This window comes from Streptomyces sp. TP-A0356, assembly GCF_001417775.1.
GTDB lineage: Bacteria > Actinomycetota > Actinomycetes > Streptomycetales > Streptomycetaceae > Streptomyces.
Map to the genome: position 1 here is coordinate 382,422 of NZ_BBZJ01000020.1, position 56,173 is coordinate 438,594.

The window sequence follows — 56,173 nt, forward strand, 5'->3', positions numbered from 1 at the left end:
GGGTGGGCGGGCGACCGGGCGGCTCGGTGGCGGGGTGAACTGGGCGAACCGGGTGAGCGGGCGGTCGGGTGAGTCGGATCACCGGGGGCCGGAGGGCGCCCGGAGGCTGGGTGGCTGGGCGGCCGGGCGAGCCGGTGGGCCGGATGGCCGGGCGAGCCGGATGACTGGGTGGCTGGGCGAGCCGGTGGGTCGGATGACTGGGTGGCTGGGCGAGCCGGTGGGCCGGATGACCGGGCGAGCCGGATGACTGGGTGGCTGGGCGAGCCGGAGGGCCGGAGGGCCGGTGGCCGGGCGAGCCGGATGGCCGGATGGGCGTCATCGATTTCAGGGCTTTTCCCAGTAGCCGGACCGAGGACACCAACCCGTGCCGGGCATGGCAGGCTTGGCTCATGGCCGTGCAGATCAACCCCAGCATCCTGTCCGCCGACTTCGCCCGTCTCGCCGAGGAGGCGAAGGCCGTGGAAGGGGCCGACTGGCTCCACGTCGACGTCATGGACAACCATTTCGTTCCGAACCTGACGCTCGGCGTGCCGATCGTGGAGTCCCTGGTACGGGCGACGGACACCCCGCTGGACCTGCACCTGATGATCGAGGACGCCGATCGGTGGGCGCCCCAGTACGTCGAAGCGGGTGCCGGATCCGTCACCTTCCACGTCGAGGCCGCCGCCGCGCCCGTGCGGCTCGCCCGTGAGATCCGGGCCAAGGGCGCCCGGGCCTCCATGGCCCTCAAGCCCGCGACGCCCATCGAGCCGTACGAGGACCTGCTGCCCGAGCTGGACATGCTGCTGATCATGACCGTCGAGCCCGGCTTCGGCGGTCAGGCGTTCCTGGACATCATGCTTCCCAAGATCCGCCGCACCCGTGAGCTGATCAGCAAGCACGGCCTCGAACTCTGGCTGCAGGTCGACGGCGGTGTCTCGGCCTCCACCATCGAACAGTGCGCGGAGGCGGGCGCGGACGTCTTCGTGGCCGGTTCGGCGGTGTACGGGGCGGCCGACCCGGCCGCCGCGGTACGTGCATTGCGCACCCAGGCGGAGCGGGCGACCGCCCGAGGGTCATGGGCGTGCGACGACTGAGCCAACGGAACCTGAACGCCGACCGTCCGGGCTGATCAAGTACGCCGGATCTGCAAGGATGAACGGCGAATGCACCGTGTGAACAGCAGTGAGGAGATGGCCGTGTCGGGTATGTCGGCGGGCCGGTCAGCCATGCGGATGGGACCCGCTGAGCTGGTGCAGGCGGCGGCCATGGCCCGTCGCTTCTATCTCGAGGGCAAGTCCAAGATCCAGATCGCTGAGGAGTTCGGCGTCAGCCGCTTCAAGGTGGCCCGGGTCCTGGAGACCGCCCTCGAACGGGATCTCGTACGGATCGAGATCCGTGTGCCGGCCGAGCTGGACGCCGAGCGCTCCGATGCGCTGCGCGCCCGCTACGGCCTCAGACACGCTGTCGTGGTCGAGTCCCCGGCCGATGCCGAGGAGTCGCCCGACCCCGAGAACCTCGGAGAGGTGGCCGCCGACCTGCTCGGCGAGCTGGTCACCGAGGGGGATGTGCTGGGCCTGGCCTGGGGCCGCTCCACCATCCACATGGCGGCGGCCCTGGACCGACTGCCGCCCTGCACGGTGGTGCAGCTGACGGGCGTGTACGACGCCGGGACCGCCGAGCGCGGCTCGGTGGAGGCCGTCCGCCGGGCCGCGCAGGTCGCGGGCGGCGACGCGCACCCCATCTACGCGCCGATGCTGCTGCCCGACGCGGCGACCGCGGCGGCGCTGCGCAACCAGACGGGGATCGCCCGCGCCTTCGAGTACTTCGACAAGGTCACGGTCGCCTGTGTCTCCATCGGCTCCTGGGAGCCGGGCATCTCGACGGTGCACGACATGCTCAGCGACGAGGAGCGCGCCCACTACGCGTCCCTCGGTGTCGCCGCCGAGATGTCAGCGCACCTCTTCGACGCCGAGGGCCGCCGGGTCGGACGGGACCTGGGGGAACGATGCATCACCGTCAAGGCGGACCAGCTGCGTCGTATCCCCGAGGTCGTCGCGATCGCGGGCGGGCAGCGGAAGGCGGCCGCGATCGACGCGGTGCTGCGGTCGGGGCTCGTCACCAGCCTGGTGACGGACACCTCGGCGGCGGACTATCTGATGTCGGCGGGGCCGACGCCGAGGCCCGCGCTCAACCGCGCGGACCCGGACGGGCACTGACAGGCGCTCGCGAGGGGACGGCTGTGGCAGCATCGGCGCCATGCTGCTGCGGTCCGTCCCTCGCGCGCTCGCGGGGCTCTTCGTCTGTCTGACCGTCCTGCTCACCGCGTGTTCCCCGACGCACCCCAGCGCCTCGGCGCCGACCGCGTCGTCGGCCCGGCGGACGGCGACCGTCCAGGAGTCCCGGCTGCCCGTCGAGGCCCGGCACACCCTCGCCCTCATCGACAAGGGCGGCCCCTTCCCGTACGCCCAGGACGGCGTCGTCTTCGGCAACTTCGAGCGCCTGCTGCCACAGCACGCGCGTGGCTACTACCACGAGTACACGGTGCGGACACCGGGCTCGCGCGACCGGGGGGCCCGCCGCATTGTCACCGGGCAGGGCGGTGAGATCTACTACACGGACGATCACTATCACTCGTTCAAGGCGGTGCTGAGATGACCGACGACCTCGCGGGCCGGCTCGTGGTCGCGCTGGACCTCGACGGGGCCGCCGACAAGGCCGCGTTCATGGAGCGGGTCGTGCGCGCCCTGGACCTGCCGGACTGGTTCGGGCGCAACTGGGACGCGCTCGCCGACTCGCTCACCGACCGCACCGTCTGGCCCCGGGAGGCCGCCGAGAAGGGGCTGCTGCTCGTCGTACGGGGCTGGCAGCAGTACGCGAAGGCGCGGCCCGACGAGTGGGAGACCGCCCGGGAGGTCTTCTCGGAGGCGGTGGACCGCACTCCGGAGCTCTCCGTGGCGCTCGCGCTTGGAGGATCCCACGAAGACCCCGCTGACCTGCCTGGATGATCTGTCCGGGGACCGTGTCACCCCCGTCATGGGAGAATGAAGTACGTGCTCTTCCCCCTGGCTGTCCTGTTAGGGGGCCGCCTCTGATCGACTGGGATGTGCAGCACGTGCGTTTCCTCAATGACATCCAGCCCGCGTACGACCTGACGTACGACGACGTGTTCATGGTGCCGAGCCGCTCCGCAGTCGGTTCCCGCCAGGGCGTGGACCTCGCTTCCCCCGACGGCACGGGCACCACCATTCCGCTGGTCGTCGCCAACATGACGGCCATCGCCGGCCGCCGCATGGCGGAGACGGTCGCCCGTCGCGGCGGCCTCGTCGTCATACCGCAGGACATCCCGATCGACGTGGTCACCGAGGTGATCTCCTGGGTGAAGAGCCGCCACCTGGTGCTCGACACCCCGATCGTGCTGGCTCCGCACCAGACCGTCGCCGACGCCCTGGCGCTGCTGTCCAAGCGTGCGCACAACGCCGGTGTGGTGGTCGACGCGGAGCACCGGCCGATCGGTGTGGTCACCGACGCCGACCTCTCCGGAGTGGACCGCTTCACCCAGCTCGAGGTGGTCATGTCGAAGGACCTGCTGCTCCTCGACGCCGGCATCGACCCGCGCGAGGCCTTCAACATCCTCGACGGCGCCAACCGCCGCTACGCGCCCGCCGTCGACCAGGACGGCAAGCTCGCCGGCATCCTCACCCGCAAGGGTGCTCTGCGCGCCACGCTCTACACGCCGGCCACCGACGCGCAGGGCAGGCTGCGCATCGCCGCCGCCGTGGGCATCAACGGCGACGCCGGGGGCAAGGCCAAGCAGCTGCTCGACGCGGGTGTCGACACGCTCGTCATCGACACCGCCCACGGGCATCAGGAGTCGATGCTCAGCACGATCGCGACCGTACGGGCGCTCGACCCGCGGGTACCGCTCGTGGCGGGCAACATCGTCGCCGCCGAGGGTGTGCGGGACCTGATCGAGGCCGGCGCGGACATCGTCAAGGTCGGGGTGGGCCCCGGCGCCATGTGCACCACGCGGATGATGACGGGCGTCGGCCGCCCGCAGTTCTCGGCGGTCCTGGAGTGCGCCGCCGAGGCGAGGAAGTACGGCAAGCACGTGTGGGCCGACGGCGGTGTGCGCCACCCGCGCGACGTGGCGATGGCCCTGGCGGCGGGCGCGTCCAACGTGATGATCGGCTCCTGGTTCGCGGGCACGTACGAGTCCCCGGGTGATCTGCAGCAGGACGCCAACGGCCGCCTGTACAAGGAGTCGTTCGGCATGGCGTCGGCCCGTGCGGTCCGCAACCGTACGTCGGAGGAGTCGGCGTACGACCGTGCCCGCAAGGCCCTGTTCGAGGAGGGCATCTCGACCTCCCGCATGTTCCTCGACCCGGGCCGCCCGGGCGTCGAGGACCTGATCGACTCGATCATCGCGGGGGTCCGCTCCTCCTGCACCTACGCGGGCGCAAGCTCCCTCGAGGAGTTCGCCGAGCGGGCCGTCGTGGGCATCCAGAGCGCGGCCGGCTACGCGGAGGGCGAGCCCCTGCACGCCAGCTGGAACTGACGCACGCCGCCCTCGGTACGGCCCCTGCTGTCCCTTCGCCGGGAGACCGGGGGCCGTCGGTGTGTCACCGCGCCGACGGGCCGCTGTGCCGGCTTTGACGTCGATCCACCGTGACGACACGCTGGAGGAGTGACCACACCGGAGAACGTCGAACCCCGGTACACGCTGCTGACCGCCGCCGCCCGGCTGGACGAGCTGCGCGCCCGGGAGTCGCTCGCCGGGGCCGGGAGCGGCGCCGGTCAGCCGGATCGTGGGGAGCTGCTGGAGCTGCTGGCGCTGAGCGAGGTCGTGGCCCGCAAGGCGGCGTACGGGCGGCAGCTCACCGTGCGCGCGGCGCGGGCTGCCGGGGCCTCCTGGGCGCAGATCGGTGCCGCGCTCGGTACCAGCAGGCAGGCCGCCTGCGAGGCCCACGCGCGGTGGCTGGACGCCCATGCGGCGGCCTATGGGCGACCTGGACGGCGGGGCACGGGCACGGTGGACGCGGCCGGGACACGGACGGCCTGCGGGGAGCCCGGGGAGAGCTGACAACGGACGGCGGCGCAGCGGACGGCGGCCACACGGCCAGGTCCCGCTGCCTCGGTGAAGGGGCGTGCGCAAACATCGAAAGGGCTTGCGCAACGAACATCGCGTGACCGCCCGATGAACGCAACGATCTTCCGGAGACGCGCAAGGTTGCTGCATTACGCCCGTGAAGGGCGGACTCGTAAGGTCGTGCGCTATACGTGGCGTGGCGAGGACCCCGCTCGGTGGTCCCCCGTCCCGTGGGTGCTGCCGGTCCCGCCTGCCCCCTTGACCGGCAGCGATAAGGAGCCGACGCGTGCTCGACCAAGGCGCACCCCCGCAGTCCCACACCCATCCAGACTCCGCGACACCCGGCCTAGGCGCACGTCTGATGCGCCGCAAGCCCGTGGAGCGCCTGGTCGCCGAGGGCGGCCAGGGCGAGGGAGGGACGCTGCGGCGTTCCCTCGGGCTGTGGCAGCTCACCATGATCAGCATCGGTGCCACCCTCGGCACCGGCATCTTCGTGGTCCTCGGCGAAGCCGTCCCCAAGGCCGGTCCCGCCGTCACCCTCTCCTTCGTGATCGCCGGCCTCACCGCACTGTTCTCCGCCCTCTCCTACGCCGAGCTGGCGGGTACGATCCCGGTCTCCGGGTCCTCGTACTCGTATGCGTACGCAACGATGGGCGAGCTGATCGCCTGGATCTGCGGCTGGTGTCTGGTCCTGGAGTACGGCGTGTCGGTCGCCGCCGTCGCGGTCGGCTGGGGCCAGTACCTCAACGAGCTGCTGGACGGGACCATCGGCGTCACCATCCCGGCCGCGCTGTCCGCGCCGCCCGGGGACGGTGGCATCTTCAACCTGCCCGCGCTGATCGTCGTCATGCTCGCCATGGCGTTCCTGCTCGGCGGCGCCAAGGAGTCCGCGCGAGCCAACACGATCATGGTCCTTGTGAAGATCGCCGCGCTGGTGCTGTTCTGCCTGATCGGCATCCAGGGCTTCCGCTCCGGCAACTACGCGAACTTCATGCCGCTCGGCATGGCCGGCGTCAGCGCCGCGGGGGCCACGCTCTTCTTCTCGTACATCGGCTTCGACGCCGCCTCCACGGCCGGTGAGGAGGCGAAGAACGCACAGCGCGACCTGCCACGCGCCATCATGCTGTCGCTGGTCATCGTCACGGCGCTGTACGTCGTCGTCGCGGCCGTCGCCGTGGGCGCGAAGCCCTGGAAGCGGTTCAACGACTCGGAGGCCGCGCTCGCCCAGATCATGAAGGACGTCACGGGACAGACCTTCTGGGGCACGCTGCTCGCTGCCTGTGCGGTCATCGCCATCGCGAGCGTCGTGCTGACCGTGCTCTACGGCCAGACGCGCATCCTCTTCGCGATGTCCCGGGACGGCCTCGTGCCCAAGGTGTTCTCGCGCGTCCACCCGCGGACCGGCACGCCCCGCGCCAACACCGTCATCGTCTCCGTCTTCTGCGGTGTCCTCGCCGCCGCGATCCCGCTCGGGCAACTCGCCGACGCCACCAGCATCGGCACGCTCTTCGCCTTCGCGCTGGTCAACGTCGCGGTGGTGGTGCTGCGCCGGATGCGTCCGCACATGACCCGCACCTTCCGGGTGCCGCTGTCGCCGGTGCTGCCCGCGATCGGCTTCTTCTTCTGCGTCTGGATGATGGGCAGCCTCTCGGCCGTCACCTGGGTGGTCTTCGGTGTCTGGATGGCCGTCGGGCTCGTGTTCTACTTCGTGTATGGCCACCGGCGCTCCCGGTTGGCCGCCGTGGAGCCCGCGGCATCCGCAGTCACCGCAGAGAAGTGAACCGCCCGCCTTGCTGAACGATCTCGACGAACGCATCGTCCACGCCCTCGCCGAGGACGCCCGCCGCTCCTACGCGGACATCGGGCAACTGGTCGGCCTGTCCGCGCCCGCCGTGAAGCGGCGCGTGGACCGACTGCGCGCGACCGGCGCCATCACCGGGTTCACCGTACGGGTGGATCCGGCGGCGCTCGGCTGGGAGACCGAGGGGTTCGTCGAGATCCACTGCCGGCGTAACACCTCGCCGGAGACCATCCAGCGGGGCCTGGAGCGTTACCAGGAAGTCGTGGCCGCCTCCACCGTCACCGGTGAGGCGGACGCGATCGCCCAGGTCTTCGCCTCCGACATGCGCCACTTCGAGCGCGTGCTGGAGCGGATCGCCGGGGAGCCGTTCGTGGAGCGCACCAAGTCGGTGCTCGTGCTGTCGCCGCTGCTGCGACGGTTCTCGTCCGGCTCGCCGACCTAGGGCGCTTCTGACGGATCCCCGCGGGACAAGGAGCGGCGTCCGGTGCGGCGAGAGTGGGTGCCGGGCGTCGCGACGCCGCGGAGCTCCGTCAGAAGGGCCCTGGGCCGGCCGGCGGCGCGTGGCTGTGGCAGCCCAACGGCGTCGGCCCGCGCAACGCGTTCCGCGCGGCCGCCGTCCGGGGAGTAGGTCCGTGTCCGGTCACTCGGCGGGTTTGCGTGCCAGTGCGTTGTTGCCGATCGAGTTGTGCACGCTGAAGCTCACGGCGTCCGAGCGGTAGCGGTCGTCCGACCACTCCACCGGGCGCCCTTCGCGCGTCGTGGTCACCCGGCGGACCCGCAGGAGCGGGCTGGTGCGGCGTACGCCGAGCAGTTCGGCGTCCTGGGCGCCTGCCGCCACCGCGTCGATGACGTGCTCGCCGTAGGCGAAGACCAGGCCCGTGTCCTCGAAGAGCCGCTGGGTGACGGACGGGCAGTCGGGCTCGATGGCCTCCACCGCCGGAGAGATCCAGTCCGCGTACACGGTTCGCTCCAGGAGCACCGGCTCACCGTCCAGCCCGCGCACCCGCAGCACGTGCAACACCCGTGTCCTCTCCCGCAGTTGGAGGCGCAGGGCATCCTCCTTCGTCGCCGGGCGGTACTCCTGCTCGACCACCTGGCCGGTCGCCTCGCGCCCCATCGTCCGCGCCCACTGCGCGAAGCTGCGCAGCTCGGCGAAGCTCTGGCTGCGGCGGCTGGCCAGAACCACCCGGCGCGCGCCCTGCCGCGAGCCGATGAGCCCCTCGGTGGTCAGGGCCGCCACGGCCTGGCGGACCGTGCCGCGCGAGACGCCGTAGTGGGCCGCGAGAACCGTCTCCGCCGGGAGGAGACTGCCCACCGTGTACTCCTCGCGGTCTATCGCCCGCCGCAGTTCGTCGGCGATCTCCTCGTGTCGCGCCGCCATGCTTCCCCTCTGAGTCGGCTGCTGTGCACAGCGTGACCAGCCTAATCGAGACCTGGGTGTGATCTGCACAGGAGGAGATTGTGCAGGCAAACAGGGCTCAGGGTTTCGTCGTCGTTAACCGACAGGACACCAGTAGCGGGCGTACTGGGGCCAACTTGTTCGGACAAGTTCTTCGTCTGAGCTCACCCTCGTGCGTACTCTCAGGAGAGACCGTGACCGTGTTCCTGCCGAGGACAGCCGTCCTCACCGGTGGCCTCGCCGTCGCCGCCGCACTCGCCCTCAGCGCCTGTGGCGCGGCCCCCGACAACGCGTCGACCACCGCGGGCGGCAAGAGCGCGGCCACCGCGACCTCCGCCGCGGACTTCGGCGGCCTCGACGCCCTCGTGAAGGCGGCCAAGAAGGAGGGCACGCTGCACGCGATCGCCGTGCCCCGCGACTGGGCCAACTACGGCGCCGTGATCGACGGCTTCCAGAAGAAGTACGGCATCAAGGTCGATGTCGAGAACCCGGACGGCTCCAGCCAGGACGAGATCAACGCCGTCACCTCCCGCAAGGGCCAGGACCGCGCCCCCGACGTGCTCGACCTCGGCAGCTCCTTCGCGCTCAGCGCCGCCCAGCAGGGGCTCCTCGCCCCGTACAAGGTGACCGGCTTCGCCGGCATCCCCGCGGGCCAGAAGGACCCGCAGGCGCGCTGGTACAACGACTACGGCGGCTACGTCTCCATCGGCTGCGACGCCAAGCGCGTGAAGACGTGCCCCACCACCTTCGCCGACCTGCTCAAGCCGCAGTACAAGGGCCAGGTCGCGCTGAACGGCAACCCGACCAAGTCGGGTTCGGCCTTCGGCGGCGTCTATGCGGCGGCCCTCGCGAACGGCGGCTCGTTCGACAACATCCAGCCGGGCCTCGACTTCTTCGCCAAGCTGAAGAAGAGCGGCAACTACACGCCGGTCGAGTCGACGCCCGCCACGGTCGAGAAGGGCGAGACCCCGATCAGCATCGACTGGGACTACCTCAACGCCGGGTACGCCGACGAGTTCAAGTCCAAGGGCCTGGACTGGAAGGTCGCCGTCCCGAGCGACGGCAAGTTCTCCCAGTACTACTCCCAGGCCGTCAACAAGGACGCCCCGCACCCGGCGGCCGCCCGTCTGTGGCAGGAGTACCTCTACAGCACCGAGGGCCAGAACCTCTGGCTCAAGGGACACGCCCGCCCGGCCCTGATGCCGGCGATGGAGAAGGCCGGCACGCTCGACAAGGCCGCCGCGGCCAAGCTGCCCCAGGTGACCGGCACGCCCACCTTCCCGACCGAGGCCCAGCAGAGCAAGGCCAAGACGGTCATCGCGCAGGGCTGGGGGAAGGCCGTCTCCGGATGACCGCCGTCCTCACCGAGGCCGAGATGGCGCCCGCCGCTGCACCGAAGCAGCGGCGGCGCCGCGCCTCCGGCCGGCTCGCCGTCGTCCCGCTGCTGGTCGTCACGGCCATCGCCTTCGGAATACCCGCCCTCGCCATGCTGAACGGCGCCTTCACCGTCAAGGACCCGACGACGGGCGCCACGTCGTACAGCACGGCCAATCTGACCCAGTCCCTGCACGGCGCCTACCTCACGGCCATGATCGGCAGTGTCAAGCTGTCCGCCCTCTCCGCCGCCCTCGGCACCGTCCTCGGACTGCTGCTCGCCCAGGCCGTGGTGACCTCCCGCTTCCGCGCGCTGCGCGAGGCCGTGCTCACCGCGTCCGGCGTCCTCGCCAACTTCGGCGGCGTCCCGCTGGCCTTCGCCTTCGTCGCCACCCTCGGCAACTCGGGAGTGCTGACCCGCCACCTGGGCCTGAGCGACAAGGGCTGGAGCCTCTACAGCTTCTGGGGTCTGGTCATCGTCTATCTGTACTTCCTGATCCCGCTGATGGTCCTCACCATCACCCCGGCTCTGGAGGGCCTGCGCTCCCAGTGGCGCGAGGCCGCGCAGAACAACGGAGCCACCGGCTTCCAGTACTGGCGGCATGTCGCCCTGCCCGTGCTGCTGCCCTCGCTGCTCGGCGGATTCGTCCTGCTCTTCGGCAGCGCCTTCTCCGCGTACGCCACCGCCGCGGCCATGGTGGGCAGCGCGGTCCCGCTGGTCACCCTGCAGATCGCCGACGCCATCTCGGGCAACGTCCTGGTCGGCCAGGAGAACGTGGCGCTCGCCCTCAGCCTCGACATGGTCCTCGTCGCGGCCCTGGTCATGGCCGTCTACCTGCCCCTGCAACGACGGAGTGCGCGATGGCTCGCCTGAACCTGTGGCGGTGGGCCGTCCTGGCCTGCGCCGGACTGTACTTCCTGGTCCCGCTCGCCGCGTCCGTGCTCTTCACGGTCGACGTGTCCGGCCAGGGCATCACCTTCGACGCCTACCGGCAGATCGTCTCCACCCCCGGCTTCGGCTCCAGCCTGCTGCTCTCGCTGGAGCTGGCCGCCGCCACCATCGCCCTGGTCCTGCTGCTGATGGTGCCCGCCATGGTCGCGCTGCGGCTCGGCGCGCCCCGGCTGCGGCCCGTCGTCGAGGTGCTCTGCTCGCTGCCGCTGGTCGTACCCCCCATCGCGTTCGTCGCGGGCATCGCCACGGTCCTGAAGTGGGGGCCCGAGTACCTGTCGCGCACCCCGTTCTTCCAGACGCTCCTGGCGATCCAGAACCCGGACTTCCCGTTCGTGCTCGTACTCGCCTACGTCGTGATGGCGCTGCCGTTCGCGTACCGGGCGCTGGACGCGGGCCTGCGCGCCATGGACGTACGCACCCTCGTCGAGGCCGCACGCAGCTGCGGGGCGAGCCTGCCGTGGGCCCTGGTGCGGGCGGTGCTGCCCAATCTGCGCGGCGCGCTGCTCAACGCGTCCTTCCTCACGCTGGCGCTGGTCCTCGGCGAGTTCACCGTCGCCCAGCTGCTGGGCTTCACTCCGTTCGCCGTGTGGATCTACAGCGTCGGCGGCTCGCAGGCCCAGCTGTCCGTCGCCGTCTCCGTGCTCAGCCTGCTCGTCACCTGGGCCCTGCTCCTCTCGCTCTCCGTCTTCGGCGGACGTACCCGTACCGCCGCCAAGGGATGAACCACATGACGCTCGACAAGGCCGCAATACGAGACAAGGCCGCCGCCACCGTCGAATTCCACGGTCTGCGCCGGGAGTTCGGCCCGACCGTCGCCCTCGACGGGCTCGACCTGACCGTGCAGCCCGGTGAACTCCTCGCCCTGCTCGGCCCGTCCGGCTGCGGCAAGACCACCGCGCTGCGCATGCTCGCCGGGTTCGAGCACCCCGACTCCGGCGAGGTGCTGGTCGACGGCCAGGACGTCACCCGTGTACCGGCGCACCGCCGCGACGCCGGCATGGTCTTCCAGTCCTACAGCCTCTTCCCGCACCTCAACGCCGTCGACAACGTGGCCTTCGGGCTGCGGATGCGCAAGGTGCGTACGGCCGAACGCCGCAAGCGGGCCGCCGACCTGCTCGACCTGGTGGGGCTCGGCGACAAGGCCGAGCGCTTCCCGCACCAGCTCTCCGGCGGGCAGCAGCAGCGCGTCGCACTGGCCCGTGCGCTCGCCCTGCGCCCTCGCGTCCTGCTGCTCGACGAGCCGCTGTCGGCGCTCGACGCCAAGGTACGGCTCACGCTGCGCGAGGAGATCCGCCGCCTTCAGCAGGAACTCGGCATCACCACCCTGTTCGTCACGCACGACCAGGAGGAGGCCCTGTCCATGGCGGACCGGGTCGCGGTGATGCGCGCGGGCAAGCTCGAACAGTGCGCCGCTCCGGCCGAGTTGTACGGCCGCCCGGCCACCCCCTTCGTCGCCGAGTTCGTCGGCACGATGAGCCGGATCCCGGGAGTGCGCACCGACGACACGGTGGAGGTCCTCGGCCGGAAGCTGCCGGTCGACGGGGAGGCGCCCGCCGCGTCCGAGGTCGACGTGCTGGTGCGGCCCGAGGCGGTCCGGGTGGAGGCGGACGAGGAGGGCGACGCGCGGATCGTCGCCACTGCCTTCCTCGGCGCGGCCGTCCGGGTCACCGTTCGGCTCGCCGACGGCACCGAGGTCAAGGCCGACGTGCCCGCACACGAAGCCGCGGGGCTCGGCGCCGGGACCGCCGTCGGCGTGGCGCTGCCCGAGCGTCCGGTCCTCGTGGCAGAACGTATGAACCACTCGTGAAAGAGGGAAACGTGACCCCCCACCCCCGACTCCCGCTCCAGGCCGTTCTGTTCGACATGGACGGCACGCTCGTCGACACCGAGCGGCTGTGGTGGGAGGCGGTGGAGCACGTCGCAGGAAGGGCCCTGACCGAGGCGGACCAGCCGGAGGTGCTCGGCCGGCCGGTCGAGCACACCGCCGCATGGCTGGGCGAGGCCACGGGTGCGCCCGTCGCGGACCTCGCGGCCGCGCTGCACCGGGAGTTCACCGGCCGCGTCCGCACCGGCGTCGTGCCCCGCCCCGGAGCTCTGGACCTGCTCGACGCCCTCGCCCGGGACGGCGTGCCCACCGCCCTGGTGACCGCCTCCCCGCGCGCCCTCGCCGACACCGTCATCGAGGCCCTCGGCGCCGGGCACTTCGCGGTCTCCGTCACCGCCGACGACACCGAGCGCACCAAGCCCGCGCCCGACCCGTACCTGGCCGCCTGCCGCGCGCTCGGCGTCGACCCCGTGGGCTGTGTGGCCGTCGAGGACACCGAGACCGGTGTGGCCTCCGCCGAGGCGGCCGGCTGTGCCGTCCTCGCGGTCCCGTCGCTCGCCCCCATCGGCGCGGCGCCCGGCCGGACCGTGCGCGAGAGCCTCACCGGGGTCACCCCGGAGCAACTCGGCGCCCTGGTCACCGGTGAACTGCGCGTCATGAGCTGGAACCTCTGGCTGGGCGGCACCAGGGTCGACGACCACCGGGCCAAGCAGCTCAAGGCCGTCCTGGAGAGCGGGGCGGACGTCGTCGGGCTCCAGGAGACGGGCGGCACCGCGGCCCAGGAACTGGCGGAGGCCCTCGGCTGGTACCACCACCGGGCCGGCGAGAACCTCGGCGTCATCAGCCGGTACCCGATCACGGCCCGCTTCGGGGACCCCGCCGTCGGCTTCTACGGGGCGGCGGGCGTACGCATCCGGATGGACCGGGGCCGTGAGGTGGACGTCTGGACGGCCCATCTGCACTACACGCCGTACGGCCCCTACGAGTCCGTCTTCGACGGGCTCCCGCCGGCCGAGCTGATCGCCCACGAGGAGGTGCGGCTCGCGCAGATGCGGGACACCCTGCGGCGGATCGGCGAGTCGTCCGCCGACGGGGTTCCGATCGTCCTCGTGGGCGACTTCAACTGCCCCTCGCACCTGGACTGGCCGGAGGTGGAATGGCCGGTGACGAAGGCCGCCGAGGAGGCGGGCCTGCGCGACTCCTACCGGGAGGCGCACCCGGACCCGCTCGCCGACCCCGGCCCGACCTGGTCGCCGATCCACCCCGTGCACGAGGACGGCAGCGGACGCCCCGAACCGCAGGACCGGATCGACTACGTGCTGCACCGCGGTCTCACGGTCCTCGACTCCCGCACGTACGTGGTGGGCACCCCGCGCCCCTGGCCCGAAGTCGCCGGGAACGACTGGCCGTCGGACCACGCGGCGGTGCTCACCACCTTCGCGGTGCCCCGGACGGCCTGACCGGGTGTTACCCCAGGCAACCATTGCGGTCGCGTGTGCCATCCCGTAGGTTGTGCGGCACTCGCTACCGCCGGGTAACCGGGGGTAACGCCAGCCCCCCGCAAGCCACCCGAACGTCCTGCCGCCCTGGGGAGACCATGCGCTGGCCCTTCGGCCGTCCCACCACGGTACGAGCCCGGATCGTGGCGCTCGCGCTCGCTCCGGCGATCGCCCTGATGACGCTGTGGAGTTTCGCCATGGTGTCGGTCACCGGCGAACTCCGCGCGCTCGTCAGACTCCAGGGCGTGTACGTGGACTTCGGCACGCCCGTGGACACGGCCATCGGGCAGATCCAGATCGAACGGCGGCTCGCGGCGGCGTATCTGGGCGGCGGTCACCGCAACGGGGCCGCCGTCGACCTGCTGGAGCAGCAGCGCCGTACCGACCAGGCCGTGAACGCCATGCGCGACGCGATCCAGAGGGGGGACCGCAGCCGGCTGTCCGAACGGCAGCGTCAGGTGCTCGACGGCACACTCGCCGCCGTGGGCAAGCTGGAGGGGCTGCGGGAGCGCGTGCTGGGTGGCCGCATCTCCTGGGACGGTGCGGTGGCCGAGTACAGCACCCTGGTGGAACCGGGCTTCGACGTGCAGTCCTCGCTCACCGCCCTTCAGGCGGGTCAGCTCGCGCGGGAGGCGCAGGTCGTCATCGAGCTGGTGCGGGTGCGGGAGTTCGTCTCGCGCGAGGACGCGCTCGTCGCGGGTGCGCGGGCCGCCGGCCGTCTGACCGACCCGCAGTACGACGCCCTGACGGCGACCATAGAGGACCGGCGGGTCTTCGAGCGGACGTATGTGCCCGACCTGCCGTCCGACTCGCGTGCGCTCTTCGAGGAGTTCCAGCGCGGGCCGGTGCACCGGGCGCTGACCCAGGGGGAGGACGCCCTGCTCGGGGCGGGGGCCGGGCACGCGGGTCAGGCCGTGGCGGCCGACGCGTGGCGGACCACCACCGACCGGGCGGTCAAGCAGTACATGCTGATGTGCACGCAGTCGGCCGAGAACTCGGCCGCGCGCGGGCGGGCGTTCGCCTATCGGGAGTTCTTCAAGGCCGCCGCCGTCGGTGTGCTCGGCCTCGCCGCCATGGGGCTGTCGCTGTGGTTCGCGGTGCGCGGCGCACGCCGAATCTCCCGCCGTCTGGAGACGCTGCGGGACACCGCCGACCTGCTGACCACCCGGCAGCTGCCGCACGTCATGGAGCGGCTCAGCGCGGGCGAGGAGGTGGACGCCGCTGCCGAGGCGCCGCCCCTGGCCGACGAGGAGCTCAGGCCCGACGAGATCGGCCAGGTCGGCCGGTCCTTCAACGCCGCGCGTCTGGCCGCCGTGGAGGCCGCCGTCAAGCAGGCCACCCTGCGCCGGGGGCTGTTCGCGGTGCTGCTGAACATCGCACGCCGCAACCAGGCGCTGGTGCATCGGCAGTTGAAGCTCGTCGACACGCTGGAGCGGCGCACGGACGACCCGGACGTCCTGGAGGAACTGTTCCGGATCGACCATCTGACCACTCGTATGCGGCGCCACGCGGAGAGCCTGATCATCCTCTCCGGCGCGGCGCCCGGACGCCGATGGCGGCGGCCCGTGCCGATCGCCGACGTGGTGTCCTCCGCGGTGAGCGAGATCGAGGACTACGCGCGCGTCGTGGTCCCGCCGATGCCGGAGGCCGGTGTCGCGGCGGACGCCGTCGCCGACGTCGTCCATCTGATCGCCGAACTCCTGGAGAACGCCACGGTGTTCTCGCCGCCGCACACCCAGGTCACCATGCGCGCGAGCCGGGCGGGCGGCGGATTCGTCCTGGAGATCGACGACCGCGGCCTGGGCCTCGGCCCCGAGCAGAGCGACGAGGCCCGGCGCACCCTGACGCGCCCGGACGACTTCGACCCGACGCGTCACGACCGGCTCGGGCTGTACGTCGTGGGCCGGCTCGCCGCCCGGCACGGCATCGAGGTCACGCTGTGCCGGTCGCCGTACGGCGGCACGACGGCGGTGGTGCTGCTGCCCGAGACGGTACTGGCGGACGTGGAGCTCGCGGCGCCCGTACGGCCGGCGGACGCGCCGGTACGGGGGCTGCCCTCCCGGAGGGGGACGGCGGTGCTCTCCCGTGAGCAGGCGCCCCGGCGCCTGCGCGAGCAGGGGCTGCGCGTGCTCGGCACCACGGAGGACCCCCCGGCCGACGGCGCGGAGCAGGTCCCCGGGGCGGCCGGCCAGGACGGGGGTCGTGCTACGGAGACCCGGGACAGGGGCCGAAGGAAGGACAGCCAGGCCGCCGGCCCCGCCCCCGGCACCCCCGCCCTGCCCACCCGGGTCCGTCAGACCTCCCTGGCCCCGGGCCTGCGCGACGAGGCCACGTCCGCCGACGACTCCCCGGGGCGGGAGCTGAGCGCCGAGGAGGTGCGGGCCGTCTTCGGCGCCTTCCAGCGCGGGCTCGACCGGGGCCGCAGGGGCGTCCCGACGAGTACCGGCCCCACGGAGCGAACCCACACCGAGGAAGGGACGGAGGCGGACGATGCGCCGTGACCAGAACCCCGAGCACTCCGCCGGGGCCCCCGAGCCGCCGGGCACGGACCTCGGCTGGCTGCTCGACGACCTCGTGGCCAGAACCGACCATGTCCGCCAGGCCGTCCTGCTGACCGCCGACGGCCTTCCGCTGAGCTGTTCGGACGGCATGCGCAGACGGGACATCGAGCACCTGGCCGCCGTATGCTCCGGCTTCCACAGCCTCGCGGACTCGGTGGGGGAGCGGTTCGGCGCCGGGGAGGTGCGGCAGACGATGGTGATGCTCGACGACGCCTACCTCTTCATCACCCCGGCCGGTGACGGCACCCGCCTGGCCGTGCTCAGCGAGGTACAGACCGACGTCGGGCAGCTGGCCCACGAGATGGCGCTGCTCGTCCGCCGCGTGGGCCGCCACCTGGACGCCGCCGTGCGCTCGGCCGCGGGCCCCGCCGGCTCCTGACCGGCAGTGTCGGACGACCACTGGTACGAGGACGAGACCGGGTCGATGGTGCGCCCCTACACCGTGACCCGGGGGCGGACCCGCCCCTCGGCCCGGCATGCCATCGATCTGATGTCGCAGGTCAGCGCGGTGGAGGCGGACGACGCCCCAGCGCGCGTCGACCATGCCCGCGCCTGCCTGCTCGACCTGGTGCGCCATGGCCCCCGGCCGGTCGCCGAGCTCGCCGCGGACGCCGACCTCCCCCTGACCGTCGTACGCGTCATGCTCGGCGACCTGGCCGAGGCCGGACTGGTGCGCATCGACGAGCCGCGGCGCGCGGTGCGCGGCGGGCCGGAGGCCGACCCGGAACTGCTGCGGGAGATCGTGGAGCGGCTGCGCGAGCTGTGAGCCGTGTGACACTCTCGCCCAGAGACGCAGGTCACACGCCGAGAGCGCACAACGAATCGCCGCCCGGCCCCGTTCGCACGCAACGATCCGCTCACCGGCGCGCAACGGCTCCTCCTTGTCCGGCAAAGGGCGCCGACCGTACCTTTAGCTGAATCCCAACCCCCCTTCCGTACCGGTGGAGAACACGCATGCGCACCGCCCTGCTCCAGAGCTCCGGACGCCCCGGCTCGGTCGCCGAGAACCTCAAGGTGCTCGACGAGGCCGCGGGCCGTGCCGCCGCCGCGGGCTCCGCGCTGCTGGTCGCACCGGAGATGTTCCTCACCGGGTACGCGATCGGCGGCGACATCGCCCGGCTCGCCGAGCCCGCCGACGGCGACTCCGCGGACGCGATCGCCGAGATCACCTCCCGGCACGGTCTCGCGATCGCCTACGGCTACCCGGAGCGCGACGGCGAGACCGTCTTCAACTCCGCCCAGCTGATCTCCGCCGACGGCACCCGCCTCGCGAACTACCGCAAGACCCACCTCTTCGGCCGCTTCGAGCGCGATCACTTCACGCCGGGCGAGAAGCCGGTCGTGCAGGCGGAGGTGGACGGGCTGACCGTCGGCCTGATGATCTGCTACGACGTCGAGTTCCCGGAGAACGTCCGCGCCCACGCCCTGGCCGGCACCGACCTCCTCGTGGTCCCGACGGCCCAGATGCATCCGTTCCAGTTCGTCGCCGAGTCCCTCGTCCCGGTGCGGGCCTTCGAGAACCAGATGTACGTCGCCTACGTCAACCGGGTCGGACAGGAAGGGGAGTTCGAGTTCGTCGGGCTGTCCGCCCTCGCCGGGCCCGACGGGATCGCCCGTGCCCGGGCCGGCCGTGGCGAGCAGCTCGTCCTCGCCGACGTGGACCCCGCCCACCTCGCCGCCTCCCGCGAGGCGAACCCGTACCTCAAGGACCGCCGCCCCGGTCTCTACGGGTCCCTCGTCTGACCCCCTTCAGCCTTCCCAGAGTTCATTCCGCGCAAGGAGTCCGTACCCCATGACGTCCACGGTGCCCAACGCCGTCGAGCACGCAGACGAGCAGCAGCCGCCGATCACCATGTTCGGCCCGGACTTCCCGTACGCGTACGACGACTTCCTCGCCCACCCGGCGGGTCTCGGTCAGATACCCGCGACCGAGCACGGCACCGAGGTCGCGGTGATCGGCGGCGGCCTGTCCGGCATCGTGGCCGCCTACGAGCTGATGAAGATGGGCCTCAAGCCCGTCGTCTACGAGGCCGACCGGATCGGCGGCCGACTGCGCACCGTCGGCTTCGACGGCTGCGACCCGTCCCTGACCGCCGAGATGGGCGCCATGCGCTTCCCGCCGTCCTCCACGGCGCTGCAGCACTACATCGACCTGGTGGGTCTGGAGACCAGGCCGTTCCCCAACCCGCTGGCCGAGGCGACCCCGTCGACCGTGGTCGACCTCAAGGGCGAGACCCATTACGCCGAGACGCTCGCCGACCTCCCGCAGGTCTACCGCGACGTGGCGAACGCGTGGAACGCCTGCCTGGAGGAGGGCGCCGACTTCTCCGACATGAACCGCGCCATGCGGGAGCGGGACGTCCCCCGCATCCGCGAGATCTGGGCGAAGCTCGTCGAGAAGCTCGACAACCAGACGTTCTACGGCTTCCTCTGCGACTCCGAGGCCTTCAAGTCCTTCCGGCACCGCGAGATCTTCGGTCAGGTCGGCTTCGGCACCGGCGGCTGGGACACCGACTTCCCCAACTCCATCCTGGAGATCCTGCGGGTCGTCTACACCGAGGCCGACGACCACCACCGCGGTATCGTCGGCGGCTCCCAGCAGCTGCCGCTGCGCCTGTGGGAGCGCGAGCCGGCGAAGATCGTGCACTGGGCCCACGGCACGTCCCTGAAGTCCCTGCACGAGAACGGCGAGCCCCGTCCCGCCGTCACCCGGCTGCACCGCAGCGCGGGCAACCGGATCACCGTCACCGACGCGAACGGCGACATCCGTACGTTCCAGGCGGCCGTCTTCACCGCCCAGTCCTGGATGCTGCTGTCCAAGATCGCCTGCGACGACGCGCTCTTCCCGATCGACCACTGGACGGCGATCGAGCGGACGCACTACATGGAGAGCTCCAAGCTCTTCGTGCCGGTCGACCGGCCGTTCTGGCTCGACAAGGACGAGCGGACCGGCCGTGACGTCATGTCGATGACGCTCACCGACCGCATGACCCGCGGCACCTACCTCCTGGACGACGGTCCGGACAAGCCCGCCGTCATCTGCCTCTCCTACACCTGGTGCGACGACAGCCTGAAGTGGCTGCCGCTGTCCGCGAACGAGCGGATGGAGGTCATGCTGAAGTCGCTCGGCGAGATCTACCCGAACGTCGACATCAGGAAGCACATCATCGGCAACCCGGTGACGGTCTCCTGGGAGAACGAGCCCTACTTCATGGGCGCGTTCAAGGCGAACCTGCCGGGCCACTACCGCTACCAGCGGCGCCTGTTCACGCACTTCATGCAGGACCGGCTGCCGGCCGACAAGCGGGGCATCTTCCTGGCCGGCGACGACATCTCCTGGACCGCCGGCTGGGCCGAGGGCGCCGTGCAGACCGCGCTCAACGCCGTGTGGGGCGTCATGCACCACTTCGGTGGCGCGACCGACCCGGCCAACCCCGGCCCGGGCGACGTCTACGACGAGATCGCTCCGGTCGAGCTGCCGGAGGACTGAGCCGGGCCGGTGCCCAGGGGCTGCCGGTCAGATCCCGGCCGCCCGCGCCGCCGTGTACAGCTCGGCGGCCACGTCCTTCAGCTCCTGCGCGTCCCGCGTCGAACCCTGCAGGTCGACGAAGATGTCGTCGAGGCCGATCTCGGCGTGGGCCGCCAGGTCCGCGATGATCTGATCGACGTTCCCCTGGAAGGGGCCGCGGTCAGGGCCGTCGTACGCCTTGGCCGTGTACGCGGCGTTGACGCGGAGCACGGTCTGCAGGGGCGTGGTGCGGCCCCGCTCGGCGGCCAGATCCTGCAACTCGCGCCACTGCGCGGCCACCACGTCGGCGCCCAGTCCGATCGGGAGCCATCCGTCGGCCTTGTCGACCAGCCGCCGCTGGGCCGTTCTGTTGGTCGCCGCCAGCAGGATGGGGATGGGCCGGGCCGGCTTGGGGGAGACCGCCGCCGAGTAGATCTTCGTGATCCTGCCCTCGTAGCTGACCGGGTCCGGGCCCCAGACCGCGCGGCACACCTCGATCACCTCGTCCATCACCTTGCCGCGCTCCTCGAAGGGGCGGATGCCGGCCGCGGCGTACTCGTCGAGGGACCAGCCCGTGCCCAGGCCCGCCACGACCCGGCCGCCGCTCGCCGCGTCCAGCGAGGCGAGCGCCTTGGCGAGCTGGAAGGGCACGTGCAGGGGCGCCACCAGCACGCTCGTGCCGAGCCGGGCCCGGTGGGTCGCGGCGGCGGCGAGCGTGAGCGTCACCAGCGGATGGGCCACCCCGCGATAGCTGTCCGGCCAGGGCAGTCCCTCGATGCCGTACAGGCCCTGGGTGGTGGACTCGGGGAACAGCGCCCGCTCGTACACCCACAGGCTTTCGTAGCCCATTTCCTCGGCGGCGCGTGCCACGTCGGGCACGTCCCGCCCGATGTCGTACTGCTTGTTCTGGGGGAGGCTGAGTCCGAGCCGGGTCGCCATACTGTGCTCCTTCGCCGTGGATGTGCCTCCCGCCGAACGTATCGTGATCACACGACGGTTCAGGCCGCGACAGGCGTGGACACGTGGATCAGTGCGGCAGCGGTGTGAGCAGCATGCGGCTCGCGAATCCCGTCGCCGCGTCCAGCCGCCGTGCGAACTCCCCGGCCAGCTCCGGCAGTCCGCGCAGTGCCCACAGCGCACGGGCCGCCGACCAGGCTGCCTCGCGCGCCCGTTCCAGACTCCACGCGTCGAACAGATGCGTGAGCGGGTCGGCGATGTGGAGCAGGTCGGGACCCGGCATCAGATCTTCGCGGATGCGCTCCTCCAGCGAGACGAGGATGTCGCCCACGCCGTCGAACTCGTCCTGCAGATCGGCCGGTTCGCAGCCGAGCGTACGACAGGCGTCCACGACGGAGAGCGCGAGGTCGTGCCCGATGTGCGCATTGATGCCCGCGAGCGCGAACTGCAACGGCCGTACGCCCGGATGGCGCCGGAACTGGAACAGCGGCCGCCAGCAGGCGGGCAAGGGCCCCCCTTCGGCCACGGACAGATACCGCTCGGCGAACCGCACGTCGAGGGTTGTCGCGGCCCGTGCGTCCGGGAAGCACCCGGCGTCCAGCCGGCGGTCGACCTCCTCGGTGACGGTGAGGTAGACGCGGTTGAAGACGGCGACGCCGTCCCGCGGCAGCCAGGCCTCGTCGAGCGCGCGCATACGTGAGACGACCGCGTCCACTCCGGTCGTGAACTGCTCCGACAGCACCATGAGGGCAGGGTCGCAGCCCTGGGTCGGCCGGAGTGCCACCGGCCCGCGGGCTTCCCCGGAACGGGGGATCCCGCCGGTGGTCCATGCGGGGGACAGGGGGGTGAGCGGTACCGGTTGGAACCCGGCCGTCGAACAGGCCTCGCCGCTGGGCCGCGCGGGCGCCGCCGCGCCCGAGGGCTCCGACGGCGTCGAGACCAGCCGCAACGGCAACGGCGCCCCGGCCCGACGGCCAGCGGCGCGACCCGGTCGGCCGCAGGATCAGTCGGCGGCCCCGTCGGCGGGCTACGAACCGGTGCGCCGGCCGGTGTCCGGTACGGAGGCGTCGACCTTCTCGCCGGTCGCTTCGCCATACGTGGAGGTGCCCGAGTCCAGCAGCGGCTCCTGAGCCTTGAGGTGGGCGGGAGCCAGGGCCCGCAGGGCGTGGTAGCCGGTGATGACGACCAGCGTGCCCAGCGCGATGCCGCTCAGCGAGAAGGTGTCGGTGAACTTCAGGGAGACGTTGCCGACGCCGATGATGATGCCCGCCGCGGCCGGCACCAGGTTCAGCGGATTGCGCAGATCGACCTTGGAGTTGATCCAGATCTGCGCGCCGAGGAGTCCGATCATGCCGTAGAGGATCACGGTGATGCCGCCGAGCACCCCACCGGGGATCGCGGCGACGATCGCACCGAACTTGGGGCAGACCCCGAACAGGAGGGCGAAGCCGGCCGCGGCCCAGTAGGCGGCGGTCGAGTAGACGCGGGTGGCGGCCATCACGCCGATGTTCTCGGAGTACGTGGTGTTCGGCGGGCCGCCGACCGCGGTGGAGAGCATGGAGGCGACACCGTCGGCGGAGATCGCCGTGCCCAGCTTGTCGTCCAGCGGGTCGCCGGTCATCTCGCCGACCGCCTTGACGTGCCCGGCGTTCTCCGCGACCAGCGCGATCACCACGGGCAGGGCGACCAGGACCGCGGACCACTGGAAGGACGGCCCGTGGAAGTGGGGCAGACCGATCCAGTCCGCATGGCCGACGCCCGACAGGTCCAGTCGCCAGTGGTCGGTGAGCCTGCCGCTCGCGTCCACCGAGTGGATCTTCCCGAGGATCCGGTCGAACAGCCATGAGATCCCGTACCCGAGGACGAGCCCGAGGAAGATGGCGATCCGGGACCAGAAGCCGCGCAGACAGACCACGGCGAGACCGGTGAACAGCATCACCAGCAGGGCGGTCCACTGGTCCTGCGGCCAGTACGTCGACGCGGTCACCGGCGCGAGGTTGAACCCGATCAGCATGACGACCGCGCCGGTCACGATCGGCGGCATCGCCGCGTTGATGATCCGCGCCCCGAACCGCTGGACCGCGACGCCCACCAGGAACAGGGCGACGCCCACCACGAACACCGCGCCGGTGACGGTCGCACTGGTGCCGCCCTGTGCCCGGATGACCGCGGCGACTCCCACGAAGGAGAGCGAGCAGCCGAGGTAGCTGGGCACCCGTCCTCGGGTGGCCAGGAGGAAGATCACCGTCGCGACGCCCGACATCATGATCGCGAGATTGGGGTCGAGCCCCATCAGCACGGGCGCCACGAAGCTCGCGCCGAACATGGCCACGACGTGCTGGGCGCCGAGCCCGATCGTGCGGGGCCAGGAGAGCCGTTCGTCGGGTCGGACGACCGCTCCGGGTGCGGGTGTGTGCCCGTCACCGTGCAGCTTCCAGCGCACGCCGAGGTCCATGGTGAAGCTTCGCTTTCTCTGTACGTGAAGAACTGTCCGAACCATTGTCAGGGGCACCAGGCGGTCCTACGCTCACACGGTCCCATTCATGAACTGCATTCACATAGCTGATCGGAGTCTTGATGAGTGCCCGCTCCCGCCTGGCCACCCTGCTCGCCGCTGTGACGGCCTTCACGGCCTGCACGGCCGTCGGTGTGCCCGTCGCCTCCGCCCACACGGCACCGAGGGCCCCCCGCACGGTCGTCCTCGACGGCACCCGGCTCCAGCAGACCAGACTCCGGCTCCACCACGGAGACCCCGGACTGCGGCGGGCGCTCGAGGACCTCACCACGCGCGCCGACGCCTGGCTGGACCAGGGCCCCTGGACGGTCGTCGACAAGCCGAAGCCCGCGCCCGGCGGTGACGTCCACGACTACCTCAGCCAGGCCCCGTACTGGTGGCCCACCCAGCCGAAGACCGCCGGCAACCCCTGGGGCTGCCCCTATGTGCAGCGCGACGGGCAGCGCAACCCCGAGGTCGACACCGGAACCGACCGCCAGGACGCGGAGAAGGTCTTCGACTCGACCTATGACCTCTCGCTCGCCTGGTACTACACCGGGAAGCGGCAGTACGCCGAGAAGGCCGCCCAGGTCCTGCGCACCTGGTTCCTCGACCCGGCGACGAGGATGAACCCCGACCTGAACCACGGACAGTTCATTCCCTGCAAGTACGACGGCCGCGCCATCGGCATCATCGACTTCTCGCAGTCCTACACCAGCGTCCTGGACGCGATCGCCATCCTGGACACCGGCGCACCCGGCTGGTCCCCGGCCGACCGGACGGGGATGCGCGAGTGGAACACCGCCTTCCGTACCTGGCTGACGGACAGCGCCTTCGGCAAGGAGGAGGGGGCGGCCAGGAACAACCACGGCACCTTCTACGACATGCAGCTCGCCGCCCTGGCCTGTGCGACCGGCGACGAGACGCTGGCCCGGCAGACGGTCCTGGACGCGCGTGCCAGGCGCATCGACACTCAGATCGCCGGTGACGGCAGCCAGCCGCAGGAGCTCGCCCGGACGCGCAGCTGGCACTACTCGACCTTCGACCTGGTGGCGTACACCCGGCTCGCGGCCATCGGCCGGCACGTCGGCGTGGACCTGTGGTCCTACCGGGGACCGGACGGGCAGAGCCTGTTCAGGGCGGTGGACCATCTGCTGCCGGCCGCGACCGGCGCCGCGCCCTGGACGTACCCCGAACTGGAGTTCCATCGCTACGCGGCGACCGACGTCGTGCACGCGGCGGCGGACGCGGGCGATGCCCGGGCCCGGCAGGCCGTACGCAGGCTGGAGACACCGCCCGGCGGTGACCTCTGGGCGCTGCGGCCGGCCGCCGAGCAGCTGGACTCGATCGCGGGCTGACCCACGGGGGAGCCTGCTGAGCGACCGCTTACCATGGGCGTGTCCAGCGCCGCGGCGCCGCGAGCGCCTCACCAGGCCGATCCGAGGAGCCCCACCCGTGACCGCCGAAGCCCAGGCCGCGCCCGTCCTGTCCTACGGCCGGCTGATCCCCGTCGTCGTCCACTTCGACGACCTGGACGCGCTCGGCCTGCTCCACAACGCCCGCTACCCGGTGATGGTCGAGCGCGCCTGGACCACCCTCTGGCACGAGCGGGGCTTCGGCTTCGACGGCGACTGGGAGGCGGCGGGCGACTTCTGCAACGCCGTCAAGGAGCTGCGGATCTCCTACGAGGCCCCGGTGAACAAGCCGGGCGCGTACGCCGTGCACCTGTGGCTGGAGCGGCTCGGGAACACCGGACTGACGTACGGGTTCCGGTTCTGCTCGTCCGACGGAGCGGTGACGTACGCGCAGGGCACCCGGGTCCTCGTCCGGCTCGACGCGGCGACGCTGCGCCCGACGTCGTGGAGCGAGCGGTTCAGGGCCGTGGGCCGGGAACTGCTGCGCTCGGCCGACTGACCTTCGGTCGGTCGCGGTCGCCCGCGCGCAGAACGCCGGCGAACCCCGCGAGCCCGCACGCCAGCACCGTCACCAGGCCGAACGACACCACCAGGCTGGTGGCCTGGGCGAGGGTGCCGATGGCGCTCGGCGCGACCAGACCCGAGGTGTACGTGATGGTCGCGACACCCGCGATGGCCTGGCTCGGGTTGGGGCCGCTGCGGCCGGCCGCAGCGAAGCACAGCGGTACGACGACCGCGATACCCAGACCCATCAGCCCGAACCCGGCCATCGCCACCGCCGGGTGGCCCGCGACGACGACGAGCAGCCCCCCGAGCGTGGTGAACAGGCCACCGACCCGCACGGTCCGCACCGCGCCGTACCGGTCCACCACCCGGTCGCCGGCGATCCGCGCGATCGCCATGGTGAGCGTGAAGCCCGTGGTGCACGCGGCGGCGAGGCCGGCCGAACTGTCCAGCCGATCACGCAGATAGACCGCTGACCAGTCCAGGCTCGCCCCCTCCGCGAACACCGCGCAGAAGCCGACAGCGCCGATGAGCAGCGCCGACTTGGGCGGCAGTGCGAACCGGGGCGGTGGTTCCTCGTCCTCGGCGGGCCCCAGATCGAGGACCCAGGTGCACGCGACGAGGCCCAGCACGGTCAGCACCGCGGCGGCCAGGGCATGGTGCAGCCGGGCGTCCGAGCCCAGGTGCGCCGCGAGCGTGCCGGCCGCCGAGCCGATCAGGGCGCCCGTGCTCCACAGGCCGTGCAGACCGGACATGATCGATCTGCCGAGGCGGTTCTCGACCTCCACGCCCAGCGCGTTCATCGCCACGTCCGCCATGCCGGCCGAGGCGCCGAACACGAACAGGCCCACACACAGCAGCGGCAGGTTCGGGGCGAGGGACGGCAGGATCAGCGAGAGCGTCCACAGCGAGATCAGTCCGCGCAGCGCCGGGCGGGCGCCGAAGCGGTGGCTGATCCGGCCCGCGAGCGGCATCGCGACGGACGCGCCGAGCGCCGGGAACGCGAGGGCGAATCCCAGCTGGCCCGGGCCGACCTGCGCGTGGTCCTGGATCCAGGGCACGCGGGTCGCGAACGAGCCGGTGACGGCGCCGTGCACGGCGAACACCGCGGCCACGGCGTACCGGGCGCGCCTCACCTCCCGTCGACGGCCGACCCCTTCGGTCATCTCGCTCATTGTCCGCCCCCTTCCCGGCTGTGTCCGCCCGGACTGCGCGCGTAAACTATCAGGAACCCTGCCTGATAGATAGGTGCGGAAGAGCCGCCGGGTGAGCGGCCCCGCCGATCTGGAAGGATCCCGGCATGCCCGCATCCCCGAGCACCGCCCGGGCCATCAACGACCGGCTCGCCCTGCGGCTGCTGCAGCAGGAAGGTCCCTTGACGGCCGGGCAGTTGAAGCAGCTCACCGGCCTGTCCCGGCCCACGGTCGCCGACCTCGTGGAACGGCTCACCGCCGCCGGGTTCGTCGCGGTGGTGGGGGAGTCGGGCGAGCAGCGGCGCGGTCCGAACGCACGGCTGTACGGGATCGTCGCCGACCGCGCCCATCTCGCCGCGCTCGACGTGCGTACCGAGAGCGTCTCGGTCCTCGTGTCCGATCTGCTCGGCGAGGTGCTCGCCGAGGCGTCGGTGCCGATCGGCGGGGACACCGGAACGGGACCCGCGGTCGAGCAGGCGGTGACGCTGGTGGAGCGCGCCGCGAAGGAGGCCGGTGCCGAACGGCTGCACACGGTGGGGATCGGGGCGCCCGGGCTCATCGACCCGGCCAGCGGCGAACTGCGCGACTCCTCGGGACTGCCGGAGTGGCACCGCCGTCTGGCCGTCGCGCTCCAGGAGCGGCTGCCCGCCCGTGTCATCGTGGAGAACGAGACCAACCTCGCCGCCCTGGCCGAGCAGCGCGAGGGCGTCGCCCGGGACCGGGACACCTTCGTGCTGCTGTGGCTGGGGCACGGCACGGGTGCGGCCGTGGTGCTGGACGGGGCGCTGCGCCGTGGCGCGTCGGGCGGCACCGGCGAGATCGGCTTCCTGCCGGTCCCGGGCACCGGAGCCCTGCCGTCGGCGAGGGACTGCGAGGGCGGCTTCCATTCCCTGGCGGGAGCGTCGGCCATCGCGGAACTGGCGGCGCGGCACGGTCTGTTGACGACGGGCACGGGACGCCAGCCGGTGGCGGCGGAGTTGGTGGGGCAGGCCGCGGCGGCGGTCGCGCGGGGCGAGGGCGCGGGGACCGCGACGACCGGCGCGGCGAGGGGAGCGGGGACCGACGTGGCACACGGCGCGGCGACCCATGCGGCGACGGGCGCGGGGACGGCGCCCGGTGAGGCGGACCGGGCCGCGCTGCCGGTCGCGACGCCCGGCGGGCACGGCGCCCGCGGGCACACCGGGCCCGCGCCGGACAGGAACCCCGGCCCGTCCGGTGCCGACCGCGCTGCGCGCTTCCTCGACGCCCTCGCCGATCGTCTCGCCATCGGCGCCGCCTCCGTCACCGCGATCCTCGACCCCGGCTGTGTGGTGCTCGGTGGCGAGATCGGTCAGGCGGGCGGGGACGTGCTCGCGGCGCGCGTGGCGGAGCGGCTGGCGCGCATGTCGCCGCTGCCGACCGAGGTACGGGCGAGTGCGCTGGGCGGCGGCGCGGTGCTGCGGGGCGCGCTGCTGACCGCCCGGGACGGCGCCCAGGACGAACTCTTCACACCGCCCTCCCGCTGAGCGACGATCCGCGGGGCCACGCCGGGCGGCGGCGCCGACTCCACGGGCGGCGCGTCGGCTCCACGGGCGCCGCAGCCCGGCGGCCCGGGTTTCGCCGGCCGCCGCAGCATCCGGGCGCCGGCGGCGTGCGTCCGTCGCCGTGGGGCGTCAACCCCGCGCGGACGACCCACTTCCGTACCGCGCCGCCAGATGGTCCTCGAACGTGCCCTTGCCGCCCTCGTTCCCGGGTGTCAGGTGGCCGCCGCTGCGCAGGGCGCGGTACGCCTTGCCCGGGACCGGTACCTCCAGCATCGGCCGCCTGCGTCCCGTCGCCCGCAGCCAGGCGCGGGCGAGGTCCGGGAACGTCCGCGCCCGGGGGCCGCCCATGTCCTCGACCCGTCCGGCCGGCGCGCCCAGCGCCAGTTCGGCCAGCCGGTCGGCCACCTCGGCGACCTCGATCGGCTGATCGCTCACCCCCGCCGGGAGCGGCAGCACCGGCAGCCTGCCCACCGCCTCGAACATCTGCACGAGCAGATCGTGGAACTGGGTCGTCCGCAGGATCGTCCAGCCGAGCCCCGACTCCTCGATCTGCCTCTCGACCGCGTACTTGGCCTTGTAGTAGCCGAGCGGCACCACGTCCACACCGACGATCGAGATGTACACGAGGTGGCCCACGCCCGCCCGGCGCGCGGCCGCGATCAGATGGGCGGCCGCCTTCTCGTCACCGCCGCGCGGCGTGCTCGCGCAGTGCACGATCGTGTCCACCCCCGCGACCGCCGCGCCCAGGCCGCCGCCGCCCCGGATCAGATCGACGGCGTACGGCTGCGCGTGCCGGGACAGGACACGCACCTCGTGCCCGTCCGTCCGCAGCCGCTCCGCGACGAGCCGGCCGAGGGTTCCGGTGCCGCCGGTCACCAGGATCGTGGTCATGCTGTTCCGCCCTTCCGGACGCCGGGCGCTCCCTGTTGGAGTGCCTCCCGGCCACTACGACGGGACGGCGGATCCGGAATGTGACACGGCTCAGGCGGAGGCGGGTCGCCGCTCCGCGGTCGTGCGGCACGGTGTGGGGGCCCGGCGGCGGGGCAAGGGCCTCCGTCACCGCCGCCGGGCCGTTCGTGGACGGCGTAGCGCGCCGGGACCGCCGACACTAAGAGGACTAGACCAGGGCAGTCAATAGGTATGGACCAATCCTCAAGCACCCTTCACCAGGCGGGTGTTGCTCCTGTCGCCGGCCGGTGCGAGCCCCGTGTGAGCGGCCCGAGAAGTCCAGCATGTGAACATGTGAGCCAGCACACAGTAGTTCACCCGCATGGCGTCGATCAGGCGTGGCACACTGAGCCTGTACCAGAAGCAGCGCACTCCGGGGTCGGTGAAAGTCCGAACCGGCGGTTACAGTCCGCGACCCGGTCGCTTCCAGCGGCCGGTTGACCAGGTGAAATTCCTGGACCGACGGTTAAAGTCCGGATGGGAGGCAGTGCGCGGCGGGCGGGCACTCGTGCGCGCCGCCGTATCGGCTCGTCCAGAGGGACGGGCTCTGTCCGGCGTCGCCCCGGTGTTCTCGCCCGTGTCTGCTGTCGTCATCGACAGGCCCCGGAGTCCGTGCCCTAAAGAGGCAGGAGGACCCGGGAAGTGTTCACCGGAATCGTCGAAGAGCTGGGTGAGGTCACCGCCGTCGAGAATCTCGGCGACTCCTCCCGCTTCCGGCTCCGTGGACCCGTTGTCACCGAAGGCGCCCAGCACGGTGACTCCATCGCCGTCAACGGCGTCTGTCTCACCGTGGTGGAGCACGAGGGCGACGAGTTCACCGCCGACGTCATGGCGGAGACCCTGAACCGCTCCAGCCTCGGCGCCCTCACGGTCGGCTCCCGCGTCAACCTCGAACGGCCCACCGCCGTCGGCGCGCGGCTCGGCGGGCACATCGTGCAGGGTCATGTCGACGGCACGGGCACCGTCCTGGAGCGCAGGCCCTCCGACAACTGGGAGCTCGTCACGGTCTCGCTCCCGGCGGACCTGTCCCGCTACGTGGTCGAGAAGGGCTCCATCACCGTCGACGGCATCAGCCTCACCGTCGTCGAGGCCGGCCCCGACCGCTTCACCGTCAGCCTCATCCCGACGACCCTCGCGCTGACCACGCTCGGCATCAAGCAGCCCGGCGACCCGGTCAACCTGGAGGTCGACGTCATCGCCAAGTACGTCGAGCGACTGCTGGCCGGTCAGGGGGCCACCAAGTGAACTGGCTCAATGCGGAGGCCTTCACGCTCTTCGGCCAGCACATCAAGTGGTCGGACATGATCGGCAACGTGATCGGTCTGGTCGCCCTCGCCTTCGGCTGGCGGCGCTCCATATGGAGCTGGCCGGCGCAGTTCCTCTCCGGCGTCATCCTCTTCTCGGCCTTCGCCACGGCCCACCTCTCCGGCAGCGCCGGCAAGCAGGTCGTCGTCATGGTGGTCGCCGTCTACGGCTGGTGGCAGTGGAAGAGCGGCACGGGGCAGGCGGAGGACGGCCACATCGCCGTACGGTTCGCCACCTGGCGCGAGCGCGCGGTCCTGGCGGGCGCCGCGGCCGTGGGCACGCTCGCCGTGGCGAGCCTGTTCACCGCCTTCCCGGCGCTGTCATGGGACCCGTGGCCGGACGCGTACATCTTCGTCGGCACGATCGTCGCCATGTACGCCCAGGCACGCGGCATGGTCGAGTTCTGGTTCGCCTGGCTGCTCGTCGACGCCGTGGGCGTCCCGCTCAACTTCGCCAACGGCTTCGCCTTCTCCGGTTTCGTCTACGTCATCTACGGCGCGCTCGTCCTGTGGGGCCTGCGCGACTGGTGGCTGCGCTCCCGCAGGGCCGCGCGGCCCGTTCTGGAAGGAGCCCCGGCATGACGGTCGCGCCGATCCTGTACAGCACGGACAACATCGAGGACTTCGCGCTCGACCCGGTCGAGCAGGCCATCGCCGACATCGCGGCCGGCCGCCCGGTGGTCGTGGTCGACGACGAGGACCGGGAGAACGAGGGCGACCTCGTCATCGCCGCCGAGAAGGCGACCCCCGAGATCGTCGCGTTCATGATGAGCGAATGCCGCGGTCTGATCTGCGCCCCGATGGAGGGCGAGGAACTCGACCGCCTGCAGCTTCCGCAGATGGTCGACCACAACACCGAGTCCATGCGCACGGCGTTCACCGTGTCCGTCGACGCGAGCGGCGCCCATGGGGTGAGCACCGGCATCTCCGCCTCCGACCGCGCCACCACGCTGCGGCTGCTGGCCGGGGGAGAGGCGGGCCCCGGCGACTTCGTCCGCCCCGGCCATGTCTTCCCGCTGCGCGCCAAGCCCGGCGGCGTGCTCGTCCGCAACGGCCACACCGAGGCCGCCGTCGACCTCGCCCGGCTGGCGGGGCTGCGTCCGGCCGGGGCGATCGTGGAGATCGCGGGCGAGGACGGCCATATGCTGCGCCTGCCGGAACTGATCCCGTTCGCCCGCAAGCACGGCCTGACGATCATCTCCATCGAGGACCTGATCGCCCACCGGCGCTCCTCCGAGCCCACCGTCCGCCGTGAGGCCGAGGTCCATCTGCCCACCGCCTTCGGCGAGTTCACGGCGTACGGCTACCGCTCCACCGTCGACGGTGTCGAGCACGTGGCCCTCGTCCACGGCGACATCGGCGACGGCGAGGACGTTCTCGTACGCGTCCACTCCGAATGCCTCACGGGTGATGTCTTCCACTCCCTGCGCTGCGACTGCGGCCCCCAGCTGGAGGCGTCCATGCGGCGCATCCAGACCGAGGGCCGGGGCGTGGTCGTCTATCTGCGCGGGCACGAGGGCCGCGGTGTCGGGCTGATGTCCAAGCTGCGCGCCTACGAGCTCCAGGAGCGCGGCCGCGACACCCTGGACGCCAACCTGGAGCTGGGCCTGCCCGCGGACGCCCGGGACTACGCGGCGGGCGCCCAGATCCTGGAGGACCTGGGCGTGCGCGGCCTGCGCCTGATGACGAACAACCCCGACAAGACCGAGGCCCTGCTCCGGCACGGCCTGAAGGTCACCGCACGGGAACCGATGCCCGTGCAGGCCGGCGAACACAACCTCCGCTACCTGCGCACCAAGCGGGACCGGATGGGGCACGACCTGCCCTGGCTGGACACGACCGCCGTGTCCGCCTGCGGCAACCAGTAAGAGAGCACTGAGGAGAGACGTGAGCGGCAAGGGTGCACCGGAGCTGTCCGTACGCAACGCGAGCGATCTGCGGGTCGCCGTCATCGCGGCACAGTGGCACGAGAAGGTGATGGACGGTCTGGTGGACGGCGCCCTGCGCGCCCTGCGGGAACTGGGCATCGACGAGCCGACCCTGCTGAGGGTCCCGGGCAGCTTCGAGCTCCCGGTCGCCGCCAAGGTCCTCGCGGGCCGTGGCTACGATGCGATCGTCGCCCTGGGGGTCGTCGTCCGCGGCGGCACCCCCCACTTCGACTATGTGTGCCAGGGCGTCACCCAGGGCCTCACCCAGGTCTCCGTCGAGACCGGTGTCCCCGTCGGCTTCGGCGTGCTGACCTGCGACACGGAGGAGCAGGCCCTGGACCGCGCGGGCCTGGAGGGCTCCAGCGAGGACAAGGGGCACGAGGCCGTGACGGCGGCGGTGGCGACCGCCGCCACGCTGCGCTCGGTATCCGAGCCCTGGCACTGAGGATTGGCCCGGAGCGCGTAGGGTTAGGACCACCATGTCCAAGAAGACGTTCGAGGAGCTCTTCACCGAGCTCCAGCACAAGGCCGTCCACGGCGACCCCGCCACCTCCCGCACCGCAGAGCTGGTCGGCAAGGGCGTCCATGCCATCGGCAAGAAGGTCGTCGAGGAGGCCGCCGAGGTCTGGATGGCCGCCGAGTACGAGGACAAGGAAGCGGCCGCCGAGGAGATCTCGCAGCTGCTGTACCACGTCCAGGTGATGATGGTGGCCCGCGGAATCTCCCTGGACGACGTCTACGCCCACCTCTGAGTCCCGCCCCACACACGCACAGACAGCACGGAACGAACGAAGGAAGCCGACCTCATGCTGCGCATCGCCGTCCCGAACAAGGGTTCCCTGTCCGGCCCTGCGGCGGAGATGCTGCATGAGGCCGGCTATCAGCAGCGCCGCGAGTCCAAGGAGCTGCGGATCGTCGACCCGGAGAACGAGGTCGAGTTCTTCTACCTCCGCCCCCGCGACATCGCGATCTACGTCTCCTCGGGCCGCCTCGACATCGGCATCACCGGCCGCGACCTGCTCATCGACTCCGGAGCCAACGCCGAGGAGATCCTCCCGCTCGGCTTCGCCCGCTCCACCTTCCGCTACGCCACCAAGCCCGGCACGGCCGACGGCGTCACGGAACTGAACGGCATGACGGTCGCGACCTCCTACGAGGGCATCGTCGCCAAGCACCTCGCCGACAACGGCATCGACGCCTCCGTCGTCCACCTCGACGGCGCCGTCGAGACCGCCATCGAGCTCGGCGTCGCCGAGGTCATCGCGGACGTCGTCGAGACCGGCACCTCGCTGCGCAACGCGGGTCTGGAGGTCATCGGCGAGCCGATCATGAAGTCGGAGGCGATCGTCGTCCGCCGTACCGGCGCCGGCACCGAGGAGCCCAAGGTCCAGCAGTTCCTGCGCCGCCTCCAGGGCGTCCTGGTGGCCCGGACGTACGTGATGATGGACTACGACTGCCGGGTCGAGCAGTTGGAGAAGGCCGTCGCGCTCACCCCGGGCCTGGAGTCCCCGACCGTCTCGCCGCTGCACAACGAGGGCTGGGTCGCGGTGCGGGCCATGGTGCCCGCCAAGGAGGCGCAGCGGATCATGGACGACCTGTACGACATCGGCGCCCGGGCCATCCTGACCACGGCCATCCACGCCTGCCGTCTGTGAGGGACCGTACGGCGATGTCGGACCTGCCCACCCTCCCCGTCACCTTCCGGCCGGGCCGCACCCGTGCCGTGCTGCTGACCGCGTGCGTCGCGATATTCGTGGTCATCACCACGGTCGCGATGCTGCTGGAGCAGCTCACCCCCGCGGAGCGCGCCAGCTTCGTCTTCACGGCCGCGGTCCTGTGCGGAGTGCTGCTCCTGCTCTCCCGGCCCAAGGTCGTCGCCGAGGAGAACGGCGTGACCGTCGTCAACATCGCGAGCCGGCGCCACCTGGACTGGGCGGAGATCCTCCAGGTCAACCTGCGTCCCGGTGACCCCTGGGTGTTCCTCGACCTCAGCGACGGCACCAGCCTGCCCGCCCTCGGCATCCAGCCGGGCATCGCCAGGCAGCGCGCGATCGAGGACGCGCGCACGCTCCGGGCACTGGCCGAGGCGCGCTCCACGGCCGTTCCGAAGCGACATCAGGGCTGACTCAGGGCCGTCCACCCCGACACGCATGCCCTTGTCTTGATTAACCTGGGGGGCGGAGGCGCTCGTATGGCGCCTCCGCCCCTGATGTTTCCGCCCGGTGCACAGGGGCTCCTGCTATCCGAGGAGTGACTCCCTCCGGCGATGGACGGATCGTCCTGCAGTACCTGCGCCGCCCCCTGCCGACATAGCGCGTACCGAACCCCCGAGGTACGCGCCCACGCGGAGGCGGCGGCATCATGAGCGTCCCCCTGCTGCTCCTCGGAGCGGCGTTCCTGCTGATCCTGGCCAACGGCTTCTTCGTCGCGGCCGAATTCGGACTGGTCACGGTCGAGCGGCCCGACGCCGAGAAGGCCGCGGCCGACGGCGACCGACGGGCCGGTACGGTCGTCGAGTCGCTGAAGGAGCTGTCCTTCCAGCTCTCCGGCACCCAGCTGGGCATCACCATCACCTCGCTCGTCGTCGGCATGCTCGCCGAACCGGCGCTCGCCGAGGTGCTGCACGGCCCGTTCACCGCCATCGGGATCCCCGACGGCGCGGCGGACGGCATCGCCGTGGTCGTCGGCATGCTGCTGGCGTCGGCCGCCCAGATGGTGATCGGCGAACTCGTGCCCAAGAACTGGGCGGTGTCCCGGCCGCTCCAGGTCGCGCGCTTCGTCGCGGGCCCGCAGCATCTGTTCTCACGGCTGTTCCGGCCCGTGATCGCGGCCCTCAACGCGGTCGCCAACCGGCTGGTACGCGCCCTGGGCGTGGAGCCCGCCGAAGAGCTGGCCTCCGCCCGCACCCCGGGCGAACTCGTCTCCCTGGCCCGGCACTCGGCTCAGGCCGGCGCGCTGGAACAGGACACGGCCGACCTGTTCGTACGGACGCTGTCCCTGGGCGAGCTGACCGCACAGCATGTGATGACCCCCCGGGTGAGGGTGAGCGCGCTGCAGTCGTCCGCCACGGCGGAGGACGTGGTCAATCTGACCCGGGCCACGGGTCTGTCCCGCTTCCCCGTCTACCGGGAGAAGATCGACGAGGTCATCGGCATGGTGCACCTCAAGGACGCCCTCGCGGTGCCCTCGCAGGAGCGGCTGCGCACGCCCGTCACCCGCATCGCTCAGACGCCGCTGCTCGTCCCGGAGACGCTGCCCGTGCAGCCCCTTCTGGAACGGCTGCGCAGCGAGCAGCCCATCGCGGTCGTCGTCGACGAGTACGGCGGCACGGCGGGCGTCGTCACCCTTGAGGACATCGTCGAGGAACTGGTCGGAGAGGTGCGCGACGAGCACGACGGACTGGACCTGCCCGAACTGGTCGCCGCGCCGCCGGAGGACGGGCGTCCCGCCTGGGACGCCGACGGCAGCTGCCGGGTCGACGTCCTGCAGCGGATAGGCCTGGACGTGCCGGAGGGGCCGTACGAGACCGTGGCCGGACTCGTCGCCGATCTGCTGGGCCGTATCCCCGCTCCCGGGGACCGCGCCGAACTGCCGGGCTGGCGGCTCACGGTCCGCGAGGTCGGGCACTATCGTGCCGAACGGGTGCGGCTGGTGAAGACCGCGGACGCCCCCGCCGTCACCGCGGAGGCCGTGCGATGAGCCTTCTCCAACTGGTGTTCGCCGCGATGCTGGTGCTCGTCAACGGGTTCTTCGTGGGCGCCGAGTTCGCGCTGGTGTCGGTGCGCCGCAGTCAGATCGAGCCGCTCGGGACCGCACGGGCCCGACAGGTGCTGTACGGGCTGGAGCGGCTGCCGCAGATGATGGCCGCGGCCCAGTTCGGCATCACCGTCTGCTCGCTCACGCTGGGCGCGGTCGCCGAGCCCACGGTGGCGCATCTTCTGGAGCCGGTGTTCGCGGCGGCGCACGTCCCCGACGGGATGGTTCACCCGCTCGGATATGTGATCGCGCTCGCCGCGGTCGTCTTCTTCCATCTGGTGATCGGCGAGATGGTGCCGAAGAACCTGGCGATGGCGGCGCCGGAGAAGGCCGCGCTGTGGCTGAGCCCGGGCCTTGTGGCGTTCGCGCGGCTGTGCCGGCCGGTGACGGTCGCGCTGAGCGCCTGCGCCAGGGTGATCCTCAAGCTGTTCCGGGTGGAGCCGAAGGACGAGGTCGAGGCGGTCTTCACCAGCGAACAGCTCAACCAGCTGGTGGAGGACTCGGGCCAGGCCGGGCTGCTCGACCCGGTGGAGCAGGAGCGCCTGGAGGACGCGCTGGAGCTGGGTTCGCGTCCGGTGACGGACGTGCTCCTGGACCCGGACCTGCTGGTGACCGTGGAGCCGGCGGTCACGCCGGGCCAGGTGGTGGCGCTCACCGCGCGCACCGGGTACTCGCGGTTCCCCGTGGTCGCGGGGAGCGGCGCCTTCATGGGCTATCTGCATGTGAAGGACGTCCTCGACCTGGAGAACTCCGAGCGGGCGGTGCCGCAGCAGCTGTGGCGGCCGATGACCACGCTCGCCGCGGAGCTGCCGCTGGACGACGCGCTGACGGTGATGCGCCGGGCCGCCACGCACCTCGCGCAGGTGGCCGACGCCTCCGGCCGGGTGCTCGGCCTGGTCGCCCTGGAGGACGTACTGGAACTCCTGGTGGGCGAGGTCAGGGACCCGGCCCACCGCGAGGCCCCGCCGCAGCCCCGCATGGCCGAATCCCCGAAGGAAGCGGTGCCGGGCTGATGCCGGGTCCCCCGCGCCCCGAGAGGGGCGCGGGGCCCTGTCCCTGAGCGGCTCCGCAAGCGTGGGCGCGACAAGCCGCATCGAACCGGCACCCGCAAGACGTCAGAACCGACCGGCTGCCGGGCGGCTGTCACAACCCCGGAGGATCCTGCGGCCCCCGCCCCGACAGGACCTCCCCATACGCCTGCATCAGATCCGGCAACCGCAAAGTCGACAAGTCGTCCCGGGTCGGCACCCCGGGGTATCCACTCAGCCGAAGATCCCGGTACGCACAACTCTTCTCGTACAGCGTCCGCAGGAACCGGCCGTTGCCGAGTTCGTCGATCCACCCCTGGTTCACGACATGGCCGGCGATCGAGCGGAGCTCCTCCAGGGCCTCCTCGTCCCAGACGTCGCCGTTCTCGGCCGCGAGGACCTCGCCGATCGCGGTCAGCTCCAAGGGGCGGTACGACGGGAAGTCGACCCGGGTCGTGAAGCGGGAGGACAGGCCGGGGTTGGCGGCCAGGAGGCGGTCCATGCCCTCGGGATAGCCCGCGAGGATCACCACCAGGTGGTCGCGGTTGTCCTCGGCCCGCTTCAGGAGCACCTGCAGTGCCTCGTCGCCGTACGCGTCGCCCTTGCCATAGCCCGAGTTGGACAGCGAGTACGCCTCGTCCACGAACAGCACGCCGCCGATCGCCGAGTCGATCAGCTCGTTCGCCTTCACCGCGGTCTGGCCCAGGTACTCGCCGACCAGATCCGCCCGCTGGGCCTCCACCAGGTGGTCGCCGCCGAGCAGTCCGAGCGCGTAGAAGACGCGGCCCAGAATGCGTGCCACTGTCGTCTTGCCGGTGCCCGAGGGGCCGGAGAAGACGAAGTGCCGTTTGGGCGGCTGCACGGGTAAGCCCTGGCCCGCCCTCAACCGCGCCATGTTCAACTGCGCCGACAACGCCTTCACCTGGCGCTTCACCGGCTCAAGTCCGACCATGCGCTCCAGCTCGGCCAGCGCCTCCTCCAGCAGTGCCGGGTCCGTGGGCCCCGCGGGCAACGGCTGGGCCGGTACCGAGGCCTTCTCGCGTACGAGGTCGCTCTGTGCCGGCAGCCCACCCGGAGGAGGTTCGGGATCGGAGAGCTTCACATCACGGCCGTCGGCGTCGAAGAGCGGATCGAGACCGTCCGGCCCCTCAAGCGCGTCCCCGCCCCCGGCGAACGCCATCGCCGTGAGGTCGCCCGACTCGTCGTACCCGTCTCCCTCGGCGATGGCCGCGAGCCGCGCGGAGGTGTCCATGAACGCCGGATCCACCCGGTGCACCGCCCGGTACAGGGGAAGGGCTGCCGCCGAGCGGCCCGTGCCCTCGTGGGCCCGGGCCAGCCAGTACCGCAGCTCCTTGCGCTGCGGCTGCTCGCTGCGGCAGCGCATCAGGGCGGCGGACAGCAGCGGCTCCGCCTGCCCGTACATCTCCAGGCGGACCCTGGCCATCCCCCCGAACAGCCCGGCCTCGATGCCCAGCATGGGGTCGTCGATCAGCGGATCGGTGTGCCGGATCAACTGCTCCCAGTCCTTGACCAGGTAGGCGCGGCAGGCGTGCAGGAACCGGACCTGGGGGTCGGTGTCCACGGGCGGCAGTCCGGCCAGCGCCCGGTCCAGCTCGGGGACGTGGCGGCCGTCCAGCCAGTGCGAGGCGTGCGCGAGCAGCAGGTCGCGCGGGCTCTCAAGCACCGGCTGCACCCACCAGCCCAGCCAGTACCAGGAGTTGAGCGTGCGGCGGTGCCGTGCGCGCTGCTCCCCGAAGCGGTCCCGGTGGCGGAACATCCGCAGCAGCGCGGTCGTCGTGTCGACCCGCAGCGCGTGCAGCCCCAGCCAGCCGTCCGCCATCCCCGGGTCCATCCGGACGGCAGCGCGGAACTCCTCCTCCGCCTGCGGATAGGCGCCCATCGTGTAGGCGTCGACCCCTCGCAGCCAGGCGAGGTCGGCCGGGGCCTGAGGGCCCTGCGTGCCGAAGTCCATCACGTCCCCCACAAACCGTGCCCCCGATGGTTCACCGCCGGGCCCGTGCCCGGTGGCCGCCTTGCTCGAACCGCTGTGCCGCGGACCGGAGTTGCGACGGTGCGCGGAGCAGCGTTGTTCGAAGGCCGCACCGAGAGGCATCGTACCTGCGGGGCGGTGGCGCACCGAAGGGTGCCGCACAGGCCGTTTGGCGAGGTGGGGGCAGACGGGGCGCACTCCGCGTGGTGACCGAGGGTGAGCGAACCACGCCGCCGGGCGCCCGGGGAAGGTGCTCAGGGCAGAACGAAGCCCCCGATCACGGGGGAACAACCGGGGGCTTCGCGTCTGGGGGCGACTTCGAAAGCCGCACATTGAGAACGTAAGACCTGTACGGTCCCCCGGTCAAGCCGACTTGGAGCACTCAAGGAAGTTCTCCCGCAAGGGCCTTCACGAGTTCAGCACACTGCCGATGATCCGTCACTGTGGGTGAGGCCCTGGTCCGGACCAGAGGCCCCGGCGGGCCCTTGAAGCACCTCATACCCCTCGGTCCCCTGTCGTACCAGGAGATCGGCGAAAGGACGCGAGGGGTCCTCGGCGAAGTGCCCGCGCTCCGCCGCGACCCACTCGGCCCAGAACGCGCGCTGTTCCTCGCCGTCCCGGGCCCGCCCGCGCGTCCATGCCTCCTCGTTCGGCACTTCCATCCACAGCAGCCGCGCCAGATGCGGGCGCAGGGCCCGGCGGCCGGCGCCGACCCCTTCGACCAGCACCACGGGTTCGGGCGGCAGTGCGCGGGCGGGGCCGAAGTGCCGGGTCCGCCAGTCGTAGGGGCGGTAGTGCGCGACCTCGCCGCGGGCCAGCGGCTCGACCACCTCCCGCAGCAGTCGCTCCGTCCAGGCGAACAGTTCCTCGTGGGTGGCGATGTCGTCGAGGTGCAGTACGGGCGCGTCGTCGAGCGCGGCCGCCAACTGCCCGGAGAAGGTGGACTTCCCGGAGCCGGCGTGCCCGTCGACGCCGACGAGGCGGACCGGGCCGCAGGACGGTGGCAGCCGCCGCAGGCGGGAGGCGAGGACGTGAATGACGATTCCCGGGGTGAGGGGGATTGGGGTATTTCGGAAGAACACTTTACGCGCATGTAAAACTCGCGCGGCCGTCCGGGCGGCGAGGCGCCTGTCATCGCCGATGAAGCCGTGTCGCATTGAACAGTTCATTCCTCAATCACTGGCGCGGTCTTTCGCGCCCCGATCGGGAGACCGCATAGGAGCAGGCATTTGGGAATCTCCGTTCCGGTTGCGCCCGATGGTGAGTAGGGTGCTTGGTGCACAACTGCGTCGTGTCGTACGGGGATGGACAGGGGAGCATGGCCGCGGGGTTATTCGAAGGGCAGTATGTGTGGCATCCGGCGGCCGACGACCGCGAGCTCGCGAGCGTATGCGTGGAAGTGCGGGCCGGTCGCTATCTGAGCGCGTACGAACTGCTCGTCGAGACGCGCGAGGACGCCGGTCTGCGGGCCCATCGCTCCCTGGTACTGGCCTCCGAGGCCGCCGACTCCGACCTGGCCGAACGCTGGCTGGCCGAGGAGCCCACCCCGGAGGCCGCGCTGGTGTGGGCCCGTGTCGCCGTCCTGCGGGCGCTGCGTGCCGCCGACGCCCGGGACGAGCGGGGCCGCGCGCTGGAGCGCATCGCGCTGAACGCGTGCGAACGCGCCACGGTCATGGCGCCGTACGATCCCACCCCCTGGGTGGCCAGGCTGTCGCTGGCGCGTCTGCACGAGATCAGGGAGCCGGCCCCGCAGGGGCTGCTCACCGCGCCGCCGGGCCCCTGGCAGCTGTTCTCGCACATCCTGCGGCTCGACCCCTTCCATCGCGAGGGCCACCACCGGTTCCTGGCCTACTTCTTCGTACGCCACGGCGGCTCGGTGAACGCCGCCTGGGACGTGGCGGCCTTCCTCGGCCAGCGGGCGCCCGCCGTCTCGCCGCTGCGTCTGCTGCCCCTGGTCGCGCTCGTCGAGAGCTACGACCCCTCGCGGCTGCTGGCCGACCGTGTCTGGGAGCAGCCCCAGTGGCGCTCCACCGCGCTCGCGATCTACCAGAACTGGCTGCCCGCGGTCTCCGGTTACCGCTTCACGCCGGTGCTCGATCTGGCGTACCTGGCGCACGCGCTGGTCATGGGCCAGCGCGAGTTCGAGGCGCGGGCCGTCCTCATGGCCATGGGGCCGTACGCCTCCCGTATGCCCTGGAGCGTCTTCGGCGACCCCGAGGAGCAGCTCTCGCGCGCCCGTCGCGCCTGCGGACTGCCCGTGCCGGGAGCCGCCTGAACCGTCGATCTCCCTTCCGGTCAACCCCCCACAGAAAGGTCCGGTTGTGTCAGAACGGACGTCAGTGCCCCGTACGAGACGACATGCGGGTCGGGAACCCGTCGCGATCGACGACGACGCGACCCTGCATGCGATGGGATATCCGCGAAAACTCACCCGGCGGTTCCAGGCCTTCGACAATTTCGCCATATCGTTCACCATCATCAACATCCTCTCCGGGATCTTCTCCTCCTTCGGATTCGGAATGGGCGCGGGTGGCCCGCGCATACTCGTCTTCGGCTGGATCGGCGTCTCGGTCATGGTGCTGTTCATCGGTGCCGCGATGGCGGAGGTGGCCTCCGCGTACCCGACGAGCGGGGCGCTGTATTTCTCCGCCGGGAAACTCGCCAAACGCCATCGGGGCGCATGGTCCTGGTACACCGGCTGGCTGAACTTCGTGGGGCAGGTGGGCGGCACGGCGGCCACCGGATACGCGGCCGCCACCTTCATCCAGGCGTTCCTCGCCCTGCAGTGGCCTTCGTACCGGCCGACCACGCACCAGACGGTGCTGATCACGGCGCTGGTCATCGTGGTCCAGGGGCTGGCCAACACCTACACCGTGCGGCTCGTCGCCGTCCTGAACCGGATCTCCGTCTGGTGGCTGCTGATCGGGCTCGTGGTGATCGTGGGCGCGCTGGTCGCGGGGCCGCACGAGCACCGGCCGGCGTCGTACGTCACGCATTTCGTGAACAACACCGGCTTCACCAACGGGCTGTACGGAGGCATGCTCGGACTGCTGGTCACCAGTTGGACCTTCACCGGCTTCGACGGCAGCTTCCACATGTCCGAGGAAACGGTCCGGGCGACGGTGAACGCGCCCCGGGGCATTACCCGCTCCATCGGCTATTCGGCCGTCACCGGTCTGATCCTCCTCCTCGCTCTCGTGTACAGCATCGGTGACTACGACAAGGTCGCCGCCTCTTCGGCGCCGCCCGTACAGATCCTCATCGATGGGCTTGGCATGGGCACTGCAAAGGTGTTGCTGCTGATCGTCATCGGCGCCATGCTCTTCTGCGGTCTGGCCAATCTGACCAGCAACACACGGCAGATCTTCGCGTTCTCCCGGGACGGCGCGATGCCCGGCTCCCACTGGTGGCACTCGGTCTCACCGCGCACCCGTACCCCCGTCAAGGCGGTCTGGCTCGCGGTCGGCTGCTCGCTCGTCCTGGTGCTGCCCGGCTGGTGGTCCCACACCGCCTTCACCGCCATCGTCAGCGTCAACGTCGTGGGACTCTTCCTCGCCTATGCCGTGCCGATCTTCCTGCGGCTGCGCCTGGGTGACGAGTTCCGGCGCGGTCCCTGGCACCTGGGACGGTGGAGCGCGCCCATCGGAGTCCTCGCCGTCGCCTGGATCCTGCTCAGCAGTGTGCTGTTCATGCTGCCGCAGGCATCCCCGATCACCGTCGACTCCTTCAACTACGCGCCGATCGCTCTTGCGGTCGTGCTGGTCGTGGCCACGGTGTGGTGGTTCGCCACCGCGCGGCGCCGCTTCCAGGGGCCGGTCAGCTACGGCCGTCCGGACGAGGTCGCGGCGATGGACCTGGTCTGAGCGGTGCCGTGGCCCGGCGGACGGCGACCGTGTTCGCCGGGGCCACGGCACCCCAGGTCATGCCAGTGGTCGCGACCAATGTCGGTCGCCGCGCCGACGGCCGAAGTGCTGGCAGAAGTGCGCGCGCGAGGGCCATAGTTGGCGCACACCGTGCGTCTCGACCGCTGCTTCCGGACAACTGGGGGTCACCCACCGATGACCAGAGCCGCAGAGCCGTCCCGCAGAACCATCATCGCCGCGGCGGTCGCCACGGCCACGGCGACCGGCGCCGCGGGCCCGGCGGCCGCGGCCACCCCGGCCGCCCGGCCGACGAAAGCATCCCCGAGCCTCGTGGACCACCGCGCCTGGACCTCGTACACCGACTGGCGCAGCGGCACCGCGCAGGGCGTCCGTGCCGTGTCCGGCGCCCGCCCCGGCGTGGAGATCGCCGTCCCCGCCGGCCGCACCGACTACACCGATCCGCACACCGGCAGGACCACCACCTGGGAGTACGCCACCTGGACCTCCCCGGTGCACCGGCTCGGCGTGCCCTCGACCGAGGCCATCGCATCCTGGAACGCGCGTACCCCGGCCGGCACCTGGCTCCAGGTCGAACTGCTGGGCACCTACTCCGACGGCACGACCACCCCCTGGTACGTGATGGGCCGCTGGGCGGCCGGCGACCAGGACATCCGGCGGACCTCCGTCGACAACCAGACCGACGGCAAGAGCAGCATCGGGACCGACACCTTCGCCATCGCGGACGCCGCCTCGGGCCTGCGCCTGGTGTCCTGCCGTCTGCGCCTGACCCTCTACCGGCGGCCCGGCGGCAAGAGCACCCCGACCGTGTGGCGGCTCGGCGTCATGGGCTCCGACATCCCCGACCGCTTCACCGTCCCGGCCTCCACCCCCGGGCTGGTCCGGGAACTGGTCGTCCCGCGCTACTCGCAGGAGATCCACAAGGGGCAGTACCCCGAGTACGACAACGGCGGCGAGGCCTGGTGCAGCCCCACCTCATCGCAGATGATCATCGAGTACTGGGGCCGGAGGCTCACCCCGCAGCAGCTGTCCTGGGTCGACCCGTCCTACGCCGACCCGCAGGTCTGCCACGCCGCCCGCTCCACCTATGACTACCAGTACCAGGGCTGCGGCAACTGGCCGTTCAACGCGGCCTACGCGGCGACGTTCAAGGACCTGCAGGGCGTGGTCACCCGGCTGTCCTCGCTCACCGACCTGGAGACGCTGATCGCGGCGGGCATCCCGGCCATCACCTCCCAGTCGTTCCTGAAGGGGGAGCTGACGGGGGCCGGGTACGGCACCTCGGGCCATCTGATGACCGTGATCGGCTTCACCGCCGGCGGAGACGTCATCGCCAACGACCCGGCCTCGCCCGACGACCAGGCGGTGCGCCGCGTCTACAAGCGGCGGGAGTGGGAGAACATCTGGCTGAGGACCAAGCGCTACAACGCCTCCGGCAAGGTCGTCTCCGGCACCGGCGGCGTCTGCTACCTGTACTTCCCGGCCCATCCCGACTCGCGGCAGCGCAAGGCGCTCGCGGCGGTGGGCGTCCGCTGACACCGCGGAACCCCGGCAGCGACCCACGGGCCCCCGGGAGATCCGGGGGCCCGCGTGTGACTTCGAGCAGGGGGACCCCCATGCTGATCACACAGCTCGGCCTGCTCTGAGCCGCGCGGTCACCCATGTCCCGCATCGGCCGGGGGCATATGCCGAACAGTGTCCGACCTGTCGACTGAGTCGAACATGCCGACGGGTGTCGTTCTGCAATACTGCCGCTGTCCCGTCGGCAGCCGGAGGCTTGGGCTGACATTGAACAGTAGTCAACAGCGAGGTGCCGTACACCCCCAGATGCGCGGTACCGATCGCTCCCTCGCGCGCCGCGCCGAACTCATCGCCATCGGGCGGAAGTTGTTCGCCGACACCTCCTACGACGCGCTGTCGATGGACGACATCGCGCGCCACGCCCAGGTGGCCAAAGGGCTGATCTACTACTACTTCACATCGAAGCGCGGGTATTACCTCGCCATCGTCGAGGATTCCGTGGGCGATCTCGTCACCCAGGCGGCAGGCGGTCTCGACCTGCCGCCGGTGGAGCGCGTGCAGCGCACCATCGACCGCTATCTGCGCTACGCCGAGCACAACCAGGCCGCCTACCGCACGATCGTCAGCGGGGGCGTGGGGTTCGACGCCCAGGTGCACGCCATCCGGGACGGGGTGCGGGAGGCGATCGTCGCCACCATCGCCGAGGGGGCCTACGACCGGCGCGACATCGCCCCGCTGGCACGCATGGGGCTCCTCGGCTGGGTGTGCAGTGTGGAGGGCGCGACCCTCGACTGGATCGACCGCCCCGAACTGTCCCGCGACACCATGCGGGAACTGCTCGTGAAGACGCTCGGCGGCACCCTGCGCGCCATCGAGGAACTGGAACCCGGGTACCCGGCCCCGTCTCCCGCCCGCCGGGAGGCCTGACCGCCGCGGGCGGGAGCCCTCACATGAATGGCGCGGACCCGCCCGCCGTCGCCCGGCACGGCTTTCTTGAAGTAAGCGATCGTTAACCGGTGACGCGGTGCCTCCGATCGGGCATACTCCAAGCGCCACAGCCGCTGGTCAGCCGCTTCCGCGACCCGGAACGGCGAGCATCGGCCGGGCCCAGTGAGACCTGGCGGCGCCGCCCCACCCAAGGCGCACGTCCGCCGATGTGCCCGACAGGGAGGAGAGCGTCGCCATGCCCGACCGCGCCCCGCAGCCGGTGGACCGAGAACTGCCCTCGGAGGAGGCCCGGGACCTGATCTCGCTCGTGCGTGACATCGCGCAGCGGGAGATCGTCCCCAGGGCGGCCGAGGAGGAGGACGCCGGACGCTTCCCACGCGAGACCTTCCGGCTGCTCTCGGCATCCGGGCTGCTCGGCCTGCCCTACGACTCCGCGTACGGCGGCGGCGACCAGCCCTACGAGGTCTACCTGCAGGTACTGGAGGAGCTGGCCGCGGCCCGCCTCACCGTGGGCCTCGGCGTCAGCGTCCACACCCTGGCCTGCCATGCCCTCGCGCACTACGGCACCAAGGAACAGCAGGTCGAGCATCTGCCCACGATGCTCGGCGGCGGTCTGCTGGGCGCGTACTGCCTGTCCGAGGCATCGTCCGGCTCGGACGCGGCGTCCCTGCGGACCAAGGCCGTCCGTGACGGCGACCACTGGGCGATCACCGGGACCAAGGCGTGGATCACCCACGGCGGCATCGCCGACTTCTACACCGTGATGGCGCGAACCGGTGAGGAGGGCCCGCGCGGCATCACCGCGTTCCTGGTCCCCGGCGACGCCGCGGGGCTGACCGGTGCCGCGCCCGAGAAGAAGATGGGCATGAAGGGCTCACCCACCGCACAGGTCCACTTCGACGGGGTGCGGGTGCCCGACGAGCGGCGCATCGGCGAGGAGGGCCAGGGCTTCGCGATCGCGCTGTCCGCGCTCGACTCCGGGCGGCTCGGCATCGCGGCCTGCGCCATCGGCCTGGCCCAGGCGGCCCTCGACGAGGCCCTCGCGTACGCGACCGACCGACGCCAGTTCGGACGGCCGATCTCCGACTTCGAGGGGCTGCGCTTCCTGCTGGCCGACATGGCGACCCAGATCGAGGCGGGGCGGGCGCTGTACCTGGCGGCGGCGCGGCTGCGTGACGCCGGCCGGCCGTTCGCCAAGCAGGCGGCGATGGCGAAGCTGCACTGCACCGACACGGCGATGAAGGTCACCACCGATGCCGTCCAGGTGCTCGGCGGGTACGGCTACACCGCGGACTTCCCCGTCGAGCGCTATATGCGCGAGGCCAAGGCGCTGCAGATCGTCGAGGGGACGAATCAGATCCAGCGGATGGTCATCGCCCGTCACCTGGCTGGTCCCGAGTCGCGCTGAACGGGGCCTGGCCCGTCCCCCGCCGGTTCACCCCGGCAGGGGGCGCCGCGAGCCGCGCCCACTCCGGGTCGTGGCGCCCGGGCAGCGTGCGCCCGCGGTCGGCCCAGGTGCGCATCAGCGCACGGTAGATGGGCGGATCGGGGAGCTGCGGCGGTGGAAGCCATTCGGGCGGTGCGGGAACGAACACCCGCCGCCGACGCCCGGTCGCCGATTGTGTGGGGGTCATACATGGGGAACGCGGGGGCCTGCGCACAGGTCACCGGCCCCGGCAATCGGGCGTGAGTTCCCCAGGGGCTCGTACGGGGGCATGACGTGCCTTCTGCGGACGCGTCGGGCCGCCGGGCGCTATCGGGCGCCACTGGGACGGGTGAGGCTGGACGGGCCGGCCGCGAGGCTCAGGCGGCCTGGCGCCGCAGCGTCCGCGTGCGCATCGGGTGCGAGCCCGGGCCGCCGACGTGCGAGAACGGCTGCATCCGCCAGTCGAGCCCCTGAGGGAGCGTCAACAGCAGGGCGGTGTCCTGCTCCTGGGGCGCCGCGGACTCGTCCGCGGGCCGGGCGTCGGCCGCCGCGCGGCCGGTACCGGCACAGACCGTGAGACCGAACGGGTTCCACGGCGAGGCGCACAGCGCGTGCTCGGGCAGGACCTCCTCGTCCGCCAGGAGCGCGATGGGCTGCGCGCAGTCCGGGCAGATCACCCGGTACATCTCGAAGGTGTCGTACGCGTCGAACTCGTCGTCGGCGGGTTCGACGCCCTCCGGCTCGGGCTCGACGACCGGCTGCTGCCGCTTGGACACCGAACGACCAGGGCGCTTCAGACTCTGCATGGGACTCTCCCCCTCGGGCTGGGCCGGCGAGGCGCTGTGGCCTCGACCACAGCAAGCACTTCCCGTCCCGTCTCGGCGGTAATCACGAGGACATCACGAAGCCTGTCCGGGTGCTGTGGCATTCGTCACATGCCGCCCGCAGGTGCCGGGCCCGGCGGTCGTGTCCCACGGACGGCTCACTGCCCGCCCTCCACCACATCACAAACCGGGTATGACCTGCGCCGCTGAGGTATCCGCCGGGATCGGGCGCACTGTAGGTTCTAGCGCCATGGAGGAGCTGGACCGACAGATCGTGCAGCTGCTCGTCAAGGACGGGCGGATGAGCTATACCGACCTGGGCAAGGCCACGGGCCTGTCCACGTCGGCCGTGCACCAGCGGGTGCGCCGGCTGGAACAGCGCGGCGTCATCCGCGGTTACGCCGCCGTCGTCGATCCGGAGGCCGTCGGGCTGCCGCTGACCGCCTTCATCTCGGTGAAGCCGTTCGACCCCAGCGCGCCCGACGACATCGCCGAACGCCTCGCCGGCGTCCCCGAGATCGAGGCATGCCACAGCGTCGCCGGGGACGAGAACTACATCCTCAAGGTCCGCGTCGCCACCCCCCACGAACTGGAGGAACTGCTGGCACGCCTGCGGACCCTCGCCGGGGTGTCGACGCGTACGACGGTGGTGCTCTCGACGCCCTACGAGGCACGGCCGCCCCGCGTCTGAGGCACGGCCGCCCCGCGTCTGAGCCACGGCCGCCCGGTGGCCGGCGGACCTGCGTGCCGGGCGACTCGCGGCAGGCGCGAGACTGTTCCCCATGAACGAGCGCACCGCCCCCTCGCAGACCGTCCTGCTGCGCCGAGGAGAAGTCCACAGCCCCGCCGATCCCTTCGCGACCGCCATGGTCGTCGAGCGGGGACAGGTCGCCTGGGTCGGCTCCGAGGGCGCCGCGGACGCCTTCGCGGAGGGTGTGGACGAGGTCGTCGACCTGGACGGCGCGCTCGTGACCCCGGCGTTCACCGACGCGCATGTGCACACCACCGCGACCGGTCTGGCGCTCACGGGTCTCGACCTGTCCGGCGCGCCGTCCCTGGCCGCCGCCCTCTCGCTCGTCCGCGACTTCGCCGCCGCCCGCCCGGACGACCGTGTCCTCCTCGGCCACGGCTGGGACGCGGCCCGCTGGCCCGAACGGCGGGCTCCCCGGCGGGACGAACTCGACGAGGCCGCCGGCGGCCGTCCGCTCTATCTCAGCCGGATCGACGTCCACTCGGCCGTCGTCACCACCGCCCTGCTGGATCTGGTGCCGGGCGCACGCGGCAGGGCGGGTTTCACCGACGGGGAACCGCTCACGCGCGACGCCCACCACGCCGTGCGCGCCGCCGCCCTGGCGGCGATCACCCCCGCCCAGCGCACCGAGGCCCAGCGCGCCGCGCTCGCGCACGCCGCCTGCCTCGGCATCGGTTCGGTCCATGAGTGCGCGGGCCCGGAGATCTCCTCCGAGGACGACTTCACCGGGCTGCTGAGGCTCGCCGCAGAGGAACCCGGGCCCCGGGTCGTGGGCTACTGGGCCGAGCGTGCCGAAGAGGGCGTCGCCAGGGCACGGGAGCTGGGCGCGCTCGGCGCCGCGGGAGACCTGTTCGTCGACGGCGCCCTCGGCTCGCACACCGCATGTCTGCACGCGCCGTACGCCGACGCGAGCCACACCGGCACCGCCTACCTGGACGCCCCGGCCGTCGCCGCGCACGTCGTCGCGTGCACCGAGGCCGGGCTGCAGGCGGGATTCCACGCCATCGGCGACGCCGCCGTCACCAGGGTGGTCGAGGGGGTGCGCGCCGCCGCCGAGAAGATCGGCCTCAGCCGCGTCCGCGCCGCCCGCCACCGCGTCGAGCACGCCGAGATGCTCACGCCCGAGACCGTCGCGGCCTTCGCCGAGCTCGGCCTGACCGCCTCCGTCCAGCCGGCCTTCGACGCGCTGTGGGGCGGTGCGGACGGTATGTACGCCCAGCGTCTCGGCGCCGGGCGGGCCCGCACCCTGAATCCCTTCGCGGCCCTGCTGCGCGCCGGCGTCCCGTTGGCCTTCGGCTCCGACAGCCCCGTCACCCCGCTGGATCCCTGGGGCACGGTCCGGGCGGCGGCGTTCCACCGCACCCCCGAGCACCGGGTCTCCGTGCGGGCCGCGTTCACCGCGCACACGCGCGGCGGCTGGCGGGCGATCGGCCGGGACGACGCAGGTGTGCTGGTGCCGGGCGCACCCGCGGACTACGCGGTCTGGCGCACCGGCGAACTCCTCGTCCAGGCCCCCGACGACCGGGTGGCCCGCTGGTCCACGGACCCCCGTTCCGGTACCCCCGGACTGCCCGATCTGACCCCTGGCACCGACCTCCCCGTCTGTCTGCGCACCGTCGTCGGCGGCCGGACCGTGTTCGTACGGCCGGGCGAGTGATCTCGCGGGGTGGCGCGGCGTCGCTCACCCGCCGAAACCGCGTCGCACGACCTGCGCATCCTCCGCGCTGAGCAGGTCATTGGCGAAAGACCCGCACTTCAGACGGCTGTTGACAGCGAGGCGCGTGGGGCCGGTAGGTTCGGCCGGGTCCACCGTCGGACGTCCGACCGTGAAACCTCCGCGCAGTCGCCGGAGCGCCGCTGGGTCATGGGTGGTGTGTCGCACCGGCGCACCACCACTGGGAGCCAGGCTCAGCGCCCGCGCCATGGCGAGGGCAACGTTTCGGTCGGCAGGGTGTGACCCGGGTGGGGCCCGGACGTCCAGTAGACAACGGCTTTCGGTCGACCCGCAGCCAGCGGGTTCCAGGTCGGCCCGAAGGGCGCCGGGCCCCGATCCGCAGGGTGGCCCGGTTCCGGGGGCCACCGGGCCCCGTCCACGGCCCCGTGTACGGCAGGGAACGCGCGAGGTACGGCAGCGAACGCGCGATGTACGGCAGGGAACGCGCGAGCGGCGCTCTTACTCGACTCTTGTGGAATCGACACCCCCATACGACCGTGCGGTCACGTCGGTGCATACGGGGGACACTATGGTTGGTCACCTGCGAACGGACATGAAGGGGCAGCAGTGAACGACGGCGACGGGACCCTTGCGGCAGGAGCCCAGGGGAGGCAGTTCGGTCCGCTCGGCACGGCCTTGGTGATCATCCCGACCTACAACGAGGCGGAGAACATCAAGGCGATCGTCGGCCGGGTGCGGTCGGCCGTGCCCGAGGCGCACGTCCTCGTGGCCGACGACAACAGCCCTGACGGCACGGGCAAGCTCGCGGACGAGTTGGCGGCCGAGGACGACCACGTCCAGGTGCTGCACCGCAAGGGCAAGGAAGGACTGGGCGCCGCGTACCTCGCGGGCTTCCGGTGGGGCCTGGAACGTGACTACGGCGTCCTCGTCGAGATGGACGCCGACGGTTCCCACCAGCCGGAGGAACTTCCGCGCCTGCTGACCGCGCTCAAGGGCGCCGACCTCGTGCTCGGCTCCCGCTGGGTGCCGGGCGGCCGGGTCGTGAACTGGCCCAAGTCCCGTGAGTTCATCTCCCGCGGCGGCAGCCTCTACTCGCGCCTGGCGCTCAGTCTGCCGCTGCGCGACATCACGGGCGGCTACCGCGCCTTCCGGCGCGAGACCCTTGAGGGCCTCGGCCTCGACGAGGTCGCCTCGCAGGGGTACTGCTTCCAGGTCGACCTGGCCCGCCGAGCGGTCAAGGCCGGCTACCACGTGGTCGAGGTGCCCATCACCTTCGTCGAGCGGGAGCTGGGCGACTCCAAGATGAGCCGCGACATCCTGGTCGAGGCGCTGTGGCGGGTCACGGCGTGGGGCTTCGGGGATCGCGTCGCCAAGCTCAAGGGCCGCGGCAAGTCCTCCTGAGCGACCTCGCGGGTCCCCGCGGGCACCGAACGTCAACCAGGGGCCGCTTCCGGTGGTCACCCGTAAGGGCTCACCGGTACGGCCCCTGGCAGCACAGATGCGAGTGATCAGTCCCTTAGGGGTCCTTGTGCAAGGACCCCTTGTCCCGCTTATCCCGCGCTGAGCCCGCACCAGGCACACTGGGAGCATGACGACTGGCGCACCCACTTCTCCGTACCCCGCCCGGCCGCGGCGTTCCCGACTGGGCACGTTCCTGCCGCTGGGCGTCGCCGCATGGCTGGTGCTGGAGATCTGGCTGCTCACGGTGGTGGCGGACGCGGCCGGCGGGTTCGCGGTGTTCCTGCTGCTGGTCGCCGGTTTCGTGCTCGGCTCCGTGGTCATCAGGCGGGCCGGGCGCCGCGCCTTCCGCAATCTGAGCGAGACGCTGCGGGCGGGCTCGCCCGGCGCGGAGCCGACGGGCGGCGGTGGCAACGGGCTGACGATGCTCGCCGGCCTGCTGCTGATGCTGCCGGGCCTGATCTCCGACGCGGTGGGCCTGCTGCTCCTGCTCCCGCCGGTCCAGAAGACCGTGCGCGGTTACACGGAGCGCACCATCGACCGCAAGCTCCGCGCGACGCCTTACGGCAGCTTCGGCGACGCCTTCCAGCAGGCTCGCATCCACCGTCCGGACGGCAAGGTCGTCCAGGGTGAGGTCGTCAGGGACGACGCGCGGGACTCGGACGAGTCCTCGCAGGAGCCGCGCCCGCCGCTGACCCGCTGAGCTGCTCTCGTGCGGTGGACCGGCGCCGGTCCACCGCACGCACGCGACAGTGGGCGCCGTACGTCACACCGACGTACGGCGCCCACTGTTCGGTGTGCGCTGTGTGCCGCCCGGCCCCCGGAGGGGCTACGCGGACTTGCGGCTGTCCCGCGGATGAACCGCGATGTTCATCGCGCCGGAACGGAGAACGGCCAGACGCTCCTCGAGGACCTCTTCGAGCTCCTCACGGGTGCGCCGCTCCATCAGCATGTCCCAGTGCGTACGCGCGGGCTTGGCCTTCTTCTCCTCCGGGCCGTCGCCGTCCACCAGGAGTGCCTGGGCTCCGCAGACCTTGCACTCCCACTCCGGCGGGATCTCCGCCTCGACCGAGAAGGGCATCTCGAAGCGGTGCCCCTTCTCGCATGCGTACTCCACGGCCTGGCGCGGGGCCAGGTCGATGCCGCGGTCCGTCTCGTAGCTGGTCACCACGAGGCGCGTGCCGCGAAGAGCTCGCTCACTCATGAATCGTGCCTCCCGGGCTTGTCGCCCACAGGACAGGTGTCGCTGTCGTCGTCATCCGGTCAACGTCCGGTCGGCGGTAAAGATTCCCGTTCCGAGTCCCGTTCCGGGTCATGCGTCGCCGTCGTAGCCGCCCCTTGTTGTACCCACCGGCGCCCGGTTTGTCACATCTGCTAGCAGATGTCACCCAGCGTTTCGGCTCCTTTGACGCGCAGTAACGGTACGCCTGGCAGGCCAAACGCGTACACTACAGCCCTTTGCGCTCGGGTGCTAAATCCTCTCGGGTACCGGATTGCCCGCGTCGCGCACCGCCTGCCGTACCGGCACCCGTGCCAGCAGCGCGAACCCCAGGACGAAGAAGGCCACCAGCGAGATGATCGCGTCCCGGTAGCTTCCGGTCAGCTGGTACGTGAGCCCGAACAGCAGCGGGCCCAGCCAGCTCATGCCGCGGTCGCTCATCTCGTACGCCGAGAAGTACTCGGCCTCCTTGCCCGGCGGAACGAGATGGGAGAAGAGGGAGCGGGACAGCGCCTGGCTGCCGCCGAGGACCAGTCCGATGGAGGCGGCGAGCACGAAGAACCACGTCGGCGCGCCCGCGGGGAGGAAGTAGCCGGCGCCGAGCGTCACGGTCCAGGCGACGAGCGAACCGAGGACGGTGCGCTTGGCGCCGTACGTCCGGGCCAGCCGTCCCATGCCCAGGGCACCGCCCACCGCCAGCACCTGTACCAGCAGCACGGCGACGATCAGCGTCGACTGGCTCAGGCCCAGCTCCTGGGAGCCGTACACCGACGCCTGGGAGATCACGGTCTGGATGCCGTCGTTGTAGACGAGGTACGCGAGCAGGAAGGCGAGGGTGAGCGGTGTGCGGCGCATGTCCCGGACCGTGGCCGCCAGCTGCCGCCAGCCGTGCACGGCCGGGGCCGTGGACGTCGTGCGCCGGTCGCGCAGCCGCCTCAGCGGTACCAGTGTGAAGGCGCCCCACCAGATGCCCGCCGAGGCCAGGCAGATGCGCACGGCCATGGACTCGGAGACGCCGAAGGAGTCATGTGCCGTGAAGAGGACCAGGTCCCCGATCAGGACCAGGGAACCGGCCGCGTAGCCGAAGGCCCAGCCGCGCGAGGAGACGGCGTCGCGCTCCTCGGGCGGGGCGATCTGCGGCAGATACGAGTTGTAGACGACCATCGAGACGGCCACCGACGCGTTGGCGACGACCAGCAGCAGCCCGCCGAGCAGATAGCGGTGTCCGCCCAGGAAGAACATGCCCGTGGTGGCGGTGGCGCCCAGATAGGCGCACAGGGCGAGCAGGGGCTTCTTGCGGCCGCTGCGGTCGGCCGCCGCGCCCGCGAGCGGCATCACCAGGATCGCCAGGACGACGGAGGCCGAGACGGAGTACGCGAAGAACGAGCCCGCTCGGACCGGGACGCCCAGCGGGTGCACATATCCGTCGGCGTCCGCAGCCGACTTGGCCACCGATGTCAGATAGGGGCCGAGGAACACGGTCAGCACGCTCGTCGAATAGACGGAGCACGCCCAGTCGTAGAAGTACCAGCCGCGCTGTTCGCGCCGTCGTCCGGCGGCCTCCTCGGCCTCCCCCAAGGACTCCGACAGGCTCCGTCCAGGGGGGACCCCCATCGTCTGCTCGGTGTCGGTGCCCACCCGTGCCCTCGCTTCCCCGTGAACGTGACCGCGCGCGGGGCGTTCAGAGCCAGGTGCCCCGGTCCTCCAGGACCTTGCGCAGAGTGTCGATGTGATCGGTCATGATGCCATCCACTCCTAGGTCCAGGAGCCGGTGCATGCGATCGGGTTCGTTGACCGTCCACACATGCACCTGCAGCCCGAGCGTATGGGCCGTGCGCACGAACCGGTGGTCGACCACGGGTATGCCCGACTGGGACTCCGGAACCTGGGCGGCGACCGCCGAGCGGCGCAGCGCCGCGGGGATGCCCCAGGAGCGCAGCCGCAGGCCCAGCACACCGCGTGTCCCGTACGACGTCGCAAGGCGCGGCCCGGCCAGGCGCTGGGCGCGCACGACGCGCGCCTCGGAGAACGAGCCGACGCAGATCCGGTCCCAGGCGCCGGCGCGCTCGATCAGGTCGAGCAGTGGGTGCAGGGCGGGCTCCGCCTTGACGTCGACGTTCCAGCGCACCTCGGGGAACTCCTCCAGCAGCTCCTCGAAGAGGGGCACCGGCTCGCTGCCCGCCACGCGCGCGTGCCGCACGTCCTCCCAGGGGAGATCGGCGATCCGCCCCGCACCGTCCGTCACCCGGTCCAGGGTCGCGTCGTGGAACGCCACCAGCTTCCCGTCGGCCGTGGCGTGCACGTCCGTCTCGATATAGCGGTAGCCCGCCGCCACTGCGCGCCGGAACTGCGTCATGGTGTTCTCCAGGCCGTCCGCCGCCCCGCCCCGGTGGGCGAAGGCGATCGGGCCCGGATGGTCGAGATAGGGGTGGCGTATGAGGGTGGTCACCGGGGCAGTATCGCTCGCTCCGGTTGCCCGGTGGCAACCACCGTGCTGCGCCCCGATGCCGAGGGGACGGCGAACACGCGCAGGAAGAGCTGGGCGAGCGGGCCGATGGACAGCGCGTACAGGACGGTGCCCACTCCGACGGTGCCGCCGAGGACGAACCCGGTCGCGACGACGGCGATCTCCACGGCCGTACGGATCAGCCTGATCGAGCGGCCGGTACGCCGGTGCAGTCCGGTCATGAGGCCGTCGCGCGGGCCGGGGCCGAAGGCGGCGGCGATGTAGAGGCCGGTGGCCACGCCGTTGAGCAGGATGCCCGCGAGGAGCAGGGGCACCCGGACGGTCAGGGAGCGAGCGTCGGGGAGCGCGGCGAGGGCGGCGTCCATGGCGAAACCGATCACGAGGACGTTGGAGACGGTGCCGAGACCGGGGCGCTGGCGCAGCGGGATCCACAGCAGCAGGACGCTCGCGCCCACGATCGTCAGCACCACGCCCATGCTGAGTCCGGTGAGCTCGGCGAGACCCTGGTGAAGGACGTTCCAGGGCTCCAGACCGAGACCCGCCTTCACGAGGAGGGCGGAGCTCGCGCCGTACAACGCGAGTCCCGCGTACAGCTGGAGGAGCCGTCGGACGAGACGGCTGCTCGGCGATGGCTCGGACATGCCAGCGGACAAAACGTGCCCCCCTGTGGTGGTAGTGGCCTGGCGCATGTCACCCTGTGGCTTGGAGAGGGAAGCCATCCATGGCCAATTCGGGGAAGGTGGACTGGAAATCATGGCGCAGTGGACCTCGGCGGTGGGTGCGGCACAGCTTGCCCGGCTGCTCAACTCCCAGCAGGACCGCCCAGCCGGCCCGGGCACCCGTCGCCCGCCCGCCTATCGCGCGCTCGCCGACGGCATCCGGCTGCTCGTCCTGGAGGGCCGGGTGCCGGTCGCGGCCCGGCTGCCCGCCGAGCGTGAGCTCGCGCTCGCCCTGTCCGTGAGCCGTACGACGGTCG

At 71.6% G+C, this 56,173-nt stretch carries 54 protein-coding genes and 1 riboswitch (1 of these 55 running past the window's edge); of the genes, 40 read left to right on the forward strand and 14 right to left on the reverse strand.

The genetic code is table 11. The features are described 5' to 3' along the window. Positions 1-389: 389 nt before the first annotated feature. The 8 genes from rpe (at position 390) to ASC56_RS20410 (ending at position 7,311) form a co-directional block, all read left to right on the forward strand. Positions 390-1,076, forward strand: coding sequence for a ribulose-phosphate 3-epimerase (gene rpe, locus ASC56_RS20375; protein WP_055492896.1), 687 nt, complete (start codon positions 390-392; stop codon positions 1,074-1,076). A gap of 78 nt (positions 1,077-1,154) precedes the next feature. Continuing rightward, positions 1,155-2,198: a sugar-binding transcriptional regulator gene (locus tag ASC56_RS20380; protein WP_055493012.1), complete on the forward strand. Its 1,044-nt coding sequence runs from the start codon at positions 1,155-1,157 to the stop codon at positions 2,196-2,198. Between the two features lie 40 nt (positions 2,199-2,238). After that, entirely contained in the window at positions 2,239-2,637 is a 399-nt protein-coding gene (locus ASC56_RS20385; protein WP_055492897.1) for a ribonuclease domain-containing protein, read from the forward strand. Further along, positions 2,634-2,987 (forward strand): barstar family protein, encoded by a 354-nt coding sequence (locus ASC56_RS20390; protein WP_055492898.1) that lies wholly within the window; start codon positions 2,634-2,636, stop codon positions 2,985-2,987. Before ASC56_RS20385 ends, ASC56_RS20390 begins: the two co-directional genes overlap by 4 nt. Before the next feature lie 107 nt (positions 2,988-3,094). After that, positions 3,095-4,537, forward strand: a complete 1,443-nt coding sequence (locus tag ASC56_RS20395) for a GuaB1 family IMP dehydrogenase-related protein (protein ID WP_055493013.1) — start codon at positions 3,095-3,097, stop codon at positions 4,535-4,537. 129 nt (positions 4,538-4,666) lie between these two features. After that, on the forward strand, positions 4,667-5,062 hold the full coding sequence (locus ASC56_RS20400) for a hypothetical protein (protein ID WP_055492899.1): 396 nt from the start codon (positions 4,667-4,669) through the stop codon (positions 5,060-5,062). 292 nt (positions 5,063-5,354) lie between these two features. Next, a complete protein-coding gene (locus ASC56_RS20405; RefSeq protein ID WP_055492900.1) occupies positions 5,355-6,848 on the forward strand; it encodes an amino acid permease in 1,494 nt (497 codons plus the stop codon). A gap of 10 nt (positions 6,849-6,858) precedes the next feature. After that, a complete protein-coding gene (locus tag ASC56_RS20410) occupies positions 6,859-7,311 on the forward strand; it encodes an Lrp/AsnC family transcriptional regulator (RefSeq protein ID WP_055492901.1) in 453 nt (150 codons plus the stop codon). A 198-nt stretch (positions 7,312-7,509) separates the two neighbouring features. Here the strand turns inward: ASC56_RS20410 and ASC56_RS20415 are convergent, their stop codons facing one another. Beyond that, entirely contained in the window at positions 7,510-8,250 is a 741-nt protein-coding gene (locus tag ASC56_RS20415; RefSeq protein ID WP_055492902.1) for a GntR family transcriptional regulator, read from the reverse strand. A gap of 212 nt (positions 8,251-8,462) precedes the next feature. Here ASC56_RS20415 and ASC56_RS20420 point away from each other — a divergent pair, with 212 nt between their 5' ends. From ASC56_RS20420 to ASC56_RS20465, 10 genes are all read left to right on the forward strand, one after another. After that, positions 8,463-9,620, forward strand: a complete 1,158-nt coding sequence (locus tag ASC56_RS20420) for an ABC transporter substrate-binding protein (protein WP_055492903.1) — start codon at positions 8,463-8,465, stop codon at positions 9,618-9,620. Beyond that, complete coding sequence (locus ASC56_RS20425; protein WP_055492904.1) at positions 9,617-10,516, forward strand: ABC transporter permease subunit; 900 nt, start codon at positions 9,617-9,619, stop codon at positions 10,514-10,516. Before ASC56_RS20420 ends, ASC56_RS20425 begins: the two co-directional genes overlap by 4 nt. Beyond that, entirely contained in the window at positions 10,504-11,316 is an 813-nt protein-coding gene (locus tag ASC56_RS20430; protein WP_055492905.1) for an ABC transporter permease, read from the forward strand. Before ASC56_RS20425 ends, ASC56_RS20430 begins: the two co-directional genes overlap by 13 nt. Next, the gene (locus tag ASC56_RS20435) at positions 11,313-12,401 is read left to right on the forward strand and encodes an ABC transporter ATP-binding protein (protein WP_371330194.1); all 1,089 of its coding nucleotides are present in this window, start codon (positions 11,313-11,315) and stop codon (positions 12,399-12,401) included. Before ASC56_RS20430 ends, ASC56_RS20435 begins: the two co-directional genes overlap by 4 nt. An 11-nt stretch (positions 12,402-12,412) precedes the next feature. Further along, positions 12,413-13,879 carry an HAD-IA family hydrolase gene (locus ASC56_RS20440; protein ID WP_055492907.1) on the forward strand — a complete coding sequence of 489 codons (1,467 nt, stop codon included), beginning with the start codon at positions 12,413-12,415 and terminating at the stop codon, positions 13,877-13,879. 137 nt (positions 13,880-14,016) lie between these two features. Next, the gene (locus ASC56_RS20445; RefSeq protein ID WP_079102611.1) at positions 14,017-16,419 is read left to right on the forward strand and encodes a nitrate- and nitrite sensing domain-containing protein; all 2,403 of its coding nucleotides are present in this window, start codon (positions 14,017-14,019) and stop codon (positions 16,417-16,419) included. Then, on the forward strand, positions 16,409-16,858 hold the full coding sequence (locus ASC56_RS20450; protein ID WP_055492909.1) for a roadblock/LC7 domain-containing protein: 450 nt from the start codon (positions 16,409-16,411) through the stop codon (positions 16,856-16,858). Before ASC56_RS20445 ends, ASC56_RS20450 begins: the two co-directional genes overlap by 11 nt. Before the next feature lie 6 nt (positions 16,859-16,864). Beyond that, positions 16,865-17,245 carry a DUF742 domain-containing protein gene (locus ASC56_RS20455; RefSeq protein WP_234377001.1) on the forward strand — a complete coding sequence of 127 codons (381 nt, stop codon included), beginning with the start codon at positions 16,865-16,867 and terminating at the stop codon, positions 17,243-17,245. Between the two features lie 188 nt (positions 17,246-17,433). After that, positions 17,434-18,222 (forward strand): carbon-nitrogen hydrolase family protein, encoded by a 789-nt coding sequence (locus ASC56_RS20460; protein WP_055492910.1) that lies wholly within the window; start codon positions 17,434-17,436, stop codon positions 18,220-18,222. 49 nt (positions 18,223-18,271) lie between these two features. Beyond that, positions 18,272-19,969, forward strand: a complete 1,698-nt coding sequence (locus ASC56_RS20465) for an NAD(P)/FAD-dependent oxidoreductase (RefSeq protein WP_055492911.1) — start codon at positions 18,272-18,274, stop codon at positions 19,967-19,969. Between the two features lie 27 nt (positions 19,970-19,996). Here the strand turns inward: ASC56_RS20465 and ASC56_RS20470 are convergent, their stop codons facing one another. The 3 genes from ASC56_RS20470 to ASC56_RS20480 form a co-directional block, all read right to left on the reverse strand. Then, positions 19,997-20,926, reverse strand: a complete 930-nt coding sequence (locus tag ASC56_RS20470) for an LLM class F420-dependent oxidoreductase (RefSeq protein WP_055492912.1) — start codon at positions 20,924-20,926, stop codon at positions 19,997-19,999. Between the two features lie 88 nt (positions 20,927-21,014). Then, positions 21,015-21,689, reverse strand: coding sequence for a DUF5995 family protein (locus ASC56_RS20475; RefSeq protein WP_055493015.1), 675 nt, complete (start codon positions 21,687-21,689; stop codon positions 21,015-21,017). A gap of 282 nt (positions 21,690-21,971) precedes the next feature. Continuing rightward, positions 21,972-23,399: a uracil-xanthine permease family protein gene (locus tag ASC56_RS20480; protein WP_055492913.1), complete on the reverse strand. Its 1,428-nt coding sequence runs from the start codon at positions 23,397-23,399 to the stop codon at positions 21,972-21,974. 122 nt (positions 23,400-23,521) lie between these two features. Here ASC56_RS20480 and ASC56_RS20485 point away from each other — a divergent pair, with 122 nt between their 5' ends. Together ASC56_RS20485 and ASC56_RS20490 are read left to right on the forward strand one after the other, a co-directional pair. Continuing rightward, positions 23,522-24,796, forward strand: a complete 1,275-nt coding sequence (locus tag ASC56_RS20485; RefSeq protein ID WP_055492914.1) for an alginate lyase family protein — start codon at positions 23,522-23,524, stop codon at positions 24,794-24,796. A 97-nt stretch (positions 24,797-24,893) separates the two neighbouring features. After that, a complete protein-coding gene (locus ASC56_RS20490) occupies positions 24,894-25,352 on the forward strand; it encodes a thioesterase family protein (protein ID WP_055492915.1) in 459 nt (152 codons plus the stop codon). Here ASC56_RS20490 and ASC56_RS20495 read toward each other — a convergent pair. Beyond that, positions 25,312-26,523 (reverse strand): MFS transporter, encoded by a 1,212-nt coding sequence (locus ASC56_RS20495; protein WP_055493016.1) that lies wholly within the window; start codon positions 26,521-26,523, stop codon positions 25,312-25,314. The two genes, ASC56_RS20490 and ASC56_RS20495, sit on opposite strands and share 41 nt — an antisense overlap. Before the next feature lie 134 nt (positions 26,524-26,657). Here ASC56_RS20495 and ASC56_RS20500 point away from each other — a divergent pair, with 134 nt between their 5' ends. Continuing rightward, a complete protein-coding gene (locus tag ASC56_RS20500; protein ID WP_055492916.1) occupies positions 26,658-28,055 on the forward strand; it encodes an ROK family transcriptional regulator in 1,398 nt (465 codons plus the stop codon). A gap of 147 nt (positions 28,056-28,202) precedes the next feature. On the opposite strand, the gene ASC56_RS20505 is transcribed toward ASC56_RS20500, so the two are convergent. Further along, entirely contained in the window at positions 28,203-28,964 is a 762-nt protein-coding gene (locus ASC56_RS20505) for an SDR family oxidoreductase (protein ID WP_055492917.1), read from the reverse strand. Positions 28,965-29,385: 421 nt separating this feature from the next. Further along, a riboswitch (FMN riboswitch) is annotated at positions 29,386-29,516 on the forward strand. Positions 29,517-29,663: 147 nt separating this feature from the next. Between ASC56_RS20505 and ASC56_RS20510 the strand changes: the two genes are divergently transcribed. The 9 genes from ASC56_RS20510 (at position 29,664) to ASC56_RS20550 (ending at position 37,022) form a co-directional block, all read left to right on the forward strand. Next, positions 29,664-30,266: a riboflavin synthase gene (locus ASC56_RS20510; RefSeq protein WP_055492918.1), complete on the forward strand. Its 603-nt coding sequence runs from the start codon at positions 29,664-29,666 to the stop codon at positions 30,264-30,266. After that, on the forward strand, positions 30,263-30,907 hold the full coding sequence (locus ASC56_RS20515; RefSeq protein WP_055492919.1) for a nicotinamide mononucleotide transporter family protein: 645 nt from the start codon (positions 30,263-30,265) through the stop codon (positions 30,905-30,907). The genes ASC56_RS20510 and ASC56_RS20515 overlap by 4 nt, the downstream gene beginning before the upstream one ends. Then, on the forward strand, positions 30,904-32,193 hold the full coding sequence (locus tag ASC56_RS20520) for a bifunctional 3,4-dihydroxy-2-butanone-4-phosphate synthase/GTP cyclohydrolase II (RefSeq protein WP_055492920.1): 1,290 nt from the start codon (positions 30,904-30,906) through the stop codon (positions 32,191-32,193). The genes ASC56_RS20515 and ASC56_RS20520 overlap by 4 nt, the downstream gene beginning before the upstream one ends. Before the next feature lie 19 nt (positions 32,194-32,212). Further along, on the forward strand, positions 32,213-32,698 hold the full coding sequence (gene ribH / locus ASC56_RS20525) for a 6,7-dimethyl-8-ribityllumazine synthase (protein WP_055492921.1): 486 nt from the start codon (positions 32,213-32,215) through the stop codon (positions 32,696-32,698). A 34-nt stretch (positions 32,699-32,732) separates the two neighbouring features. After that, the gene (locus tag ASC56_RS20530) at positions 32,733-33,005 is read left to right on the forward strand and encodes a phosphoribosyl-ATP diphosphatase (protein WP_055492922.1); all 273 of its coding nucleotides are present in this window, start codon (positions 32,733-32,735) and stop codon (positions 33,003-33,005) included. 54 nt (positions 33,006-33,059) lie between these two features. Beyond that, positions 33,060-33,908, forward strand: a complete 849-nt coding sequence (hisG, locus tag ASC56_RS20535; protein WP_055492923.1) for an ATP phosphoribosyltransferase — start codon at positions 33,060-33,062, stop codon at positions 33,906-33,908. Between the two features lie 14 nt (positions 33,909-33,922). After that, the gene (locus tag ASC56_RS20540; RefSeq protein WP_055492924.1) at positions 33,923-34,378 is read left to right on the forward strand and encodes a PH domain-containing protein; all 456 of its coding nucleotides are present in this window, start codon (positions 33,923-33,925) and stop codon (positions 34,376-34,378) included. A 236-nt stretch (positions 34,379-34,614) separates the two neighbouring features. Continuing rightward, a complete protein-coding gene (locus tag ASC56_RS20545; RefSeq protein ID WP_055492925.1) occupies positions 34,615-35,952 on the forward strand; it encodes a hemolysin family protein in 1,338 nt (445 codons plus the stop codon). Further along, positions 35,949-37,022, forward strand: coding sequence for a hemolysin family protein (locus ASC56_RS20550; protein ID WP_055492926.1), 1,074 nt, complete (start codon positions 35,949-35,951; stop codon positions 37,020-37,022). Before ASC56_RS20545 ends, ASC56_RS20550 begins: the two co-directional genes overlap by 4 nt. Positions 37,023-37,152: 130 nt before the next feature. Here the strand turns inward: ASC56_RS20550 and ASC56_RS20555 are convergent, their stop codons facing one another. Further along, a complete protein-coding gene (locus ASC56_RS20555; protein WP_055492927.1) occupies positions 37,153-39,009 on the reverse strand; it encodes an AAA family ATPase in 1,857 nt (618 codons plus the stop codon). 434 nt (positions 39,010-39,443) lie between these two features. Beyond that, positions 39,444-40,109, reverse strand: a complete 666-nt coding sequence (locus ASC56_RS20560; RefSeq protein ID WP_234377002.1) for a uridine kinase — start codon at positions 40,107-40,109, stop codon at positions 39,444-39,446. A gap of 236 nt (positions 40,110-40,345) precedes the next feature. Between ASC56_RS20560 and ASC56_RS20565 the strand changes: the two genes are divergently transcribed. The 5 genes from ASC56_RS20565 (at position 40,346) to ASC56_RS20585 (ending at position 46,785) form a co-directional block, all read left to right on the forward strand. After that, complete coding sequence (locus ASC56_RS20565; protein WP_199836031.1) at positions 40,346-41,302, forward strand: hypothetical protein; 957 nt, start codon at positions 40,346-40,348, stop codon at positions 41,300-41,302. Positions 41,303-41,348: 46 nt separating this feature from the next. Next, a complete protein-coding gene (locus ASC56_RS20570) occupies positions 41,349-42,890 on the forward strand; it encodes an amino acid permease (protein WP_079102612.1) in 1,542 nt (513 codons plus the stop codon). Between the two features lie 195 nt (positions 42,891-43,085). After that, complete coding sequence (locus ASC56_RS20575) at positions 43,086-44,444, forward strand: peptidase C39 family protein (RefSeq protein WP_055492930.1); 1,359 nt, start codon at positions 43,086-43,088, stop codon at positions 44,442-44,444. Positions 44,445-44,696: 252 nt separating this feature from the next. Continuing rightward, positions 44,697-45,356 (forward strand): TetR/AcrR family transcriptional regulator, encoded by a 660-nt coding sequence (locus ASC56_RS20580; RefSeq protein WP_055492931.1) that lies wholly within the window; start codon positions 44,697-44,699, stop codon positions 45,354-45,356. A gap of 256 nt (positions 45,357-45,612) precedes the next feature. Further along, positions 45,613-46,785 (forward strand): acyl-CoA dehydrogenase family protein, encoded by a 1,173-nt coding sequence (locus ASC56_RS20585; RefSeq protein WP_055492932.1) that lies wholly within the window; start codon positions 45,613-45,615, stop codon positions 46,783-46,785. On the opposite strand, the gene ASC56_RS42015 is transcribed toward ASC56_RS20585, so the two are convergent. Both ASC56_RS42015 and ASC56_RS20590 read right to left on the reverse strand, forming a co-directional pair. Continuing rightward, positions 46,748-47,011, reverse strand: a complete 264-nt coding sequence (locus ASC56_RS42015) for a hypothetical protein (protein WP_079102613.1) — start codon at positions 47,009-47,011, stop codon at positions 46,748-46,750. The genes ASC56_RS20585 and ASC56_RS42015 overlap by 38 nt on opposite strands. Before the next feature lie 169 nt (positions 47,012-47,180). Further along, positions 47,181-47,609 (reverse strand): hypothetical protein, encoded by a 429-nt coding sequence (locus ASC56_RS20590; protein WP_055492933.1) that lies wholly within the window; start codon positions 47,607-47,609, stop codon positions 47,181-47,183. A 268-nt stretch (positions 47,610-47,877) separates the two neighbouring features. Here ASC56_RS20590 and ASC56_RS20595 point away from each other — a divergent pair, with 268 nt between their 5' ends. From ASC56_RS20595 to fxsA, 4 genes are all read left to right on the forward strand, one after another. After that, the gene (locus tag ASC56_RS20595; protein WP_055492934.1) at positions 47,878-48,318 is read left to right on the forward strand and encodes an Lrp/AsnC family transcriptional regulator; all 441 of its coding nucleotides are present in this window, start codon (positions 47,878-47,880) and stop codon (positions 48,316-48,318) included. Positions 48,319-48,409: 91 nt separating this feature from the next. Beyond that, positions 48,410-50,035 (forward strand): amidohydrolase, encoded by a 1,626-nt coding sequence (locus ASC56_RS20600; protein ID WP_055492935.1) that lies wholly within the window; start codon positions 48,410-48,412, stop codon positions 50,033-50,035. 624 nt (positions 50,036-50,659) lie between these two features. After that, a complete protein-coding gene (locus tag ASC56_RS20605; RefSeq protein WP_055492936.1) occupies positions 50,660-51,454 on the forward strand; it encodes a polyprenol monophosphomannose synthase in 795 nt (264 codons plus the stop codon). Positions 51,455-51,641: 187 nt separating this feature from the next. Then, positions 51,642-52,214 (forward strand): FxsA family membrane protein, encoded by a 573-nt coding sequence (fxsA, locus tag ASC56_RS20610; protein ID WP_055492937.1) that lies wholly within the window; start codon positions 51,642-51,644, stop codon positions 52,212-52,214. Between the two features lie 126 nt (positions 52,215-52,340). Here fxsA and ASC56_RS20615 read toward each other — a convergent pair whose 3' ends face one another. The 4 genes from ASC56_RS20615 to ASC56_RS20630 all read right to left on the reverse strand — a co-directional run bounded on the left by ASC56_RS20615 (position 52,341) and on the right by ASC56_RS20630 (position 55,886). Continuing rightward, the gene (locus tag ASC56_RS20615) at positions 52,341-52,715 is read right to left on the reverse strand and encodes an RNA polymerase-binding protein RbpA (RefSeq protein WP_003977404.1); all 375 of its coding nucleotides are present in this window, start codon (positions 52,713-52,715) and stop codon (positions 52,341-52,343) included. 267 nt (positions 52,716-52,982) lie between these two features. Then, positions 52,983-54,344, reverse strand: a complete 1,362-nt coding sequence (locus tag ASC56_RS20620) for an MFS transporter (protein ID WP_055493018.1) — start codon at positions 54,342-54,344, stop codon at positions 52,983-52,985. 67 nt (positions 54,345-54,411) lie between these two features. After that, a complete protein-coding gene (locus ASC56_RS20625; RefSeq protein ID WP_055492938.1) occupies positions 54,412-55,179 on the reverse strand; it encodes a glycerophosphodiester phosphodiesterase in 768 nt (255 codons plus the stop codon). Further along, positions 55,176-55,886: a hypothetical protein gene (locus tag ASC56_RS20630; protein WP_199836032.1), complete on the reverse strand. Its 711-nt coding sequence runs from the start codon at positions 55,884-55,886 to the stop codon at positions 55,176-55,178. Before ASC56_RS20630 ends, ASC56_RS20625 begins: the two co-directional genes overlap by 4 nt. A 64-nt stretch (positions 55,887-55,950) precedes the next feature. Between ASC56_RS20630 and ASC56_RS20635 the strand changes: the two genes are divergently transcribed. Then, positions 55,951-56,173 carry the beginning of a PLP-dependent aminotransferase family protein gene (locus tag ASC56_RS20635; protein ID WP_055492940.1) on the forward strand. Its footprint extends 1,277 nt past the window's final position, so the window shows 223 of its 1,500 coding nt (coding positions 1-223); the start codon lies at positions 55,951-55,953; the stop codon falls past the right edge of the window.

Excerpts from the sequence above, each read along its gene's own strand:
- rpe (WP_055492896.1), top strand. The coding sequence starts at position 390 with ATGGCCGTGCAGATCAACCCCAGCATCCTGTCCGCCGACTTCGCCCGT.
- ASC56_RS20385 (WP_055492897.1), top strand. The coding sequence starts at position 2,239 with ATGCTGCTGCGGTCCGTCCCTCGCGCGCTCGCGGGGCTCTTCGTCTGT.
- ASC56_RS20390 (WP_055492898.1), top strand. The coding sequence starts at position 2,634 with ATGACCGACGACCTCGCGGGCCGGCTCGTGGTCGCGCTGGACCTCGAC.
- ASC56_RS20415 (WP_055492902.1), bottom strand. The coding sequence starts at position 8,250 with ATGGCGGCGCGACACGAGGAGATCGCCGACGAACTGCGGCGGGCGATA.
- ASC56_RS20425 (WP_055492904.1), top strand. The coding sequence starts at position 9,617 with ATGACCGCCGTCCTCACCGAGGCCGAGATGGCGCCCGCCGCTGCACCG.
- ASC56_RS20430 (WP_055492905.1), top strand. The coding sequence starts at position 10,504 with ATGGCTCGCCTGAACCTGTGGCGGTGGGCCGTCCTGGCCTGCGCCGGA.
- ASC56_RS20435 (WP_371330194.1), top strand. The coding sequence starts at position 11,313 with ATGAACCACATGACGCTCGACAAGGCCGCAATACGAGACAAGGCCGCC.
- ASC56_RS20445 (WP_079102611.1), top strand. The coding sequence starts at position 14,017 with ATGCGCTGGCCCTTCGGCCGTCCCACCACGGTACGAGCCCGGATCGTG.
- ASC56_RS20450 (WP_055492909.1), top strand. The coding sequence starts at position 16,409 with ATGCGCCGTGACCAGAACCCCGAGCACTCCGCCGGGGCCCCCGAGCCG.
- ASC56_RS20460 (WP_055492910.1), top strand. The coding sequence starts at position 17,434 with ATGCGCACCGCCCTGCTCCAGAGCTCCGGACGCCCCGGCTCGGTCGCC.
- ASC56_RS20465 (WP_055492911.1), top strand. The coding sequence starts at position 18,272 with ATGACGTCCACGGTGCCCAACGCCGTCGAGCACGCAGACGAGCAGCAG.
- ASC56_RS20470 (WP_055492912.1), bottom strand. The coding sequence starts at position 20,926 with ATGGCGACCCGGCTCGGACTCAGCCTCCCCCAGAACAAGCAGTACGAC.
- ASC56_RS20475 (WP_055493015.1), bottom strand. The coding sequence starts at position 21,689 with ATGGTGCTGTCGGAGCAGTTCACGACCGGAGTGGACGCGGTCGTCTCA.
- ASC56_RS20480 (WP_055492913.1), bottom strand. The coding sequence starts at position 23,399 with ATGGACCTCGGCGTGCGCTGGAAGCTGCACGGTGACGGGCACACACCC.
- ASC56_RS20485 (WP_055492914.1), top strand. The coding sequence starts at position 23,522 with ATGAGTGCCCGCTCCCGCCTGGCCACCCTGCTCGCCGCTGTGACGGCC.
- ASC56_RS20495 (WP_055493016.1), bottom strand. The coding sequence starts at position 26,523 with ATGACCGAAGGGGTCGGCCGTCGACGGGAGGTGAGGCGCGCCCGGTAC.
- ASC56_RS20500 (WP_055492916.1), top strand. The coding sequence starts at position 26,658 with ATGCCCGCATCCCCGAGCACCGCCCGGGCCATCAACGACCGGCTCGCC.
- ASC56_RS20505 (WP_055492917.1), bottom strand. The coding sequence starts at position 28,964 with ATGACCACGATCCTGGTGACCGGCGGCACCGGAACCCTCGGCCGGCTC.
- ASC56_RS20520 (WP_055492920.1), top strand. The coding sequence starts at position 30,904 with ATGACGGTCGCGCCGATCCTGTACAGCACGGACAACATCGAGGACTTC.
- ASC56_RS20530 (WP_055492922.1), top strand. The coding sequence starts at position 32,733 with ATGTCCAAGAAGACGTTCGAGGAGCTCTTCACCGAGCTCCAGCACAAG.
- hisG (WP_055492923.1), top strand. The coding sequence starts at position 33,060 with ATGCTGCGCATCGCCGTCCCGAACAAGGGTTCCCTGTCCGGCCCTGCG.
- ASC56_RS20540 (WP_055492924.1), top strand. The coding sequence starts at position 33,923 with ATGTCGGACCTGCCCACCCTCCCCGTCACCTTCCGGCCGGGCCGCACC.
- ASC56_RS20545 (WP_055492925.1), top strand. The coding sequence starts at position 34,615 with ATGAGCGTCCCCCTGCTGCTCCTCGGAGCGGCGTTCCTGCTGATCCTG.
- ASC56_RS20550 (WP_055492926.1), top strand. The coding sequence starts at position 35,949 with ATGAGCCTTCTCCAACTGGTGTTCGCCGCGATGCTGGTGCTCGTCAAC.
- ASC56_RS20555 (WP_055492927.1), bottom strand. The coding sequence starts at position 39,009 with ATGGACTTCGGCACGCAGGGCCCTCAGGCCCCGGCCGACCTCGCCTGG.
- ASC56_RS20565 (WP_199836031.1), top strand. The coding sequence starts at position 40,346 with ATGGCCGCGGGGTTATTCGAAGGGCAGTATGTGTGGCATCCGGCGGCC.
- ASC56_RS20575 (WP_055492930.1), top strand. The coding sequence starts at position 43,086 with ATGACCAGAGCCGCAGAGCCGTCCCGCAGAACCATCATCGCCGCGGCG.
- ASC56_RS20585 (WP_055492932.1), top strand. The coding sequence starts at position 45,613 with ATGCCCGACCGCGCCCCGCAGCCGGTGGACCGAGAACTGCCCTCGGAG.
- ASC56_RS42015 (WP_079102613.1), bottom strand. The coding sequence starts at position 47,011 with ATGACCCCCACACAATCGGCGACCGGGCGTCGGCGGCGGGTGTTCGTT.
- ASC56_RS20590 (WP_055492933.1), bottom strand. The coding sequence starts at position 47,609 with ATGCAGAGTCTGAAGCGCCCTGGTCGTTCGGTGTCCAAGCGGCAGCAG.
- ASC56_RS20595 (WP_055492934.1), top strand. The coding sequence starts at position 47,878 with ATGGAGGAGCTGGACCGACAGATCGTGCAGCTGCTCGTCAAGGACGGG.
- ASC56_RS20600 (WP_055492935.1), top strand. The coding sequence starts at position 48,410 with ATGAACGAGCGCACCGCCCCCTCGCAGACCGTCCTGCTGCGCCGAGGA.
- fxsA (WP_055492937.1), top strand. The coding sequence starts at position 51,642 with ATGACGACTGGCGCACCCACTTCTCCGTACCCCGCCCGGCCGCGGCGT.
- ASC56_RS20615 (WP_003977404.1), bottom strand. The coding sequence starts at position 52,715 with ATGAGTGAGCGAGCTCTTCGCGGCACGCGCCTCGTGGTGACCAGCTAC.
- ASC56_RS20620 (WP_055493018.1), bottom strand. The coding sequence starts at position 54,344 with ATGGGGGTCCCCCCTGGACGGAGCCTGTCGGAGTCCTTGGGGGAGGCC.
- ASC56_RS20630 (WP_199836032.1), bottom strand. The coding sequence starts at position 55,886 with ATGCGCCAGGCCACTACCACCACAGGGGGGCACGTTTTGTCCGCTGGC.